Raw genomic sequence first — 55,181 nt, forward strand, 5'->3', positions numbered from 1 at the left:
GGCTCGCCATTTCAACCTCAGACACACCCGGCAGGGCATCTCGCAAAAAGCGCGAACCTTCCAGGAAGCCGATCAGCACCACCGTGCCGATCGCAGCCCCGCCGACCCGGCCGGCGCCGCCAAAGATCATCGCCACCCAGACATAGAAGGTGAGCAGGGGCACGAACTGTTCCGGCGTCACGAAGGTGACGTAATGGGCGTAGAAGGCACCGGCGAGGCCGGTAAAGGCGCTGCCGACCATGAACACCGTCACCTTGAACCGGCCGGGATGCTTGCCCAGCGACCGCACCGCCTCTTCATCGTCGCGGATCGCCTGAATCATCCGGCCGAAGGGGCTGTGCACCAGCCGCCAGTTGACCGCCAGCACCAGGATCACCGCGACGACGAGCAGGATCAGGGTCAGCAGATTACCGTCAATCCCCTCCACACCCAGCGCCTGGGCCACAGAGGGAATGCCGGGAATGCCCTGAACCCCGCCGGTCAGCGCACGCTCATTGGTGATCACCAGGCGCACGGTCTCGGAAAAGCCGAGCATGACAATGGCGAAATATTCGATTCTAAGGCGCAGGGACAGAAGCGCCACCGGCCAGGCGGCGAGGGCTGCAAGCAGGGCCGCCGCGGCGAAGCCCGGCAGCAGGGGCCAGCCCGCCATCACCAGCAGGGCGCTGGTATAGGCGCCGATGGCGAAGAAGCCGACCAGGCCGAAATTGATCAGGCCGGTGAAGCCGTATTGCAGGTTCAGGCCGAAGGTCATCAGCATGTAGATCGCCGTGACCACTGCAACCGCGACCAGATAGCTTTCCATGGGCGGCCTTCCTCAGCGAACCAGGGCGTTGCGGGCGAACAGCCCCTGCGGCCGGATCATCAGCATCAGCAGCAGCACCGCGAAGCCCATGCCGATCTTGTAGGTGAAGCCGACGAAGGGGGTGGACAGCTCCTGTACCAGGCCGATCAGCAGCCCGCCCAGAACGGCGCCGATCGGGTTGCCGATGGTGCCGAGGATGGTGGCGGCAAAGGCCGGCAGCAGCAGGTCCCAGCCCATTTCGGAGGTCACCACGGTTTTGGCGCCCAGCAGAACGCCGCCGAGCCCGGCCAGCCCGCCCGCCATCAGCCACATCACCGCCATCACCCGCCCGGCATTGATGCCCGAAGCCCTGGCGAGATCGGGATTGTCGGCCACCGCCCGCATCCTGCGGCCGATCGGGGTCAGATGCAGCACGGCAAAGACCACGGCCAGTGCCGCCGCCGCCGCCCCCATCACCTGCAGATCGGTCGGCTGCACCCGGATCGGCCCGAACAGGACCGCACGGGTCAGCGGCAGGTCGTAGACCCGCTGATCATGGCCGAAGATGAAGGAGAGTGCCGACCGCAGGAAAAAGGCGAGACCGATCGACGCGATCATCGAGGCCACCGCCGAGCGCCGGGCCAGATTGCGGAACAGCAGGAAATGGAAGGCGAGCGCCACCGCGGCCGAGACGCCCACTCCGGCGATCGCCGCCCCCAGAAGCCCGCCACCGGCCAGCGTGCCGGCAAGGCCGCCGAAGGCGCCGACCGTCATCAGGTCGCCGGTGGAGGCATTGGGAAAGCGGGCGATGCCGAAAACCAGCGTGATCGCCAGCGCGCCGAGGGCATAGATCGAGCCCTCGACCAGGCCGTTGAAGGCCAGGTTGAGATAATAGGCGGTATCCATGGGGACCCCGGAACGGGAGGCCGGAACGAGGCGGCCGACCCGCCCGGTACGCCGAAGCGTCGCCCGGGCGGGCACGGCCGATCCGGATCAGAACGAGACCACGCCCTTGCGGACGAAGGCACCGCCATCGATCTCCGACAGGCTGAAATCGGGCGTCACGTCGCCATACTCGTCGAAGGAGAGGCGGCTGGAGGCGCCTTCATAGTTCACCTTGCGGCCGGCCTCGATCGCGGCCTTGCCCTCGGCGAAGGTGTAGACCGGCGCGCCGTCGGCGGTATCGATTGCCCGGATGCTGCCGTTCACCGCCGCGGTGGCCGTGTCGGGGCAGGCCTGCTGCATCGCCAGACCCCAGGCGATCACCATGTCATAGGTCATCGCCGCATAGACATTGGCCGGCGCGTCTGCCCCCATCGCCTTCTTGTAGGCTGCCTCGAAATGGGCGTAGGACGGCGCGCTCTCATTGCTGATGCTGTCGACTGCGATCACATTGGCGAGCACATCGGGGCCCAGCGCATCGATCAGCTGCTGATTGGCGGCCCAGCCCGGAATGATCCACTTCACATCCGGGTTCTGGCCGCTCTGATACCATTCGCGCAGGATGACGGTGGTGTCCTGAAGATAGGACCCCATGACGATCACGTCGGGGTTCGCCGCCAGGATCTGCTGCAGTTCGGACCGGTAGCTCGGCCGCTTGGGCTCGTAGACGACGCTGGAGACGACCTCGCCGCCGGCGGCCGTCCAGGCCCTGGTGAAGCCCTCGGTATTGCCGATGCCGGAGGCGTTGTTATAGGCCATGGTCGCCGGGCGCTTGAAGCCGCGCTCGGTGGCGATCCTGGCGAAGGCCTGGCCGAAGCGGTCATTGGTCGCCTGGAAGCGCCAGACCAGATCGGCCTTGTCCTCGGTTGAGATCGCCGGCGCGCCCGAGGTGTTCAGCAGCGACAGCCCGGCCTGGGTGGTGATCGGCATGACCGCAAGCGTGACGCCCGAGGACCAGGTGCCCATCACCGCATCGACCTTGTTGACCTCGATCAGCTTCTTCACCGCCAGCACGGCAGCTTCGGGCGAGGTCTGGGTATCTTCGGCCGAGACTTCCAGCTTGCGGCCGCAGGCGCCACCCGCGGCGTTCACCTCGTCCGCCGCCAGGATGATCGCCTTCTGCATGCCGGGACCATAGGGGCTGCCGGCGCCGGTGACCGGGTTCAGTGCCCCGATCCTGAAGGGCGCGGTCTCCGCCTGCGCCGCACCGCCGAGCGCGAGGGACATCACCGCGAGCGAAACCCCTGCCGTCACGGCCCGGCGCATGCGGGCCTCAATCCGTCCTGCCATCCCTGTCTTCTCCTTGCCATCCCGAGAACCCGCCGCCCCGCCGGGGAGCTGCCGCCGGCCCTTCTTGAGAGGCCGATCGGTTTTGCGGGTGGATTTCACACGCCGACGCTCCCCGCCAGCGTGCCGCCTGAGCCCCGCCCCTCCACGAGGGTTGCGAGGATCGTCTTCCAGGCCCTGAGCAGGTCCTGGTAATAATCCGGATCCGGTTTCAGCACCGTCTGGGCGCCCATGCCGCGCAGCAGGCAGAGCGTCAGATTGAGCACGGTGGTCGTGGCCCGGTCGGCCGTGCCGCGGGCCTCGAAAAACTCGGTCCACATGTCGTCGAGCGCGACATGGAAACGCTTCACCACCGGCAGCAGCGCGTCGCGCAGATCGTCATCGGTCCGGGCAGCGGTGATGTGTTCCAGCGTGATGTAGAACAGCCGGCCCGAGAAGCGCCGCCACAGATCGTCCACGAAAGCATCCAGGCCGATCGCACCCGAACGCACCGAGGCGGCCATGCCGCGCATCTCGACGATCTCGTCGTCGAGCAGACGCTCGATCGCCGCCACCAGCAGATCGCTGCGGGTGGGATAGTGGTGCAGCATTGCCCCGCGTGACACGCCAGCACGTTCACAGACCGCCTGGGTGGCCAGCCGGGCGTGGCCGGCTTCCATCAGCACGTCGAGCGTCGCATAGAGCAGCTTGTCGCGGGTTTCGGCGCTCCGCTCCTCCTGCGTGCGCCGCACCTTCGCACCGGTCATCTCCCTCTCCCCGGCCGGTCGCGCCATGTTTCAAGACTGCGACTCTATAAAAAAACAGTCAAGACTGTTTGTTTTTATCCACAAGGTTGACGGGTGCCGCGATCCCTCGCGGCACCCGCCTCGAAACGTCATGCGATGGAATGCGTCCGGGTATCGAGTCACCATGCCTTGTAGGGCAGGAACTTGCCATTCATGGTGATCTTCACCCGGTCGCCCTTGGGATCCTCGATCTTGTCGACATGCATGGTGAAGTCGATCGCGCTCATGATGCCGTCGCCGAACTTCTCCTGGATGATCTCCTTCAGGGTCTCGCCATAGACGCCCACGATCTCGTAGAGGCGATAGATCGCGGGATCGGTCGGCACGGCCTGGTCCCAGATCTTGGTCGGGAATGCGACCAGAGCCGGCACCACGGCCGCAGGCAGGTCGAGCAGGGTCACCAGCGCCTGCGCCTTCTCGGGCGGCATGCTGTTCATGCCCAGCGCCGCCGAAGTGGTCCAGACCGGCGACATGCCGATGCCCTCGGCGATCGCCTCCCAGGTCAAGCCATGCGCCGCCTTGGCGGCCAGGATCAGCGCCGTGGCATCGGCCTTGGACAGCGGCGCATCGGTGGAGGTCTTGGTCATGTTCATGAGGGGTCCTCGCTGCGGGTCGTGATGAACGGGTGCGACGAAACGGGGTGCGACGAAACGGATCAGGCGCAGATCAACGGGCGGCGCGATGGAGGGGCACGACATCGACGCCCTGGGCACTGCCGTCGCGGCCGAAGCGCACGGTGCGCGGAGCACCGGTGCCGGTGCCGCCGCCGCCCCCCGCGGCCAGCTCCCGCGAGCGCCGGGTCAGGAATTCGACCAGATGGTTGCGGATGGCATAGAAGGCCGGGTCGTGCAGGATGGTGTCCCGGGCCCGCGGCCGCGGGATATCGATGACCACGCTTTCCGCGATGCGCGCCCGCGGGCCGTTGGTCATCAGCAGGATCCGGTCGGCAAGCAGGATCGCCTCGTCGACGTCATGGGTGATCATGAACACGCTCTGGTCGGTATCGGACCAGATGCGGATCAGCTCGTCCTGGATGGTGCCGCGGGTGAGCGCATCCAGCGCACCGAAGGGCTCGTCGAGCAGCAGCAGCCGGGGCTCGATCGCAAAGGCCCGGGCGATGCTGACCCGCTGCCGCATGCCGCCCGAGAGTTCGGCCGGCTTGCGGTGCTCCGCCCCGCCGGACAGCCCGACCTTGGCCAGATGGCTGAGCGCATGCGCGCGGATCTGCTGCCGCGACCAGTCGCGATGCCGGGCGCGGATGGCGAAGACCACGTTTTCGAGCGCCGTCGCCCAGGGCAGCAGGCTGTAATTCTGGAACACCACGCCGCGGTCGAGACCGGGGCCCGAGATTTCCCGGCCGTCCATGACCACCGCCCCCGAGGAGGCGCTGTCGAGCCCGGCCAGGATGTTGAGGATGGTGGATTTGCCGCAGCCGGAATGGCCGATCACGCAGACGAATTCGCCACGATCCATGGTGAAGTCGACCTGCTCGAAAACCGTGGTCTCGCCGCCGCCCCGGGCGGGGAAGCGTTTTGCCAGGCCCGAGACGTCGAGAAAGGGGCGTGCGCTCGTCATGGGATACCTCTCTCTCCGCCTCAATCGGCATAGGCCACGGCGCGGGCGAGCGCGCCGAGCAGCGCATCCAGCGCCATGCCGACCAGACCGATCATCAGGATGGAGAACACCACGCTGGTGAGATCGAGATTGTTCCACTCGTTCCAGACGTAGTAGCCGATGCCGGTGCCGCCGACGAGCATCTCCGCCGCCACGATCACCAGCCAGGCGATGCCGATCGAGATCCGCATCCCCGTCACGATGGTGGGTGCCGCGGCCGGCAGGATGACCCTGAGGGCGGTCGAGACCGGCCCGAGTTCGTGGGTGCGGGCCACATTCACCCAGTCCCGCCGGACATTGGCGACACCCAAGGCGGTGTTGAGCAGCATCGGCCAGATCGAGCAGATGAAGATCACGAAGATCGCCGACATCTGGCTGTCCTTGATGACGAACAGCGCGAGCGGCATCCAGGCGAGCGGCGAGATCGGCCGCAGTACCTGGATGAACGGGTCGAGCGCCCGATAGGCCAGCGGCGACATGCCGATCAGGAAGCCGAGCGGCAGGGCGATGGCGGCCGCGGCCAGATAGCCCGCCGCCACCCGGTAGAGCGAATAGCCGATCTGGATGCCGATGCCCTTGTCATTGGGGCCGGCGTCATAGAAGGGATCCGATATCTCTTCCCAGGCGCGCATCAGGATGTCGGAGGGGGCCGGCAGGCGGGCCTGGGTGTCGGCACCGCCCATCAGCCGGGCATATTCGTCCTGCGCCGCCGAGGCGGCGGGCGCCGTGCCGGAGAGTTCCCAGACCCCCAGCAGCAGGGCCAGCACCGCGACCGACAGGATCGCGGCACGGATGCGGAGCGACGGCATCATTCCGGGTCTCCCAGTGTGGCAGGCTCAGCTGCGCCGGATGGCGAAGGAGGCGAGATAGCCTTCGGGATCCGCCGGATCGAAGGTCTTGCCCATGATGGTGTGGGGCTCGTAAGTGACCTCGGGCGGGGTCAGGCCCAGCTCCTTCATCCGGGCACCGGTCTCGGCGGCGAGATAGACCTGTTCGGCGATGCCGCGATAGTCGATCTCGCCCGAGATGTAGCCCCAGCGCTTCATCTGGGTCAGGATCCACACCCCCATCGAATGCCAGGGGAAGGGATCGAAATCGATCCGGTCGGGCACGTCCTGCACCTGGCCCAGCCCGTCGGCGAAGCGGCCGGTCAGCACCTGTTCGATCACCGGCACGGGCTGGTTCAGATAATTGGCGGGCGCGATCGCGGCCGAGATCTCCTTGCGATTGGCCGGATCGGCGGCATAGGCGGTCGCCTCCAGCAGGGCCATGACCAGGGCGCCATAGGTGTTGGGCATCTCTTCGGCGAAGGCCTTGGAACAGGCGAAGGCGCAGCAGGGATGGCCTTCCCAGATGTCCTTGGTCAGCAGATGGATGAAGCCGACCTTTTCCCAGACGGCACGCTGGTTGAACGGATCCGGCGACAGGTAGCCGTCCAGATTTCCGGCACGCAGATTGGCGACCATCTCGGGCGGCGGCACGACCCGGATCTGGATATCCTTGTCGGGGTCGAGCCCATGCTCGGCGACGTAATAACGCAGCAGGAAATTGTGCATCGAGTATTCGAAGGGAACGCCGAAGCGGAAGCCCTTCCAGTCCCTGGGGTCGCGCTTGTCCTTGTGATCGACATGCAGCACGATCGCCTGACCGTTGATGTTCTCCACCGCCGGCATCAGGAAGGGCTGGGCGGTGGAGCCCGCCCCCATGGTGATCGCCAGCGGCATCGGCGTCAGCATGTGCGAGGCGTCGTATTCCTTGTTGAGCGACTTGTCGCGGGCGACCGCCCAGCCGGCGGTCTTGATCACCTGCACATCCAGGCCCCGGCGTTCATAGAAACCCATGGGATGGGCCATGATGATCGGGGTGGCGCAGGTGATCGGCACGAAGCCGATGTTCAGTTTCGTCTTCTCCAGCGGGCCACCGCCGGTCATGCCGTCCTTGACCGCCGCCTTGACCCGGTCGAGCGGCAGAACCGAGGCCAGCGCCGCCGCAAAGGCCCCCGCCCCCACGGTCTTCAGAAACGACCGCCGGGCGATCTCGTTGCCGCCGAACATGGAGCGGACGACCGCGTTCTCGACCATCCGATCGACCAGCGCTTCGTCGCCCGCGGGCAGCGCCGGGCCCGATGGAGCGGATGTCGGCCGGGCCGAGGCCGGACGGGCGGAGGTCGTTGCGCAGGCGGCACAGCCGCAGTGCCGGCCATGGCCGAGGTCGACATCCGGATCGAAGGCGTCGCCGAGGCTCTTGATCGTCATGTGTCACTCCCTGACGGATGAACGGTCTGGACAGCCGGGCGGCAGGCGGGGGATGCCGCGTCCCGGAGCTCTGTTCTGCAACCGTCGGGCCAGATGGGCGGCATGAGTCCAAACATATGAAATAGCTCGGGAAAGATCCCGGATCGTCGGAATGGTACGGCTCACGATATCTCGTGATCCACGGGATATCGCGGTTGGCTTCACGAAGTTTCGTGCTAGGCTTCCACATACCCCCGCGCCCTTCCCGGTCCTGCCCGGAGGACGCCATGCCCGATACCGCAGCACCACCCGACCACGCCCGCCGGTCCGATGCCCTGGCGGCGGTGATCATTGCCGCCAGCCCGCGGCCGATGCTGGTCTTCGATCCGGTGGCCGATCTGATCCTGCATGCCAACCCGGCGGCAGGCCGGCTGTTCGGCCTGGCGCCGGAGGTGCTCGTCACACGGCGGATGAGCGAACTGCACAAGGGCCAGATACCGGCGCTGGTGGTCTTCACCGAGGCCGTTCTGGACCAGGGCCAGGCGGTCACCCGGGGTCTGGCCCCCAGCCGTGCGGATGGCAGCGAGGTCGCGGTCGAATACGAGGGCGCACGGCTCGACGGGGCCGGTGCCGGGCTGGTCCTGCTGACCATTTCGGATCTGGAAGAACGTCATCGCCGCGAGGTCGATGCCGAAGCCGACGCCTATCTCAAGGGTGGCATCGCCGAGTGGCGGCGGGTGGAACGCTTCTTCCGCGATGTCGAACGGCAGAACCAGCTGATCCTGAGGGCCGCCGGCGAAGGCATCTACGGCATCAACGCCGACGGCCATACCACTTTCGTCAACCCCGCCGCTGAACGTCTGCTGGGCTGGCGGGCGGAAGAGCTGGTCGGCCGCGACATGCACGGCATGGTCCACCACACCCATGCCGATGGCAGCCATTATCCCGAGCACGAATGCCCGATCTACGCCGCCTTCCGCGAAGGCGAAGTCCGCCAGATCGACGATGAGGTGTTCTGGCGGAAGGATGGCCGGCCGATCCGGGTGGAGTATACCAGCACGCCGATTCGCGATCGCGGCGTCGTGGTCGGCGCCGTGATCGTGTTCCGCGACGTCACCAGCCGGCGCGAGGCAGAGGAACGGCTGCATGCCGCCCTGGCCGAGGTCGATGCGCTGCGCGAGCGGCTGGAACGCGAGAACGCCTATCTGCTGGAAGAGATCCGCACCGAGGTCAACCACCACCACATCATCGGCCGCAGCGCCGCCATCCAGACCATCGCCCGCCAGATCGACCTGGTGGCACCGACGGATGCGAATGTGCTGATCACCGGCGAAAGCGGCACCGGCAAGGAGCTGATCGCACGCGCGATCCACGAAGCCGGCCGGCGGTCACACCGGCCGCTGATCCGGGTGAACTGCGCGGCCATCCCGCGGGAGCTGTTCGAAAGCGAGTTCTTCGGCCATGTCCGCGGCGCCTTTACCGGCGCGGTGCGCGACCGGGTCGGCCGGTTCGACCTGGCCGATGGCGGCACGCTGTTCCTGGACGAGGTGGGCGAGATCCCGCTGGAACTGCAGAGCAAACTGCTGCGAGTGCTGCAGGAGGGCCATTTCGAGCGGGTCGGCGAAGAGCGGACCCGGGCGGTCGATGTACGGATCGTGGCCGCCACCAATCGCGACCTGAAGGATCAGGTACGCCGCGGCCGGTTCCGCGAGGATCTCTATTTCCGCCTCAACGTCTTCCCGATCGAGAGCGTGCCCCTGCGCGAACGGTTGGATGACGTGCCGCTGCTGGCGGCCCATTTCCTGGCCAAGACCTGCCGGCGGCTGAACATCCCCGAGCTCCGGCTGACCCGGGGCGACGTGGAGCGGCTGACCGGCTATGACTGGCCGGGCAATGTCCGGGAGCTGGAGAATGTGATCGAACGGGCGGCGATCCTGGCCCGGGGGGGCCGGCTGCGCTTCGATCTGGAGCCTTCCGACACCACCCGCCATGCCGGCCGGGTACCACCGCCTGCCGCACCTGCAATGGCGGAGTTCGAGGACGGCATATTGACCGAGGCCGGCCGCCGCGACCGCGACCGCCGGATGATCGAAGTCGCCCTCAGCCGCTGCGGTGGCCGGGTCTACGGTCCGAACGGAGCCGCCGCCCTGCTCGGCCTGCCGGCAACCACACTGGCCTCCCGGATCCGGGCCCTGGGGCTGGAACCGCGCCGCTACAGGCCGGGATAGGCGATCAGTTGCGCGGGCGCACGGGGTCCGCGGGCAGCGGCAGCAGGATCTGCATCAGGGCGCGATAGGGCACCAGCATGGCCAGCGCCATGGCCATCTTCACCCCCCAGTCGCCCACCGCCCAACTGACCCAGGGCAGGCCGGTGCCGACGAAGGCGATGGTGAAGAACAGCACCGTATCGAAGGCCGAGGCGAGCGATGATGAGATCAGCGGCGCCTGCCACCAGGGCCGTCGCCGCAACCGGTCGAACACCGTCACATCCATCAGCTGCGAAACCAGGAAGGCCGCCCCCGAGGCGAGCGCGATCCGCGGATCGGCCAGCCAAAGGGACATGGCCACCGCAATCGCGAAACCGGCATAAACCACCCGGCGGGCGGATGCGGTGCCGTAGCGACGATTGGTCAGATCGGTGACCAGAAAGGCCGCCGGATAGGTAAAGGCCCCCCAGGTCAGCCAGTCGTTGATCGGATACTGAACCAGTATGTTGGAGGCGACGACGGCAACGGTCATCGCCAGAATCGGCAGCCAGAGGCGGTGCAGCGCATGAACCATGGAAGGCGGTCTCTTTCCCAATGGGACGGCAGGCGGATCTTCGCGGCCGTCCGGACGGCGATACAGGCCGTCGGGTGGCGGGGCGGCACGTGACTGCGCCTCCCCGGATAGTCTGTTCGAACGCAGAAGGACCCGCAACCGTGTCCGGTGCGGGTCCTTCTGGATCTGGAGCGGCGGAACCCTCAAGGGGCTCCGGCATCACTCGGCGGCGGCAAACTCCGCAGCGCGAGCGGCACGCTTCTCGACGATCAGCTTCTTCAGCCGGCGGGCGTCGGGCGACAGCTCAACCTCGCGGGCACCGGCGAGGAAGGCATCGAGGCCACCGCGACGCTCGATCGAACGCAGGGTCGACACGGCGACCTTCAGGCGGACCAGACGGCCCAGCACGTCGGAATAGATGCCGGTGTCCTGGACGTTCGGGTTGAAGCGACGACGGGTCTTGTTGTGGGCATGGCTGACATTGTTGCCTGCCATGTAACGCTTACCGGTAAGCTCGCAACGACGGGCCATGTTTGGAAACCTTCAGCGGGCGGACGCTTGTTGAAACCTTCGGACGATGCGCCGCGCCGGCGTCGTCGATGGCGGCACCCGGGTCGGGCACCTTTCGGAGACCGTGTCTTTAGGCGAGCCGGCCCCGATCGTCAAGGAAAAATCAGCGATTTAGGCCGGGGGCCGGGAATCCGGCGGTGAAATCGCAAGCTCCCCGCGCAGACATACAAACCCCCGACGGTGCCGGATGCTGATCCGGCCCGCCGGGGGCAGAGCCAAGTGCGGACGACGCTCAAACGTCAGCGGATGGCGCCGGCCACCCAGGCGTTCTGCGGCTCGCCGTGGGCATCCTCGTCCTCAAGGTCGAGGTCGGCTTCCGCGGGGCCCGCCTGAGTATCGGCATAGCCCGCATAGGCGTCGGTCAGCAGACGGCGCCAGAACGCACGATAGCGCTCGCGTCCGGCCTGATCCAACGTCACCAGGGCATCGGTGCGCAGATGGACCACGGTACGGCCCTTGCCCGCCTTTTCGAAGACGAGACGGGTTCGGGCGCTTTCGACACCCTTCTGGCCGCAGGCGCCGATCAGTTCGATCGCCGCCGGCGCCCGGGCATCGCCGATCACGGCCCAGATCATCTGGGGCCGGCCGGGGCCGCGGTCGAGATAGAGCCAGCCGCCGGTTGCAGCTTCCAGGCGAACCCGCCCCTCGCCCTCACGCGGCCACCAGTTTTCCGCCTGTTCGACGAAAAGCAGATAGGCGCGCCGACGGGGCAGGTCGATCTCGACAGCCGCCTCGATCGCCATGGCTTCGACCGCACCGGGCAGATTGCCCTGTTCGGCTTCGGCCCCCACCGCGAACTGGGCAAGCCAGCCGGCGACGGTCGGCGTGAGGCGTTCGAGCGCCAGCCGGTTCCAGCGTTCGCGGCCGCGCCGTTCCACCGTGACCAGCCCTGCCTCGACCAGAAGGTCGAGATGCTTCATGACCGCGAAACGGGTCACGTCGAAGCAGGCGGCCAGATCGCCGGTGCGGCGGGGCTGCGCGTGAAGAAGTTCGATGATGCGCCTGCGGCTTGGGTCCGAGAGCGCTTTCCAGATGAGATCGTCGTCCATGAGCTCGATCGTGGGTCCGAGACCCGGCGGGAACAAGTGTCAATAAGGAGGCAGAGCTGCGGAGGTATCCGGGATCCGGACCATCGCGCATGACAGGCGCAGGCTGGGTGGAAATCCGTCGGGTATGGTTCCGGTGACCGGATCCTGCCCTCAGGCGCCACCGTCCTGCGCGCGCCGTGTTCGGTCGAGGCTGGTCTGGGCCAATACGATGCCGGCCAGAACCAGAACTCCACCGCCGAGCGTCGCGGGTGGCAGGCTCTCCTGGAAGAGAAGCCATCCCCACAGACTGGCGAACACCGCCTCCCCCATGAGAGAGATCGACACCGCCGTCGCCGGCAGGGCCTTCAGCGACCAGTTATAGGTGCTGTGACCAATTAGTTGGGGGATAAGCGCCATTCCCACAAGGGCCAGATATGTGGCTGTCCCGTGTCCCAGAAGAGGCAGGCCGGCTGCGAGCGTGACCGAAAGGAGAATCACGGCCGCGACACCATAGGCCAGCATCACGTAAGGCACGAGGTCGAGCCTGGCCCTGAGGGCACGTCCGCACAGCAGATAGGCCGCCATCGCCGCCCCGCCGACAAGCGCCAGGGCATTGCCCAGAAGCCCGTCGCCCGAAAGATCGGCCGAGGGCGTCGAGACGATGAGGGTGCCAATGACGGCGAGGCCCACCGCCATCCAGCCCCGCCGATCGAGCCGGTCGATGCCGAGCACGAGACCACCGAGTGCGGTCCAGATCGGCACCGTGTTGACCAGCAACACCGAATTGGCGATGGAGGTATAGGAGAGCGAGCTGATCCATGTCGCAAAATGCAGCGCCAGAAAGGCGCCCGACACCACTGCGATCAACAGGTGGCGCCGGCCGAGCCTGCGGATCGCACTGCGATGACGCATGCCCATCAGCGGCAGGATCAGCAGGCTGGCGATGGCAAGGCGGCCGGTGGCGATCACCAGGGCCGGCGCATCTGCCAGGCGCGCAAAGATCGCACCGGTCGACACCGCAAGCACGCCCATCCAGAGAGCGGCAGCGGCCATGCCGGGACGGGCCGGCACCATTCCGGTACCGGGCATCGCGGTCAAGAGGCCGACCGTTCGTCCGGGGCGTCCGCCTGGGGAGCCTCTGCCTGGGGGGCATCGGCTGCCGCGGATTCGGAGACCGGTGTTCCGGCAACCGGAGCGGCCGCAGCCTCCAGCGCCGCAATCCGCGTCTCAAGGGCCGCAATCCGCCCGGCCTGGCCTTCGGCGAGGGCCCGCAACGCATCCGCCTCTTCACGGGTCACGGCACCCATTTCGGCCAACATCCGTTCGACACGTGAGCGGACCAACTGGTCCATCTCCTGGCGCAGACCGGCAAAGCCGCTCATGGCGCCGCTGGCGACGCGGGCCATGTCGTCGAAGAAGGGGTTATTGCTCTGCATCGGCGATCTCCCGGGCGGCCGGTGGCCGGAGGCGGGCCGGAATCCCGGGCTTATGCCCGGTCGGCCCGGCAGGCGGACACGGACCTGGAGGACGTGTACATTGGCTTGCAGGATACGGGGCCCGCCCTTGCCGGCACCACCCGACAGAACGCGTGATGCACGGGGTTCGGCCCCTGCGGATCCATAACATGGTCACCGCTTCGTTAACAGTATCACATTCACATGTCCGGCCTGCAGATATCGTCGGGTCTCGAAGATGTCACCACCCGGGTGGCACACTCTCCGGCGGCACTGCTTGAGCGGCAGGAGCGCCCCCCTTAGACTGCCGCCACCACCCGATCCCGATATCTCCACGAGGCCCGCTGCCGATGACCGGCCTGACTTTCCCCGACATCGACCCGGTTGCGATTGCCATCGGTCCGATCGCCATCCGCTGGTACGCTCTGGCCTATATCGCAGGCCTGCTGATCGGCTGGCGCTATGTTGTCGGCCTCACCCGGCGCCACACTCTCGGCCTTGACGAGCGGTCGATCGACGACCTGCTGGTCTGGGTCGCGTTCGGCGTCATCCTGGGCGGCCGGCTTGGCTATGTCCTGTTCTATCGCCCGGACTACTACGCCCAGCACCTGCTGGAGATCCCGATGGTCTGGAAGGGTGGCATGTCCTTCCACGGCGGGCTTCTGGGGGTGGCGGTCTCGCTTGCCCTCTTCGCCCGGACCAAGGGCGTCAACCCGCTGAGCGTCGGCGACCTGGTGGCGGCGGCGGCGCCGATCGGTCTGTTCTTCGGCCGGATCGCCAACTTCATCAACGGCGAACTCTGGGGGCGGCCCACGGACCTTCCCTGGGGCATGATCTTCCCGATGGCCGGGCCGGAACCGCGCCACCCGAGCCAGATCTACGAGGCCCTGCTTGAAGGTCTGCTGCTGTTCGTGGTGCTGTGGTTCATCGCCCGGCGCCGGGAAACCTGGGCCCGGCCGGGACTGCTGGCCGGCTATTTCCTGATGGGTTATGCCATCACCCGATCCATCGCCGAACTGTTCCGCATGCCCGATGCCTTCCTGGGCTTCCTTGCGGCCGGGTTGACCATGGGCCAGCTGCTCTCTCTGCCCATGTTCCTGATCGGCGTCTATCTGGTGCTCCGCGCCCGTGGCCGGACCGGCGCCGCCACCGGGCAGGGCCGCGAATGACCGAAGCCACACCACTCCCCCCCGCCGACACCCCGCTCGGCCGGATCATCGCCGGACGAATTGCCATCGACGGGCCGATCACCCTCGGTACCTATATGGGTCTCGTGCTCGGTCATCCGCAGCACGGCTATTATACGACCCGCGAACCGTTCGGTGCCGATGGCGATTTCGTCACGGCGCCGGAGATCAGCCAGATGTTCGGCGAGCTGATCGGGCTGTGGCTGGCGGTCGCCTGGGATGAGGCCGGCCAGCCGCCGGCGGTCACGCTGGCGGAACTGGGCCCCGGGCGCGGTACGCTGATGGCCGATGCGCTGCGGGCAATGAAGATGATGCCGGGCCTTCTGGACCGGGTGTCGCTGCATTTCGTGGAGCAGAGCCCGCGCCTGCGGGAGGCTCAGGCCCTGGCCGTCACCGATGCCGGGCTCGCGCGGCCGCCGGTCTGGCACGACACGGTCGACGGCCTGCCCGACGACCGGCCACTGCTGCTGGTCGCCAACGAGTTCTTCGATGCCCTGCCGGTCCGCCAACTGGTCCGGCGCCCCGACGGCTTCTGGTCGGAACGGATGATCGACCTCGATCCCGACCGGCCGGGCCGGTTCCGTTACGGCCTGTCCCCCGACCCCAGCCCGGCTGCCGCCCTGCTTACCCCGCGCATCGCCCGTGCATCGCTTGCCGAGATCCCTGCCGGGGCAATTGCCGAGGTCCAGCCGGCATCGATCTCGATCGCCGGCACCATCGGCACCCGACTGGCCGCCCTGGGCGGTGCGGCGCTGATCGTCGATTACGGCCACGGCATCAGCGCCCCCGGCGACACCTTCCAGGCCGTGAAGGCCCATGCCCATGCCGACCCGCTGGAAGAACCGGGCCGTGCCGACCTGACGGTTCACGTCGATTTCGAGCGTCTGGCCGCCGCCGCGACCGCAGGCGGTGCCGTGGCCCATGGCCCCGTCGATCAAGGCAGCTTTCTGGGCCGCCTCGGCATCGGTGCCCGTGCCGAACGCCTGGCTCGCGGCGCCCGCAACGGCCGGGAGCGCGCCCAGATCGCCACTGCCCTGAAGCGCCTGACGGCCCCCGAAGAGATGGGCCGCCTGTTCAAGGTGCTGGCCCTGACCCCCCCCGGCCGGTCGGCGCCCCCCGGCTTCGCCCCGGTGCCCGGCTTCGACGCCGGTCTTTAAGCCCCGCCGCACTCTGCCCCGCGAGGAGGCCGACCGATGACACTGCCCCCCATGAACGACCGGCCGCCGCATGACCGCCACGGGCTGCTCGACCTGCCCGGTATCGCCCATGGCTTTTTCGGCCGGCAGGGCGGTGTCTCCACCGGCCTCTACGCCAGCCTGAATTGCGGCCCGGGCAGTGACGACGACAGGGCGGCCGTCGCCGAGAACCGTCGCCGCGTGGCCTCCGCCCTGTCGCCGCAGCCCCGTCACCTGCTCACCAACCATCAGGTCCATGGCCGCCGTGTTATCACGGTCGACGAGGACGGGCTGGCGCTTTATCCCGAAGCCGGCCGCGGTGCTGAAGGCCGCCCCCATGCCGACGGCATGGTCACCCGGTTACCGGGCATCGTCCTTGGCGCCCTCGCCGCCGATTGCGCGCCGGTGCTGTTCGCCGATGCCGAGGCCCGGGTGGTCGGCGCCACCCATGCCGGCTGGAAAGGCGCGGTCGGCGGTGCCACCGATGCGACCGTCGAGGCGATGGAGGCGCTGGGGGCGAGCCGGAGCCGTATCCGTGCCGTGATCGGCCCCTGCATCGCCGGACCGAGCTATGAGGTGGGGCCCGAGCTTCGCGACGCCGCCATGGCCGCCGATCCGGCCGCGGCCGGTTTCTTCAGCCCGGGACGCAACGACCGGCTGCATTTCGACCTGCCGGGCTATCTGCTCGCCCGGCTGAGGCGAAACCGGATCACGGCCGAAGCCGTCGGCACCGACACTTATGGTGCCCACGAGACACTCTTCTCCTATCGCCGCACCACTCATCGGCGGGAACCGGATTACGGCCGCCAGGTCTCGGCGATCGTGCTGCTCGATTGAGCATAGGCGGAGACAGGTGAGCGAGGGCCGGCATGCCGACCGCTTGCCGGCCCTGCCCCGCCACACCAGATTCCAACGAACCCCGCGCGGCCCTTTCATGCGGCCGCAGGGATGTCTGCATGCATCCGGAGGCAAAGCCGATGGCCAGCGCCGCCCCCCGCGAGACCGGGGCCTCACACCAGACACGTGATCGGACCAAAGCCGTGCTGAAACGGCGGATCGATCAGGCACTCGGCCGCGAGGCCGCCGATCTGGTGGTCCGCGGCGGCCGGGTGCTGAACCTTGCGACCGGTGTGCTGGAGGCGGCCGACGTCGCCGTCACCGGCGATATGATCGTGGGCGTCGGCCCCGGCTATCGCGGCCGGCGCGAGGTCGATGCCCGCAACCGGGTGATCGTGCCGGGTTTCATCGACACCCATGTCCATGTCGAGAGCACGCTGGTGACGCCGGCCGAATTCGACCGGCTGGCGCTGGCCCGCGGCACCACCACCGCCATCTCGGACCCGCATGAGATCTGCAATGTGCTGGGCACCGAAGGGCTGCGCTACTTCCTGGACGCCAGCCTGCATACGGCACTGGACCTCAGGGTGCAGCTCTCCTCCTGCGTGCCGGCAACCGGGCTTGAAACCTCGGGCGCCCGGCTGAGCGCCGACGATCTGGTCGCCTTCCGCGATCACCCCTCGGTCATCGGCCTGGCCGAATTCATGAACGTACCGGGCGTTCTGCATCTCGACGACGAGGTGCTGGACAAACTGGCCGCCTTCGACGGTGCCCATATCGATGGCCACGCGCCACTGCTCTCGGGGCGCGATCTCGATGCCTATCTCGCCTGCGGTATCCGCAACTGCCACGAATGCACCAACCGGGCCGAGGCGCTGGAGAAGATCGGCAAGGGCATGCAGGTTCTGATCCGCGACGGCAGCGTCTCGAAGGACGTGGCGGCGTTGGCGCCGCTGCTCGACTGGCGCAACTCCCCCTTCTTCGCCTTCTGCACCGACGACCGCAACCCGCTCGACATCGCCGAAGAGGGCCATCTCGACCATCTGATCCGGGCCGCCATCAAGGCCGGCGCACCGGCAGGCGCCGTCTACCGCGCCGCCACCTGGTCGGCGGCACAGGGCTTCAGACTCCGGGACCGGGGGCTGGTCGCGCCGGGGCGGCGGGCGGACATCGTGGTGCTGGATGATCTGGATCACTGCGCCGTTGCAACCGTCATCCGCAACGGCCGGGTGGTGGAGGATGGACTCTTCGATCATCACGCCATGCCGGCACCGGTCGGCTTCGGCTCGGTCAAGCTGCCGCCGGTGACCCCCGACATCTTCCGGGTGCCGGCCCAGGGGCCGGGGGCGCCGGTGATCGGCGTCCGCCCCGGCAGCCTGATCACCGATCACCTGACCATGGCGCTGCCCTATGCCGACGGCGAGCGGCGGGCGGATCCGTCCCGCGACCTGCTGAAGGTTGCGGTGCTTGCCCGCCACGGCACCAATCGCAATGTCGGCCGCGGCTTCGTCACCGGCTTCGGCTTCCCGGACGGCGCCATCGCCTCTTCCGTCGGCCATGACAGCCACAATATCTGTGTGGTGGGGGCAGGCGATGCCGACATGGCCGTGGCGGTGAACCGGCTGATCAGCATGGGCGGCGGGTTCGTCGTGGTACGCGACGGCCGGGTTCTGGCCGATCTCGCCCTGCCCGTCGCCGGGCTGATGAGCGATGCCGGTGCCGATCACGTCCGCGACCGGCTGGTGGCGCTGCGCGCGGCGGCCCGGGCCATCGGCTGCCGGCTGGCAGAGCCCTTCCTCCAGCTCGCCTTCCTTCCGCTGCCGGTGATCCCGCATCTCAAGATCACCGATATGGGGCTGGTCGACGTCGACCGCTTCCGCCTGCTCGCCGCCTGAACCGCCCCGCCCCCACAAGAAAGCCGCACGCGTGCCCCATCTGATCATCTTCACCTTGGTGCTGCTTCTGGGCATGATGGCCAGTTGCATAATGATGTGAGGCGGACCCCGTTCCGGGACAGGGACCTCCGGTCAGGAGTGTCCGGACCGGGGGTAAACCGCCCGGTCCCAGGGAGCGAGCGTTCATGCCTGCTGCGTCGCGTGTGGCCAAGATCGTGATGGTGCTTGGCCTCTCGGCCTTCGCCTTCCTCGTCACCTTCAACAATCTGACCGACTACGGATCGAACTTCGCCTTCGTGTCTCACGTTCTGGCGATGGACGACACCTTCCCCGGCAATGCGCTGATGTGGCGGGCGATCACCGATCCGATCTTCTGGCATATCGGCTATTGGGCGATCATCGCCGGCGAGGGCATCACCGCGGCCCTGTTCGCCGTGGCCGGCATCGCCATGCTGCGCCGGGTCAACGGCACGGCCGGAGAATTCGGCCGCGCCAAGCGGATGGTCCATTTCGGCGCAGCCATGGGCTTTCTGGTCTGGTTCGTGGGCTTCATGGTGATCGGCGGCGAGTGGTTCGCCATGTGGCAGTCGTCCACCTGGAACGGCCAGGCACCGGCTTTCCGGTTCTACATCACGATCCTGGCGGTGGTGATCTATGTCGGCCAGCCCGATCCGGACTGACCGTACCCGGCGGCGGTACCGTGTCATTCCGGCCATGCATGCACCGGGCGGGCACACGCCCCCCGCCGCCTGCATGTTTACAGCTTCGAGACGCCTTGCTATTTTGCGCCCGCGCAAAGGCAGGCCCGGAGGACGTCGAACAACGTCTTGCGGCCGCTCGTCTTTTCTCGCACAGTTCGCACGGACGGCCGGCACGACCAAGGGTTGAGCCGACCATCGGCATGCAAACCCCCGGGACTGTTCCCGCGGGCGGGACGTGCGTCCTCACCTTCCTCATCCGGACAGTCGGACAGATCATCGCGGGGCAGTGTCGATGAAGGTTATCGCTTGCAACAGCAACCGGCCGCTGGCCGAAGCCATCGCGACGTTCCTGAACCTTCCCCTGACCAAGGCGAACATCCGCCGGTTCTCCGACATGGAAGTGTTCGTCGAGATCCTGGAGAACGTCCGTGGCGAGGACGTGTTCGTCATCCAGTCGACCAGCCATCCGGCGAACGACAATCTGATGGAGCTGCTGGTGACGCTGGATGCGCTGAAGCGCGCATCCGCCCGCCGCATCACCGCCGTCATTCCCTATTTCGGCTATGCCCGCCAGGATCGTAAGCCCGGCCCGCGCACGCCGATTTCGGCCAAGCTGGTCGCGAATCTGATCACCACCGCCGGCGCCGACCGCGTTCTGACGCTGGACCTGCATGCCGGTCAGATCCAGGGTTTCTTCGACATCCCGGTCGACAATCTCTATGCAGCGCCGGTGATCGTGCGCGACATCCAGGAGAAGTCGGCCGGCCGCAATCTGATGGTGATCTCGCCCGACGTGGGCGGCGTGGTGCGTGCCCGCGCGGTCGCCAAGCGCATCGATGCCGATCTGGCCATCGTCGACAAGCGGCGTGAGCGCGCCGGCGTATCCGAGGTGATGAACATCATCGGTGATGTCGAGGACCGGGACTGCATCCTGATCGACGACATCGTCGACAGCGCCGGCACGCTGTGCAACGCCGCCGCCGCCCTGATGGCCAACGGCGCCCGGTCGGTGAAGGCCTATGTCAGCCACGGCGTGCTCTCGGGCGGCGCCGTCGCCCGCGTAACCTCCTCGGCGCTGGAAGAGCTGATCGTGACCGACTCGATCGCCGCCACCGAGGCGATGCGCGTGTCCCGCAACATTCGCAGCCTGAGCATCGCGCCGCTGATCGGCGAGGCGATGCGCCGGATTGCCGACGAAAGTTCCGTGTCCAGCCTGTTCGACTGACGTCCCGGACACCTGACGGTATCAAGGGCGGGCACCCCTGGAGGCCCGCCCTGCCGTATTTCCGGACCAAGACGTCAACGAACCGGCATAACCCCCCGGCGGGCCAGACAGACAGGCACCGCCGGCCAGCAGGAGACCATCCTCATGACCACTCAGCCCGTGCTGAATGCGACGGCGCGTGACCGCGGCGGTAAGGGGGCCGCGCGTCAGGCCCGCCGTGACGGCCTCGTCCCCGGCGTGATCTACGGCGGCAAGCAGCCCGCCCAGATGGTGTCGTTCAACGCCCGCGAGTTCGGCCTGTTCTTCAACCGTACCCCGGATCTCGCCTCGACCGTGATCGAGGTGAAGCTGGACGGTGAGAGCATCCGCGTCCTTGCCCGCGACGTGCAGCTCCATCCCGTCACCGACGTGCCGCTGCATGTCGACCTGCTGCGCCTCACCGGTGACCACGAGATCCGCGTCGACGTGGCCGTGCACTTCGCCAACGAGGCGACCTGCCCCGGCATCAAGAAGGGCGGCGTGCTGAACGTCGTTCGTCACGAGGTCGAGCTGATCTGCGCCCCCGACGCGATCCCGCAGTCGATCACCGTCGACCTGGCGAATGCCCAGATCGGTGACAGCATCCACATCAGCGCCGTCGAGCTGCCGAAGGGCACCCGCCCGGCGATCACCGACCGCGACTTCACCATCGCGACGATCGCGGCACCGGCCGGCCTGTCCGAGGGTGAGGCCGAAGGCGGCGAAGAGGCCTGACGATCATGTGGCTGCTGGTCGGTCTGGGCAATCCCGGCCCCGAATACGCCGGCAATCGCCACAATATCGGCTTCATGGCGGTGGACGAAATCGTCCGCCGCCATGGCTTCTCGCCCTGGCGCCGCAAGTTCCAGGGCGAGATGTCCGAGGGTCGCATCGGCCCCGAGCGTGCCATCGCGCTCAAGCCCCTCACCTACATGAACGAGAGCGGCCGGTCGGTCGCCGAGGCTGCCCGCTTCCATAAGATCGAGCCGGGCCGGATCGTCGTGTTCCACGACGAGCTTGACCTCGCCCCCTCGAAGATGCGGGTGAAGACCGGCGGCGGCCATGCCGGCCATAACGGCCTGCGCGACATCACCCGCCATATGGGGGCCGATTTCGTGCGTGTGCGGCTGGGTATCGGCCATCCGGGCGACAAGGCCAGGGTCCATGGCTGGGTGCTGGGCGATTTCGCCAAGGCCGAGCAGGATTGGCTCCGCGATCTGACCGACGCAGTGGCAGTGCATCTGCCCCTGCTGCTGGCCGGCCGCGAGAGCGACTATATGAGCAAGGTTGCGGGTGCCGTCCGGCCGCCGAAACCGCTGAAGCCGGCAAAGCCGGCGAAGCCGGATGCCGCGGGTGCCCCGCCCGCGGGTGCGACCGGCGGCGAGGAGTGATCCCATGGGCTTCAAATGCGGCATCGTCGGCATGCCGAATATCGGCAAGTCGACCCTGTTCAACGCGCTGACCAGCACCGCAGCTGCGGAAGCGGCGAACTATCCCTTCTGCACCATCGAGCCGAATTCCGGCCGGGTGATGGTGCCGGATCCGCGCCTCGACAAGCTTGCCGCCATCGCCGGCTCAAAGCAGATCATCCCGACCCAGCTCGACTTCGTCGACATCGCGGGCCTGGTGCGCGGCGCCAGCAAGGGTGAAGGCCTCGGCAACCAGTTCCTCGCCCATATCCGCGAGGTCGACGCCATCGCCCATGTGCTGCGCTGCTTCGTCGATGACGACATCACCCATGTCGAAGGCGGCGTCGATCCGCTGCGCGACGCCGAAACCATCGAGACCGAGCTGATGCTGGCCGATCTCGAAAGCCTGCAGAAGCGCATGGCCGGCATCGAGAAGCGCGCCAAGGGCGGCGACAAGGACGCCAAGGCCCAGGCGGAGCTGATCGGACGGGTTCTGGCGGCGCTGGAAGAGGGCCGTCCGGCCCGCACGGTGAAGATCGAGGCGGAAGAGCGCCGCGCCTTCCAGCTGCTCCAGCTGCTGACCGCCAAGCCGGTGCTCTATGTCTGCAATGTCGACGAAGGCGCTGCGGCCGAGGGCAACGAGCTGTCGGCGAAGGTCTTCGCAAAGGCCGAGGCCGAAGGCGCCGCCGCGGTCGTGGTCTCCGCCAAGATCGAGAGCGAGGTCGCCATGCTCTCCGACGAGGCCGAGAAGCGCGACTTCCTGGAAGCGCTGGGCCTCGAAGAGACCGGTCTCGCCCGCGTCATCCGCGCCGGCTATGGCCTGCTCGACCTGCTGACCTTCTTCACCGTCGGCCCCAAGGAGGCCCGCGCCTGGACGGTCCGCAGGGGTGCCACCGCGCCCCAGGCCGCCGGTGCGATCCACACCGATTTCGAGCGCGGCTTCATCCGCGCCGAGACCATCGCCTTCGACGACTACATCGCCTGCGGCGGCGAAGCCGAAGCCCGGGCCGCCGGCAAGCTGCGCATGGAAGGTAAAGAATACGTGGTCCGCGACGGCGACGTCTTCCATTTCCTGTTCAACGTCTGACGGCATCGCGCCGATCGGCGGCGGCATCCGGAATACGAAACGCCCGGCATGGGATCATGCCGGGCGTTCCGCATTTCAGTTCCGGTCACCAGTCCTTCTCAAGTTTCAGACTCCAGGGGAGCCGGTTCCAGGGGCTGTCGGGATCGGCTTCAAGATGGGCCACGGCCTTCTCGAATCCGGGCTGGTCGCCGTCCGTGCCACCCGACCACACTGCACGGCCCTCCAGACAGGCCGCAGCCATGTCGGACCAGGAGCCATAGGCGCTCTGAATCTCGCGCGCGATCGGCAGCATGCGCATCCAGGCATCATCCTCGTCGATCCAGCCGGCCATATGGCCCCAGCGGATCAGCATGAGCGCGCGGCCGAAATCCCACGCCATGTGCGGGTCATGGATGACGGCGCCGGGACCAGCCGCTTCGAGAAGACGCAACCGGCCCAGTTCCTCGGCCGGGAAATCCGGATCGGCCAGCTGGTGCAGAAAAATCCGGAGCTGAACATACAGTTCGAGCACCCCCGGAACCTCGATCACCTCACGCGTGAAGGCCGCGCGCCAGGCGTCGAAGGCGCGCAGCCCCTCCTCACCGAACGCCTCCCCGACCATCTCGCGCGCCCGCGCCCAATGCGGCTCCAGTTCGCCCGCGTCGACATCGGGATCCCAGAGCGGACCAAGCATGGCGGTCTCGGCCAGTTCGACGACAGCGGGGTCGGTCTCCGGAGCGCGGCGCAGCACGCCCCCCATCACCTGCAGGCCTTGAGCGCCGTAGCGCAGGGCAATCAGATCGGCAAGGGCGCGCTGCCGGGCGGCAGGATCCTCCGCCAATCCGCTGTCGGTGAGGGCATGAAGCGCCCGGCCATAGCGCATCCGCTCGCTCGCCGACAGCCCGGCGGCACGGGCGGTGAAGCCGAAATCCTGACGATGTCCGCGGGTCATCAGCGCCGTGACCTGCAGATCGAGATCTTTGTCGTCGAGAATGCCCCAGCCCTCGCGCAACCGCGCCACGGCCTTGCGCCGGCCGATCATGCCGAGCGGTCCCGGCATCTCCCCGACCCGGTCGACCGGGTGGCCGCTGGCCCGGGCCAGGATTGCGCCGGCGCCGATGATCCAGCCCTGGACAGGGGTCAACCGTCCCGGCGCCTGCGGAAGATCGGTCAGGGCGCCGGGGGCTGGGGCGTCGGCCGGGCCGGCAGGTCGCGTGAAGGGAAGCCGCCGTTCCAGTAGTTCCACCAATCGCGCCCGCACGACCTGTGCCACCTCGATCTGCGCCGCCGGGAAATGCGCCAGCCGCTGACTGAGGTCCGGATGGTCGAGGCTGAGGGCCACCCCCTCCTCATCCGGCCTCAGCTCCAGTTGCGCAGGCAGGATCCGGTCGAAAGGCAGCTTCGTCCCCCCATGGATCACGGTTCGCCGACGCAGATCGAAATGCGTACCGGACCGCGGGGCAAAACGAAGCGCAAGACCAAGCAGGACCAATGCTGCCGCAAAGAAGCTCCAGTCCGGCATGACGAGACCGGCGAGCGCCAGATCCTTCATCAGAAACAGCGAGACGATGCCGGCCGCCAGCGACACCGCCGCCAGAACGACGACGACAGCCAGAACACCGTCACCACTGCCGCTGCCGAAGGTCAGCCTCACCGCCCGGCGGTCGTAATCCAGCCGGCCGCCATCCATCGCCCGTGCGAACCCCAGCAGTTCGGCCGCGACCTCGGCGATGTTCCGTTCACTACGCCCGCCCGATTGCGCGGACTGCGCCCTTGCCTGACGACTCATCAGCTTCCCGTGCTCCGACGAAGAGGTCCCGCCTCCTGGGGTCCGGTCTCCACGGGTGCCGTCCGATCCATAGTCGTGAACCGCCGGCCAGGCAGATCGCCTGTGGCAAGCGGTGGTCTCCTTGCGAAGATCTGTCCCGGTATCATGACGCCGGGCATGCAGCTGGTCGTGCGACCAGACAGTGTCAATCCTGGTCCTGGCATGCCCCCTCTTCCGTTGCCGGACGTCCTGTCGTATCTGAGAGGGGGCGCCAGCGCTTCCGGGCGCCCTGCCGCAACATCGTCACGAGGTTCCGCATATGGGTGAGTTCATCCGTCTCGATGCCGCGACCGGCACGTCGATCTCGGCCTGGCACGCCACTCCGCGCCAGCCTGCCCGGGCAGGCCTGGTGGTCCTGCAGGAGATCTTCGGGGTGAACGCCCACATCCGGGGCGTGGCCGATCGCTTTGCCCTGCCGGGCTATGACGTGGTGGCGCCGGCCCTGTTCGACCGGGTCGCTCCCGGTACCGAACTGGGCTATGGCCCGGACGACCTGAAACGCGGCATCGAGCTGAAAGGCCAGGTGCCGGACGACGAGGCACTGGCCTACGTCACCGCGGCGGTCGATCTTCTGCGCAGCCGCCACGGCGCTGCCTTCCCGGTGGGTGTGGTCGGCTTCTGCTGGGGCGGCAGTCTTGCCTATCTGGCAGCCGCGAAACTGTCGGTTGATGCCGCCGTCAGCTATTACGGGGGCCAGGTACCGAAATATCTCGACGAGGGCATCAAGCCGGTGGCGCCCCTGCTGGTCCATCTGGGCGGGCGCGACAGCCATATCCCCGCAGGTCCCACCGCAGACAAACTGCGTGTGACGGCGCCGGGTGCCGAGATCTATGTCCATCCCCAGGCAGGGCACGGATTCAATTGCGAGGCCCGGCCCGACTATCGGCCGGAAGAAGCCCGCTATGCCATGGAAGTGACCCTGCGCTTCCTGGATCGCCGCCTGTCGGGTCCGCGCCGGCCGCCACTCTGAAGATCCCGCACATGAACCGACAAAGGGCGGCCTCCGACGGGGCCGCCCTTTGTCATAGGTCGATGCAGGCGCCGCCGGTCAGGCGGAGGTGAACTCGATCAGCACGCCGCAGGCCTCCTCGGGTCCGACGATCAGATCGCCGTTCTGCTCGCGATCGAAGGCCACGCCATTTTCCTGGAGCACAGCTGCGGTGCGGTCGCGGTCGGCGACACCGATCTGCAGCGCCACCAGGCCGTGATCATGAGCGCGCGGCTCGTCATCGAGATCGGGATGCAGATTGGGCAGGTCGTAAGGTGTGGCGAACATCAGCACCCCACGCCCGGTATGGACCGCGATCACGGTATCGGTGGGGGTGACCGCACCACTCCCAAACAGACGGGAGTAGGCATCGGCGGCGGCATTCACGTCATCCACCACGATGGTGGCGGACAGGATGCTGCGCGCCGTATTGGGGTGGGCCAGCCAGTCCGGGCGACGCATCTTCTCGGGCGTCAGATGCTGACAGAGGAAGGCGGGAATGCCGGGCGTGGCACCATCGGCCAGATGGACATTGCGAAAGGCGAGTTCCACCGGGCCGCCATCGGGGCCGTTCTCGATCACCCGGCCCAGATTGCGCAGCGCATTCTCGGGCGCAACCAGCCCTGCCGCCCCAAGCAGTGCATGCGATGCCTCGGCATCCGGGGTGGAAAAGACCACGCCCAGCCCGCCCTCACCCTTTTCGAGGAAGCGGTCCAGGCCGTTGGTGAAGGCGGTGGAATCGATCAGCCCGAGCAGTTCCAGGTAGTCGTCATCGAACATGACGCAATAATTGGCGGTGCCCCAGCCAACATGGCGTCCGCGGTCGGTGACGGCAAAGCCGAGGCGCCGATACCGTTCCCGTGCCGCTTCCAGGTCGGCGACACCGATGATGGCATGGTCGATGCCGTTGATCGCGTGGGTCATCTCTCCGGCGCTCCGCTTTTGTGGGGCTTTGCCGATTAGTGACCCGAACCGGGCTGCGGAGCAAGACCCATGCGTGGGCTGGTCCGTGATGCGGCCCTGTTTCTCCCGGGTGAGGCTCATAAAAAAGGGCGGCAGACGCCGCCCTTTTATCCCGCAACCCATGGTTCCCGAGCGCGAGCCGTCAACCGGCGAGTTCCCGGCCGCGGTCGCGTGCGGCAGTGACCGCGCGCGCCATCAGCGGCGGCAGCCCCGTCTGCCGGTCCATCAGCACCGACAGGGCAGCTGCGGTGGTGCCCGCGGGGCTGGTCACGGCTTCCCGCAATGCGGTCTCGGTCTCAGGCGACGCGTCGGCCAGCGCTGCGGCGCCGATCACGGTCGCACGCGCCAGCCGCCGCGCCGTTTCATAGGGCAGGCCCACCTCTTCACCGGCGCGGGTCATTGCTTCGATCATATGGAAAACATAGGCCGGTCCGCTGCCCGAGACGGCGGTGACCGCATCGATCAGCCCCTCGTCCTCGATCCAGACCACCTCGCCAACGGCCGAGAGCAGACCTTCGGCCAGGGCCCGATCGCGGCCATCCGTCTCTGCTACGGCATAGCAGCCGGTGATGCCGCGACCAATTGCCGCAGGGGTATTGGGCATCGCCCGGATCACCTTGCGCGGGTGGCCCAGCAGATCACGCAGGGTCTGCACCGTCTTGCCCGCGGCAACCGAGACCACAAGGGTTTCAGGCCCGACCAGAGGGGCCGCCGGCGGCAGGGCCACCTCGAAACTCTGCGGCTTCACCGCCACCACCAATACGTCGAAACCGCCATCGGGCATGGACACCGCATCGGCATCCGCCGCAACGCGCACGCCACGGTCCTGCAGACGGGTCCGGCCTTCGACCGAGGGGTCGATCACGGTAATGCTGTGCGGATCGCGGCCACGGGCGATCCAGCCTTCGATCATCGCGCCACCCATCCGGCCGGCGCCGATCACGAGCAGCTGACCGGCCGTCCCGGCTTCAGATGTGCTGGACATGAGGGAATCAGGCCTCGCCGACGGTTTCGAACATGGCAGCCGTGATGGCCTCGTCGGCCGTCTTGCCACCCCAGATGACGAACTGGAAGGCGGGATAGGCGCGCTCGCATTCGGAGACCGCGATGTCCACCACCTCTTCCACATGCTCAGGGGTCAGCGGACCACCGCGGACCAGCAGGGTATGGCGGAACAGCGGTACCGATTCCTCGGTCCAGAGGTCGAAATGGCCCAGCCACAGGCGCTCGTTCAGCTGCGCCAGCAGCGGATAGATGTTCGTACGGCGGCCGGCCGGCACCTTCATATCCAGCGCACAGGACAGATGCAGGGCGGCAGTCTCCGGGCGCCACGCGAACCAGAGGCGGAAGTCGCAGAACTTGCCGGTGATTTCGACAGCCATCTCGTCTTCGGTCTGGCGGTCGAACGGCCATTCGTTGGCGATGACGATCTGTTCGACGAGATCGAGAGGATTGGCCACGACGTCTTCGGCTTCCGCGATGATGAAAGACATGCTCGATCGCCTCCTTGGGCGGGCGGCTGCAGGCCGCGGATCCCGGCGGCGGTCTCGGGGACACCGCCGCTGGCGCGAAGGTGGGGGCGAGAACACGACGACCTGCCGGACCTCCGCGAGAGCACGGATTTTCGTCACTCCCGCGGTGCGGCGGCCTGCCGTCGGGTTCGAGGCGGCTACCACATCTTGTGGCGCAGACGGCGTAAACCGACTACGTCGGCAGCGTGCACGAAGCCCAGGTCAGCCGCAAGGCCCGTTGTTTAGCCATAATGGCGGTGCGGATGCAACGTCTTTCCGCAGCGCACCCGCCACGGCCGGAAAATCCCACAGGCTCAAGGCCCTGGCCGATGACGGGGCATCTGCTCCGGCGGCCGGAAAATCTGCCGGAAAATCGACGGGGCCCCGGTTCTCAGCCCCGCCGGTGTGGTCAGTACAGGGTGCGTGGAAGGCGAGTGACCGCCTCGGCATCATAGCCGTTGGCATCGAAATCCTGGCGGGCGGCCTTCAGCATCTGCCCGGCGGTGGGCAGGGTGTCGGTGACAGGCCATGTTTCAGGGGTCCACAACCCGGACCGGATCAGCGCCCGGGCGCACTGGAAATAGACCGTGTCGATGGCAACCAGAATCACGGTGCGGGGCAGGTGGTCGTCGACGGCAAAGCTGTCACACAGCGCCGGATCGGTCGAAATGCGGGCCCGGCCGTTGATCCGAAGCGCCTCGCCCTTGCCCGGGATCAGGAACATGAGGGCGACGCGGGGGTCGCGGACGATGTTGCGCAGGCTGTCGACCCGGTTATTGCCCCGGCGGTCGGGGATGGCGAGGGTACGCTCGTCCAGCACCCGCACGAAGCCGGCCGGATCGCCGCGCGGTGAGCAGTCGAGCCCCTCGGCTGCGACGGTGGCGAGGGCGAAGAACGGGGCAGCCTCGACGAAGGCGCGATAGGGCGCCGTCAGAACCGGTACTTCCTTGATCAGCGACGCCTCGACCGGGGTGCCGTAGAGTGCGTCGAGTTCGGCTTCGGTGGTCACGACATGCCCGGTCATCACATCCTCGGTTTCTGTCAGGGACGGCCGTCAACCGAAACACCGGATGACGCCGTCATTGAGCCCGTGGCCGAGCTTATACCATCATGCAGTGATCAGTCGCCCCGCGACATGCCCCCTGCCGGAGCCAGCCGATGACCAGCACCACCGATCGCTTCGCCCCACCCTCCTCCTCGGGCGAAGCAGCCCCCAGCAGGCCACGGCTCGACGGCCGGCGGATCGCCATGCTGGGCCTGGGGCTGATGGGCCGGCCGATGGCGATCAACCTGGCCCGCGCCGGGGCGGATCTGGCCGTCTGGAACCGAAGCCCCGCCACCACCACGGAGGTCGCGGCTGCAACGGGGGCCCGCGCGGCTTCAAGCCCTGCCGAAGCGGCTGCCGGTGCCGGGATCGTCGTTCTTTGTGTCACGGATACCGCCGCGGTCGAATCCGTGCTGTTCGGCACGGACGGCGTGGCAACCGCACGGCCCGCGCCCCGGGTGGTCGTCGACATGGGCACGACGGATCCGCTGGTGACACCGGACATAGGTCGGCGCCTGACGCAAGCCTGTGGGGCGAGCCTCGTCGATGCACCGGTATCCGGCGGCACCCGCGGGGCCGAAGCGGCAACGCTCTCGATCATGGCCGGTGCAGACGATGCAGCCTTCGAGGCGGCGCTGCCGGTGCTTCAGGTGCTGGGCAGCCGCATCACCCGGATCGGCAGCCCCGGCGCCGGCCAGGTCGCCAAGGCTGCAAACCAGGTGGTGGTGGGCGTGGTGATCCAGGCGGTGGCCGAAGCCCTGGCGCTGGCCGAGGCGGCCGGCGTCGATCCGGCCCGGGTGCGCGAGGCGATGATCGGCGGCTTCGCCGACGGCACCATCCTGCGCCAGCATGGCGAGCGCATGGTGATCGGAAATCTGACACCGGGCGGCAAGTGCAGGATCCATCTGAAGGACATGGTGCAGGCAACCCGGCTGGGAGATGCCAACGGCCTGGCCATGCCGGCCTCGGCGCTGGTGCGCGATGCCTTCGCCCGGCTGGTCGACCAGGGCCGGGGTGAGCTTGATCACAGCGCCCTGCACCTGCTGCTCACCGACACGTTCCGCGCCTCTGGCGATGATGTCGCAGCACGATAGGCCACCAGAAATCCTCAAGACAATATCAGAAACGAAACATCCACGAGAAGAAACAAGATCAAATCTTTCCAAAGAGTTGACCGGAAAAAAATGTATCGCTAGGCTTCCCGACTTGATGAAGGGGGAAACAATCGGACGAAGCCTGCCGACTGGTAGCCTTCACATGTCGGGATTTGTCGTCGCCGCCGGTCCCGAAACCGTTCCGCCCTCTCGATTTTCAGGAGCGCTTCCCGAAACATGACCCAGTTCCGCCCCGGTCCGCTGAACGCGATCACCGACGTCCCCGGCATCAAGGTCGGACAGGCGCATGACGACCGACTGTGGAGCGGCGTCACCGTGATCGTGCCGGACGAGCCGATGCTGGCGGCGGTGGATGTGCGCGGCGGCGGCCCCGGCACCCGCGAGACCGATGCCCTCAATTCGGCGTCGATGGTGCAGAAGGTGCATGCGGTGGTCCTGTCGGGGGGCTCGGCTTACGGGCTCGATGCGGCCTCGGCGGTGATGTCGCGCCTGGCAGCTCAGGGGCGGGGTGTGCAGATCGGCGATGCGATCATCCCGATCGTGCCATCTGCCATCCTGTTCGATCTGGTCAATGGCGGCGACAAGAACTGGGGCGATGAGCCGCCCTATCGGAGGCTGGCCGGCCAGGCAATGGACGCCCTCGGCACCACCGTCGCCGAAGGCAATGCCGGCGCCGGCTACGGCGCCAAGGCCGGCGCCTACAAGGGCGGCCTTGGCACCGCATCGATCGTAACCGGCGAAGGCTATACCGTGGGCGCGCTGGTGGCCTGCAATTCCTTCGGTACACCCGTCATCCCGGGCACGCCGTGCTTCTGGGCCTGGCCTCACGAGATCGACGACGAATTCGGAGGGCAGCCGCTGCACTGTCTGGCGAAGCCCTCCACTCACGACTTCACCTTCACCCCCGGCCGCCCAGGCGTGCCGGGAGAGGTGCTGGACACCACGACCGCCGGGGAGAGGGCGGACGTGGCGACGAAGAGGCCGGCAGAGCTGGACGGCGGCGACCCCGCCGCCGCAGCGGCCGGCGGCAACACCACGATCGGCATCGTCGCCATCGATGCGGATCTGACCCGCGGGGAGGCGGAGCGCATCGCGATCATGGCCCAGGACGGCTATGCCCGCGCGGTGCGCCCGATGCACACGCCGTTCGACGGTGATACCATCTTCGTCCTCGCCACCGGCAAGCGACCGCTTGCAAATCCGGTGGTGGACGTCGCGCGGCTCGGCATGCACGCGGCCGACTGCGTCGCCCGTGCCCTGACCCGCGGCGTCTATGCGGCCGAGACGCTGGGACGTTATCCCGGCTATCGGTCCGTTCACGGGCATCGGCTCAATCGGGCCGCGCAGGGAGGCTGATAGAACATGGGCACCATTAAGCCGTGGCTCGCCGCGGCGCTTCTTGGCACGGCGGTCGCCTTCGGGCCGGCCGCGGCCTTCGCCGCGAAGGACACCTTCTCGATCGGTGCGGTGCTGGAACCGCCGCATCTCGATCCGACCGCGGGTGCCGCGGCGGCGATCGACGAGGTCGTCTTCATCAACGTCTTCGAGGGTCTGGTCCGCCTCGACGAGCGCGGCCATATCCAGCCGCTGCTGGCCGAAAGCTGGACCATCTCGGATGACGGCCTGACCTATACCTTCAAGCTGCGCCAGGGCGTGAAATTCCACGACGGTACGACTTTCGATTCGGCCGACGTGAAGTTCAGCTTCGAGCGGGCGATGGCGCCGAACAGCGTCAACGCGCAGAAGGGCCTGTTCGCGCCGATCGCGTCGATCGAGGCGCCGGATGCCTCGACGGTGGTTCTCAAGCTGTCGAAGCCGGCCGGCCAGATGCTGTTCAACCTGACCTGGGGCGATGCCGCGATCGTGGCACCCGAGAGCGCAGGCGAGGCCGAGAAGACCCGGCCGGTCGGCACCGGCCCGTTCAAGTTCAAGCAGTGGGTCAAGGGTGACCGGGTCGAACTGACCCGCAATGACGACTACTGGGGCGACAAGGTCGCGCTGAAGGAAGCCACCATCAAGTTCATCGCCGATCCGGCGGCGGCATTGCAGGCGATCCTGGCGGGCGATCTGGATGCCTTCTCGAACTTCCCGGCCCCCGAAAACCTGCCCCAGCTGGAGGCCGATCCGCGCTTCAAGGTCGCGATCGGCATGACCGAGGGCGAGACCATCCTGGCGATGAACAACGGCGTGAAGCCGTTCAACGACATCCGGGTGCGTCGCGCGGTTTCGCATGCCATCGACCGCCAGGCGGTGATCGACGGCCAGTTTGGCTACGGTACCCCGATCGGCAGCCACTTCTCGCCGAGCGCGCCCGGTTATGTCGATCTGACCGACCGTTACCCCTACGATCCGGCGAAGGCCAAGGCGCTGCTGACCGAGGCCGGCTATCCGGACGGCTTCAAGACCGCGCTGATGCTGCCGCCCCCGGGTTATGCCCGTCGTGGCGGTGAGATCATCGCGGCCATGCTGGCCGAGGTCGGCATCCAGGCCGAAATCGTGCCGCTGGAATGGGCGCAGTGGCTGGATCAGGTGTTCAAGAACAAGGCTTACGGGATGACGATCGTCTCCCACACCGAGCCCATGGACATCGGGATCTATGCCCGCGACAACTACTACTTCAACTACAAGAACCCTGCGTTCAACGAGCTGATGGCAAAGCTCGACACGACCACCGACCAGAATGAGCGCCTCAAGCTCTATGGCGACGCGCAGCGGATGCTGGCAGAGGATGCGGTCAACGCCTTCCTGTTCGAACTGCCGCAGTACGGCGTGTGGAACGCCAAGGTCGAAGGCCTGTGGACCGATCGTCCCTTCCAGGTCAACGACCTGACCAAGGTGCACTGGACCGAGTGACCGGTCTTCGCCCTGCGGCCGGACTGATCCGGCCGCAGGGCAACCAGCACCGCCTGCCCGACGCCACCATCACTTCCAGACCGACACTTCCACCCGAGGACGCGCCGGCTCCATGGCCCTGTTCCTGTTCCGACGGCTGATCACACTGATGCTGACCCTTCTGGTCGCGGCAACGGTCGTGTTCGTCGTGCTCGAAATCCTGCCGGGCGACCCGGCCGCAGTCATGCTCGGCCTGAATGCCGAGCCCGACACGGTGGCGGCGCTGCGCGCACAGCTCGGGCTGGACCAGCCGCTCACCGACCGCTTCTTCGGCTGGCTGGGCGGCATGATCGTGGGCGATTTCGGCCGCTCTTACACCTACAGCGTGCCGGTGACCGAACTGCTGGCCGATCGCGTGGCGATCACCGTGCCGCTCGCCCTGTTCGCGATCACGCTGTCCACCCTGATCGCCATCCCGCTCGGCGTGTTTGCTGCCCGCAATCACAACAAGCTGGGCGATGTGGGCGTGATGGGCTTTTCGCAGATCGGCGTGGCCGTGCCGAACTTCTGGTTCGCCCTGCTGCTGATCATCCTGTTCGCGGTGAACCTGGGCTGGACACCCGCCGGCGGGTTTCCCGGCTGGGATGCCGGCATCGGCCCGGCGCTTTCCGCGCTGCTGCTGCCGGCCATCGCCCTCGCCCTGCCTCAGGCCGCCATCCTTGCCCGCATCACCCGCTCATCCGTGCTGGAGGTGCTGCGCGAGGACTATGTCCGCACCGCCCGTGCCAAGGGGCTGGACCGGCGTTCGGCGCTCTGGCGCCATGCCGTGCCCAACGCGCTCATCCCCGTGGTCACCATTCTCGGCCTGCAGATCTCGTCACTGCTCGCCGGCACGATCATCATCGAAAACGTCTTCGCCCTGCCCGGCGTCGGCCGGCTGATTTTCCAGGCGATTGCCCAGCGCGACCTGATCACGGTCAAGAGCCTCGTGGTGGTGATCGCTGCCGTGGTGGTGTTCGTGAACTTCCTGGTCGACCTGTCCTATGCCGCCCTCGATCCGCGTCTCCGGCGCGGCGGCGACATGCTCTGAGCCGGCGGAGGACCCCATGACCCAGACCACTGCCATCACCATCCGTCGCCCTTCGGCCGCAGCCGAGATCTTCCGTCGGGCTCTCGCCAGCCGGAACTTCGTCGTGGGCGGCGTGATCACCCTGCTCTTCCTCGGCATCGCGGCGACCTCGCTGTTCTGGACGCCGCTCGATCCGACCAAGATGAATGTCCGCGCCCGCCTGCAGGCGCCATCCGCGACCAACCTGTTCGGCACCGACCAGTTCGGCCGCGACATCCTGTCGATGATCATGACCGGTGCGCAGAACTCGATCCTGGTCGGCGTGGTCGCGGTCGGCATCGGCCTGACCATCGGCACCGCCCTCGGCTGCCTCGCCGCCGCCCGGCGCGGCTGGATCGAGGAACTGGTGATGCGCTTCAGCGACTTCGCCTTCGCCTTCCCGGCCCTGCTCTCGGCGGTGATGATCACCGCCCTGCTCGGCCCCGGCGCGGTGAACTCGATCCTCGCGATCGGCATCTTCAACGTGCCGGTTTTCGCCCGCATCACCCGTGGTGCCGCCCTCGCCGTCTGGTCGCGCGAATACGTCATGGCCGCGCGCCTCGCAGGAAAGGGCCCGGTGCGCATCACGCTGCACCATGTGCTGCCCAACATCCTGTCGATCATCATCGTGCAGGCGACCATCCAGTTCGCGCTCGCGATCCTGGCCGAAGCGGGCCTCAGCTATCTGGGCCTCGGCACCCAGCCCCCCACCCCCAGCTGGGGCCGCATGCTGAACGAGGCGCAGACCTTCATCTACATGGCGCCGCAGCTCGCGATCATCCCGGGTCTTGCCATCGTCTTCACCGTGCTCGGCCTGAACCTGCTGGGCGACGGCCTTCGCGACGTGCTCGACCCCAAGCTCCGGCGGGCCCGCTGATGCCCGGCCTCCGGTTCCCCCAGCCCGCCCATCCTTCCAACCCAGCCCGTGCCTGAAGGACCGCCAGCCCCATGACCGCAACCGACGAGCCTCTGCTCTCGATCGCAGATCTCCGGGTGACGCTGCCCACGCCCGACGGCCCGGCGCCGATCCTGCGCGGCGTCAGCTTCGACGTCGCCGCCGGCCAGATGCTGGGCCTGGTGGGTGAAAGCGGCTCCGGCAAGTCCATGACCGCGCTCGCCATCATGGGCCTGCTGCCCGACAAGGCGATGGTCGAGGGATCGATCCGGCTGGCCGGCGAAGAACTGACCCGGCTGTCGGAGCCTGAACTCTGCAAGCGCCGTGGCCGCAACATGGCCATGATCTTTCAGGAGCCGATGACCGCGCTCAACCCGGTCAAGACCATCGGCCAGCAGGTCTCGGAAGGCATGCGCCTGCATCTCGGCATCGGCCGGGCCGAAGCGGATGATCGCGCCCGGCGGCTGCTGGAACGCGTGGGGCTGAATGCGAAGCGCTTCCCGCTCGACCTCTATCCCCACCAGCTCTCGGGCGGGCAGCGCCAGCGTGTGATGATCGCGGCGGCCCTTGCCTGCGAGCCCAAGCTGCTGATCGCCGACGAGCCGACCACCGCGCTCGACGTCACCATCCAGGCCCAGATCCTGGATCTGGTGGTGGAACTGGTGGAAGAGATGCGCATGGGGCTGGTGCTGATCACCCATGACCTGGGCGTCATCGCCGAAACGGTCGACAAGACCGCGGTGATGTATGCGGGATCGATCGTCGAGGCGGCACCGACCGAGCCGCTGTTCGCCGAGATGGGCCACCCCTACACCCACGGCCTGTTCGCGGCCATCCCCCATGCCCATGGGCTGGAGCATGCAGCCGATGGTGACGGCCCGGCCCATACCAGGCCGCGGCTGGCGACCATTCCCGGCACGGTGCCCGATCCGCGGCGCCTGCCGCCCGGCTGCGCCTTCGCCGGCCGCTGCCCCCGGTCGGATACCGCCTGCACCGGCGACATACCCTGGGTGCGCCTGGCCGCAGATCATGGTGTCGCCTGCGTCCACCCGGTGGCCAAGGGTGAGCATATTCCGGAGTTCGCCGCATGATCGCCGCAGAAACTGCCCCCCGACCCGCGGCCGATGCCGCCCGGGCGCCCCTGCTGCGCATTCAGGGGCTGGTGCGCGAATACCGCCTGCCGCGCGAGCGGCTGACCCAGGCACCGCCGGTGCTGCGCGCGCTGGATGGTGTCGATCTGGAGATGGCGCCGGGTGAGAGCGTCGGCATCGTGGGCGAGTCCGGCTGCGGCAAGTCCACACTTGCCCGCACCGTGGTGGCGCTGGAAGCCCCCAGTGCCGGCAAGGTCTGGTTCGACGGCGACGACCTGTTCGCGCTGAAGGGCCGCGACCTGCTGAAGCGGCGCCGCGACCTTCAGATGGTGTTCCAGGACCCCTACGGCTCGCTGGATCCGCGCCACAAGGTGGAACGGATCATCGCCGAGCCGATGGAAGGGTTGCATGTCGGCACGAAGAGCGAGCGGGCCGGCCGGGTGGCGGAAGCGCTGGCCCAGGTTGGCCTGCGCCCGACCGATGCCGACCGGTACCCGCATGAATTCTCGGGCGGCCAGCGTCAGCGTATCGCGATCGCGCGGGCGCTTATCACCCGGCCGAAGCTGATCGTGGCCGACGAAGCGGTCTCGGCGCTGGACGTCTCGGTGCAGTCGCAGGTGCTGAACCTGATGATGGACCTGCAGGCGGCCGTCGGCATGGGCTATCTGTTCATCAGCCATGATCTTGGCGTGGTGGGCCACGTCACCGACCGGGTGGCGGTGATGTATCTGGGCCGGATCGTCGAGACCGGTGCAACCGCCGAGATCTTCCGCGCACCGGCTCATCCCTATACGCAGATGCTGCTTGGGGCGGTGCCGGTCCCGGATCCCGCCCGCAGCCGCCGCAGACGCGCCCGCCAGACGGCGGATCAGGGGCCCGCCCTGCAGCCGCAGGCTGCCGGCCAGTCGAAGCCGGCCTGCGCCTTCATGCCCCGCTGCAGCCGGGCGACAACCCGCTGCGGCACCGAGCGCCCGGAACTGAAACCCGTCGCAGGGGGGCGTCTGGCCGCCTGTCACCACGTCTGACGGCGGCGTGGCGGGGGGTTCAAGAAATCGCCACATTTCGCTTGCATTCCCCGCCGCCTCGCCTTAAGTTCCGCCCGTCCCGACGAGGTGGCCCGGACGACGCTCCGGACACCACCGAAGATGAGGACAGATACGCACCGGTAGCTCAGTTGGATAGAGCATCAGACTACGAATCTGGGGGTCGGGAGTTCGAATCTTCCCCGGTGCGCCATTCAGGGGATCAGCCGAGCAGGCTGATCCCCTGTTTCTTTTGGGGCAGGACTTCTGCGGCCCCCTTGCCAGCCTGATGACGGCCGGCTTATCCTTGATGGGTAACGTGTCGGTCCGCCAGGCCCACCGTCCGGACGCCCGGTCCAGTTCTTCTTCAGGTTTTTCCGGCCGCCCGGCCCCCTTACGCGCCCACCGCACCCGGCGGACAGGCCCCTCGTATCCACGTCCTCCCCGATGGCCGGCCCGATCCGGCTGCCCTTCGGCGGAAGCACGGCATGCGGTCGGATGACGGCGCCTTCGTGGGGAGGCGGGCGACAACGGCCGGATGGCACCGGATGCGGGGTTCTCTCAGCTTCGGGTGGTTCATGGACAGCCTTGCGGACTGGCTCAAAGCCAACGCGATCACCGAAATCGAATGCCTGGTGCCGGATTTGAGCGGGGTCGCCCGCGGCAAGATCCTGCCCGCCGACAAATTCGTCCGCAGCCTTACGAGCCACGGGCTCCGGCTGCCGGAACCGGTCTTCACCCAGACCGTCACCGGGGAATACCCGGACGAGGACATCACCGACGAGGCGATGCCCGACGTCTGGATGAAGCCTGACGAGAACTCCATCCGCAAGGTCCCCTGGTATGTCGACGCCACCGCTCAGGTGCTGTGCGACTGCTATTATCTGGACGGCCGCCCCTGTGACATCGCCCCGCGCTACGTGCTCCGCCGGGTGCTGCAACGCTTCGCCGACAAGGGCTGGGCCCCGGTGGTGGCGCCGGAGCTGGAATTCTTCCTGGTCAAGATCAACCACGATCCGGACTACCCGCTGGAGCCGCCGGTCGGGCGCAGCGGCCGGCCCGAAACCGGTCGCCAGGCCTTCGGCATCGACGCCGTCAACGAGTTCGATCCGCTGTTCGAAGAGATGTACGACTTCTGCGAGGCGCAGGAGATCGATATCGACACCCTGACCCACGAGGCCGGGGCGGCGCAGATGGAGATCAACTTCAACCACGGCAACCCGCTGGACCTGGCCGACCAGACCTTCCTGTTCAAGCGCACTGTCCGCGAGGCGGCGATCCGGCACAAGGTCTATGCGACCTTCATGGCCAAGCCCATGCAGCGCGAACCGGGCAGCGCCATGCATATCCACCAGTCGCTCACCGATATCGAGACCGGGCGAAACCTGTTCGTGGGTGATGGTGGCGCCAGTTCCGAACTGCTCTATGGGTTTATCGCCGGCCTGCAGAAATACCTGCCGGCGGTGATGCCGCTGATCGCGCCCAATGTGAACAGCTACCGCCGGCTGATCCGGCATTCGGACGCCCCGATCAATGTCGACTGGGGCTACGAGAACCGGACCTGCGGCCTGCGCGTCCCCCATTCCGAGCCCGATGCGCGGCGGATCGAGAACCGGGTGCCGGGCGCGGATGCCAATCCCTATCTCGCGATCGCGGCCAGCCTTGCCTGCGGCTATCTGGGCATGATGGAGGGGCTGACACCCACCGAACCGCTGCGCGGGTCGGCCTATGTCCGCGCCCATGGCCTGCCCCGCCACCTGCCCGACGCCCTCTCGCAGCTGGCCGATTGCGACCCGCTGGTCGAGCTTCTGGGCGAACGCTTCGTGAAGGTGCTGATCGCGGTCAAGGAGGCCGAATACGACGCCTATTCCAGCGTGATCTCCTCGTGGGAGCGGGAGTGTCTGCTGCTCAACGTATAATCGTTCGTCATTGCAAGACGAATTTTTTCGGAAAACGTGACGAGCGGCGTCCCTCTTCCCCCGGCCGCGGTTGACCGCGGCAGGCGCCTTGTCGAAAAATGCCGGTCGGAGCATGGTGTCCCGCCGTGCTCCGGCTCGCCCCGAAGTGCAGCCGGCAGGCGGTCGTTCGCGATCGCCGGCAGTCTGCCGTTGCGGAACCGAGCGCGGACAGACGCCCGCGCATGATAAGGATGAGGCGCCGCCCGATGACCAACCGACGCACCCGTCGCCCGACCACCGGCTCTGCGGCCGTGACCGGCCTTGCTGCCGGTATCGCGCTTCTCGCCCTGGGCAGTGCCCAGGCCGCCGAGGAGAAGGTCCTGAACGTCTACAACTGGTCGGACTACGTGGCCGAGGATACGGTCCCGAATTTCGAGCAGCAGAGCGGCATCAAGGTCAATTACGACGTCTATGACACCCAGGACGTGCTGGAGTCGAAACTGCTGGCCGGCCGCTCCGGCTACGACATCGTCGGTCCGACGCTTGCGCCTTATGCGGCGCGCCAGCTGAAGTCGGGCATCTATCAGAAGCTCGACAAGTCGAAGATTCCGAATTTCGGCAATCTCGACCCCAAGCTGATGGCGCGGGTGGCCAAATACGATGCCGGCAACGAGCACCTGGTGCCCTATATGTGGGGCACGACCGGCATCGGCTACAACGTCAAGATGGTCAAGGAACGGCTGGGCGAAAACGCCCCGCTCGACAGCTGGCGCCTGATCTTCGACCCCGAGGTGGTCGCGAAGCTGGCCGATTGCGGCGTCTCGGTGATGGACAGCCCCGACGAGACCTTCCCGGCCATGCTCAACTATCTGGGCCTCGATCCGGACGGTCACAAGGTCGAGGATGTGGACAAGGTGACCGAGGCTTATATGAAAATCCGGCCTCATATCCGCAAGTTCCACAACAGCCAGTACATCAACGACCTGGCCAATGGCGAGGTCTGCGTGGCCATGGGCTATTCGGGCGATATCCTTCAGGCGCGCGACCGCGCCGAGGAAGCCAGTAACGGCAACGAGATCGTCTATGTGATCCCGAACGAGGGCGCCCAGCTCTGGTTCGACATGCTGGCGATCCCGGCCGATGCGCCGCACCCCGAGAACGCCCACGCCTTCATCAACTACATCCTTGAGCCCAAGGTGACGGCGGCGATCTCGGACTATGTCGCCTACGCCAATGCCAATGCCAAGGCAACGCCTCTGGTCTCGGAAGACGTCCGCAACGACCCCGGCATCTATCCCTCGGAAGAGACGATGAACCGGCTGTGGGTGGTGACCCCGCACGACCTGAAATACGAGCGTGCCCGCACCCGCGCCTGGACCCGGATCCGTAGCGGCAGCGAAGGCTGAGTTTTCATGATCGATCGGGGCGGCCGTCTTGTCCGATAGGGTCGAGGCGGTCGCCCCGTTCGCGTTCCGGCAGTGACGGCCCGGTCCGGACATGGGGATGTCGGCCCGGGCCGGGCAGATCCCGCAGCCTGCGGAGGGAATGGTTCCCGATGACCATGGAACAGCGCGAGCGGGCCACGCGCCCCGCCCGGCCGGCACCGTCCCAGCCCTGGGCGGACGACGATGCCGTGCCCTATGTGCGGATCGTCGGCGTCACCAAGCGCTTCGGCGATTTCGTCGCGGTCGACGACCTGTCGCTCGACATCTATCGCGGCGAGTTCTTCTCGCTGCTCGGCGGCTCCGGCTGCGGCAAGACCACGCTGCTGCGCATGCTGGCGGGCTTCGAAACCCCGACCGCGGGCCAGATCCTGATCGACGGCGTCGATGTCGCCCAGGTCCCGCCCTATCAGCGGCCGGTCAACATGATGTTCCAGTCCTATGCCCTGTTCCCCCACATGACCGTGGAGCAGAACGTGGCGTTCGGGCTGAAGCAGGAAGGGCTGCCCAAGGCGGAAATCCGCGAGCGGGTGGCGGACGTCCTGACGCTGGTCCAGATGCAGGACTTCATGCGCCGCAAGCCCGACCAGCTGTCGGGCGGCCAGCGCCAGCGCGTGGCTCTGGCCCGCAGCCTGGTCAAGCGGCCGAAGCTGCTGCTGCTCGACGAGCCTCTGGGCGCGCTCGACAAGAAGCTCAGGGAACGCACCCAGCTGGAGCTGGTCAACATTCAGGAATCGGTCGGCGTCACCTTCGTCATGGTCACCCACGACCAGGAAGAAGCGATGACGATGTCGAGCCGGATCGGCGTGATGCGCTCGGGCCGGATCGACCAGATCGGCACCCCCAACGAGATCTACGAGTACCCGACCAGCCGCTTCGTGGCGGATTTCATCGGCTCGGTGACAATGTTCGAAGGCTATGTCGCCGAAGAACACTCCGACGGTGCGGTGATCGACAGCGAAGAGACCGGCGGCCAGATCCAGGTCGCACACGGGGTGTCGGCAACCGAGAACCAGGCGCTGTGGGTCGCGATCCGCCCCGAGAAGGTCCGGCTCAGCCTGACCGCCCCCACCGATACGCCCAATGTGTACAAGGGCGTGGTTCAGGACATCGTCTATCTGGGCGACGTGTCGACCTATCACGTGCGCCTCGCGAGCGGAAAGATGGTGCTGGCCACCACCCACAACATGCTGCGCCTGGCAGAACCCGAGATTTCCTGGGACGACGAAGTCTACATCTCGTGGCATCCCGGCAACGCCGTGGTGCTGATGGCCTGACGGCCTTGCCCTGACCGCCGGGCATGCCGCCCCTCTCCATGCTTCTTCCCGAGCCGAAGGGACCGACCGGATGGCCGATCTCGAAACGCCCGCAGCAAGGCCCGATGCCGGCCGTCGCCTGCGCCTGCCGCTGCCCGGCAGGGGCATCGTGGTGGCGATGCCTTATGTCTGGCTGCTCGCCTTCTTCCTGCTGCCCTTCGTCATCATCCTGAAGATCAGCTTCGCCGAGGCAATCATCGGCCAGCCGCCTTATACGCCGCTGCTGGAATGGGTCGACGACCTGGCGCTGACCGTTACGGTCAATCTCGGCAACTACGCCTATCTGCTCGACGATCCGCTCTACATCCACGCCTATCTCAACAGCGCGGAACTGGCGGCGGTTTCGACCATCGTGTCGCTTCTGCTGGGCTATCCGCTGGCCTATGCCATCGCCCGCAGCGACCAGAAGATCCGGCCGCTGCTGCTGCTGTTGATCGTGCTGCCCTTCTGGACGTCGTTCCTGATCCGGGTCTATGCCTGGATCGGGCTGCTGCAGAGCAACGGCCTGATCAACAACGCGCTGATGTGGGCCGGCGTGATCAGCGAGCCGCTGCCGCTGATCAACAACAACTTCGCGGTGGTGATCGGCATCGTCTACAGCTACCTGCCCTTCATGGTGCTGCCGCTTTACGCCACGCTCGAAAAGATGGACCTCAGCCTCCTGGAGGCCGCGGCGGATCTGGGCTGCCGGCCGGTGAAGGCCTTTTTCGCCATTACCCTGCCCCTCTCCATGCCGGGCGTGATCGCCGGTGCCATGCTGGTCTTCATTCCGGCGATGGGCGAGTTCGTCATCCCCGACCTGCTGGGCGGACCGGACACGGTGATGATCGGCCGGGTGTTGTGGAACGAGTTCTTCCAGAACCGCGACTGGCCGGTGGCATCCGCGGTCGCCATCGCCATGCTGCTGCTGCTGGTGGTGCCGATCATGATCTTCCAGAACGTGCAGGCGCGCGGCGCCGGGCGCGGGTAAGGGGAGCGACAGAGCATCATGGCCACCCGTTTTCCCTGGTTCCGCCTCACCTCGCTGCTGGTCGGCTTCCTGTTCCTCTATGTGCCGATCCTGCTGCTGATCGTCTATTCCTTCAACGAATCGCGGCTGGTCACCGTCTGGGCCGGGTTCTCGCCCAAATGGTATGGCGAGCTGCTGCGTGACGATGCCATCCTGAACGCCGCCTGGATCAGCTTCCGGATCGCCGCGATCTCGGCCACGCTGGCCCTGATCCTGGGGACGATGGCCGCGGTGGCGCTGGTACGCTTCGGCCGGTTCAGGGGCCGGACCCTGTTCTCGGGTATGATCAGCGCGCCGCTGGTGATGCCCGAGGTGATCACCGGCCTGTCACTGCTGCTACTGTTCGTGACGCTGGAACAGATGATCGGCTGGCCGGCCGGCCGCGGGGTGATGACGATCATCATCGCCCATGTCACCTTCTCGACCGCCTATGTCGCGGTCATCGTCCAGTCGCGGCTGGCGAGCTTCGACATCAGCCTGGAAGAGGCGGCGCTGGATCTGGGCGCCCATCCGGCCAAGGTGTTCTTCGTGATCACCCTGCCGATCATCGCCCCGGCCCTGGTGGCGGGCTGGCTGCTGTCTTTCACCCTGTCGCTCGACGATCTGGTGATCGCAAGCTTCGTCTCGGGCCCTGCCTCCAGCACCCTGCCGATGGTCATCTTCTCAAGCGTGCGTCTGGGCGTCAGCCCCAAGATCAACGCCCTTGCCACCATCCTGGTGGTGCTGGTGACGATCGCCGTGATCCTGGCGGCGCGGATGATGCGCAAATCGGGCGGGCTTGCCCAGTCGGCACAGAACTAGGGGGCGGACGGAGAGCCCGATCCAGGGCTGTGAGGCGCGCAGGGCAGCCGCGCGCGGGGGGCCGACGGAATCTTGTCGCCCCCCTCTGCACAAGCGGGCGCTTATGCGCTATCTTCACCTCATCGTCAACCACCAAAAGGTGTCTCGTGCGTCTTGCACATCTGTTTGCCCTGCCCGGCGGGTTCGAAGGCCGCGCGCTGATGGCGCAGCCGCTTCCCCGGTCCGAGTCGGTCGAGAGCCGTCTGCGGGGCAACGCCATGGGATCGCGCAACATGCGGCCGATGAACCGGCTGCTCGGTCCCGCCACCCTGGGTGCCACTGCCTCGTCCTGGACGCGGCGCCGGCGCAGCAGCGAGGTCTGACCGTCGCTTCAGCGACGTTCGGTAGGCAAAAGGGGGCTGCCCGGGAAGGGGCAGCCCCCTTTTCAGTTCCAGACGGGCAAAAGCCTCATCCCTTGAGATCCGGCCACCAGGCGGTCATGTAGGGCGCATCCGCCAGCCCGTCGCGGAAGCGCGGTGCCCGGCGCTCCTTGAAGCTGGCGACGCCCTCGCGAACGTCGTCACTCGCCATCCGGGCCGCAACCGCCCGGCTCTCCAGCGCGTGCGCGGCCTCGGGATGATCCGCCCCCATCATCCGCCACAGCAGCTGGCGGTTCAGCGCCACCGAGACCGGGGCGCAGTTCTCCGCGATGTCCAGCGCCAGCGCCCGTGCCCGCGGCAACAGGTCTTCCGCGGCCAGCAGCTCGTGGACCAACCCGCGCGCCAGGGCCTCCGAGGCCGGGAAGGTCCGCCCGGTCAGCATCCACTCCTGGGCGGTCTGCATGCCCACCAGCCGGGGCAGGAACCAGCTGGAACAGCTCTCGGCACAAATGCCCCGCCGCGTGAAGGGAAAGGCGAACTTCGCCGCCTCTGCCGCCAGCCGGATATCCATGGCCAGGGTAAAGGTCGCCCCGAAGCCCGCCGCAGCCCCATTGATCGCCGCAATCACCGGCTTGCGCATCCGGAACAGCCGCAACACGGTCACGCCGCCCACATCTGCAGGCACGCCCTCGCCCGTCTCGGGATCGCCGCCGGCCGGCAGCCGGAACCCGTCGGAGATATCGGTGCCGGCACAGAAGGCCCGACCGGTACCGGTCACGATCACGGCCCGCACGGCGTCATCACAATCGGCCGCATCCAGCGCGGCCTGAAGCTCCAGATGCGTCTCGTTCCGCGCTGCATTCATCACCTCCGGGCGCGCGAAGCTGATCGTCGCGACGGGGCCGTCCACCGCATAGGCGATGTCCTCGAAGACCATGGGCTTCCTCCTCCGGGCCGGATTCCGTGCGGCCTCGATTCGTCTGTTTGTCGGACAATCCGATTGACAGAAGGATAGCCGTCCTCCTAGCTATAGTTCAACGACGATGTCGCGCCCGCCGGGCCGCTCCACGCTCTCCAGCCCGCCTCATCCAGATCGTCCTCCGCCCCGCCCCTGGCGGAGCTCTCCCCGCATGACCGCCGGCACCTCCGGCCGACGTCCGGACCCGTTTCCGCCATGACCCTGACCACATCTCCCTCCAGCGATATCGATGCCCAGGCCCTGGCCGCCTATCTGGCCGCACGGGTCGACGGCGCAGGACCGACCGTCAGCCTCACCCGGCTCGGCGGCGGTCAGTCCAACCCGACCTATTTTCTCGACACCGGCAGCCGTCGCCTGGTGCTGCGCAAGCGGCCGGCGGGCACGCTGCTGCCATCTGCCCATGCGGTGGATCGGGAATACAGGGTCCAGGCGGCACTGGCCGATACGGGTGTCGCTGTGCCGCGTATGGTCCATTTCTGTGACGACCCGACGGTCATCGGCACCCAGTTCTATGTCATGGAGCGGGTCGACGGCCGCGTGCTGCACGACAATGCCCTGCCCGACATCCCGGTCGCCGGGCGCGGAGCCTATTTCGACGCCCTCGCCCGCATGCTCGCCGCCATCCACGCGGTCGATGTGGTGGCGGTCGGGCTGCGTGATTACGGCCGCAGCGGTGGCTTTGCGGCCCGCCAGATCGCCCGCTGGACAAAGCAATGGCAGCTCTCCGCCACCGCCGCCAATCCGGCGATGGACCGGCTGATCGACTGGCTGCCCCGCAACCTGCCCGAAGACGACAGCACCACCCTGGTCCATGGCGATTTCCGCCTGGGCAATGTGATGTTCCATCCGACCGAGCCCCGCATCGTCGCAGTGCTCGACTGGGAACTGTCGACCCTGGGGCACCCGCTCGCCGATCTCGCTCACAGCTGCATCTACACCTGGATGATGCGGCCTGAGGAATACGGCCGCGGCCTTGCCGGGCTCGACCGCGCAGCACTCGGCCTGCCCGAAATGGAGGCGTTCTGCCGAACCTATTTCGAGGCCTCGGGCCGGACCGGCCCGCTCACCCGTTTCCATCTGGTGCTCGCCCTGTTCCGCAATGCGGTGATCTTCGAAGGCATCGCGGCCCGGGCCCGTCAGGGCAATGCCGCATCCGATGACGCCGCCGAAGTCGGCCGGCTGGCGCCGGCCCTGGCTGCCCGGGCTGTGGCCCTCATCGAAGAGGCCACCGCCTGACAGCCGCATCGCCGCCGCCCGGCGGCCCGACAGACGAAGATCCGGACGCCCGACGATCCGGACGCCAAGGGAGGACTGCCCATGAACCGCTTCGCCATGACCGCCCTCGCCGGCTGCCTTTCCATCGCCGCCACCGGTGCCCAGGCCGGCGCCGACCTGATCGTGGCGTCATCGCTGCCCCAGGTGCATTTCTGGGTCGGCAAGCACATGGATCTCTTTGCCGACGCGATCGAAGAGCGGAGCGGTGGCGACATCGCCTTCACCCGCTTCTATGCCGGCGAACTCACCTCGGTCGGCCGCGAACTCGACGCGCTGCAGGGCGGCGCGATCGACGTGGCCGCCCCCCTGCTCGCCCCCTATCACGAGGGCGCTTTCCCGCTCTCCGACGTCACCCAGCTGCCGACGGTCGGCACCAGCTCGGTCACCCAGACCAAGGCTTTCCTGGCGCTGATGGACAGCACGACCGAGCTGGTTTCCTGGCGCTGATGGACAGCACGACCGAGCTGGTCGACGGCAAGACTTTCTACGACTACGAGATCGCCTCCAAGGGCATCCATGCCTGGCCGGTCGGCACCACGGCGGCCTATGCGATCAGCTTCGCCAACAAGACGCCCAAATCGGCCGCGGACCTGAAGGGCATGCCGCTGCGCGCCGGCTCCGCCCTGCACACCATCTTCCTCAGCGAGTTGGGTGCCACGCCCGTCACCATGCCCTCTTCGGCGTCCTATGAAGCGCTGTCGCGTGGCACGGTCGAAGGCACGATCCTCTCGATCGGCGACTGGCGGTCCTATTCGCTGCAGGACGTGCTGACCTACACCATCACCGGCGTCGCCGTCGGTCATTGGGGCAGCTATCTCGCCATCTCGGACACCGGCTGGACCGGACTTTCCGCCGATGAGCAGAAGCTCTGGGCCGATACGGCGCGCGAGATCGCGCTGCGCAATGCTGAGTTGATCGAGGCCCAGGACGCCGAGGTGCGCGAAGCCGCCGCCGCCAAAGGCTCCACCTTCGCCGATCTCTCGACCATCTCTCCCGACCTGAAGGCGGCGATCGAGACCGCCTCGACCGCGACCTGGCGCCGCTGGGTGGAGCAGACCGAGGCTGCCGGCCATCCGGGCCTTGCCACCGCCCGCCTCTGGGCGAAGCTGGTCGAGGAACAGGGCGGCAAGCTGCCCGCGGGTGTGGCCGCCTATCTCGAAAAGGGCGCCTGATCCGCCGGCCGGCCGGATCCCCGACAGGGTCCGGCCCTTCCCCTCCGCTCTCCCGCCGGTAACGTCGGCGGGCCCGAAGGTCCCGTGCAAGGCCCGGATCCCATGTCCCACGACATCATCCTGCTGATCGTCGCCGGCTGGTTCGTCTTTTTCCTGCTGCTCGGCCAGCATGTCGCCACGGTCCTGCTGGGGACCGGCATCGTCGGCATCCTGCTCTGGACGGGGCCGCGGGTGCTGAACGGCGTGCTCGGCCAGGACGTGTTCTACACGGCGTCGAACTACTCGCTGTCGATCATCCCGCTCTATCTGCTGATGGCCCAGCTGCTGCTTCGCGGCGGGCTGGTGCTCGACCTGTTCCGGGTCGGCCATCGCATGGCCGGCTACAGGCGGTTTCCGCTTGGCGTGGCCACGCTCGTGATCGGCGGGCTGCTGGGGGCCGTTTCAGGTTCCGGGGCCGCATCCGCCGCCTCGCTCGCCACGCTTTCGGCACCCGAGCTGGAACGGGTCGGCTACAGCCGCCGCTTCGCGATCGGCCTTGCTGCCGTCGCCGGATCGCTGTCGGCGGTCATCCCGCCCAGCCTGATCGTGATCATCTACGGTGCCATCACCTCGGTGCCGATCGGCGCCCTGTTCATCGGCCTGCTGGGCCCCGGGCTGCTGTGCATGCTGGTCTATATCGGCTGCCTCGCCCTGTTTGAGGAACTGCGCCCGGAAGGTGCCGCCCCTGGTGCCCGTCCCGACCAGCCCGCCGAACTGGAGCGCGGCGCCCTTGGTGCCTCGCTGTTCATGCTCGCCCTGATGCTGGTGGTCTTCGGCGGGATCTACACCGGCATCATCACGGTGGGAGAAGCGGGTGCGGTCGGTGCGTTCACCGCCCTCGTCGGCCTCACCCTCATGCGCCGCATCGGCTGGCGCGATCTGGCGGCCGCACTGGCCGACAGCGTCAAGATCTCGGCCATGCTGATGCTGATCGTGATCGGCGCCCAGATCTTCGCCCGCTTCCTGGCGTTCTCGCGCCTGCCGCGCGAGCTGCTGGGGCTCGCCGAGCCGCTGGTCGGCTCCCCGGGCCTGCTGGTCGCCGTGCTGATGGTGGTGCTGTTCGTCGCCGGTATGATCCTGGAAAGTGCCGCGGTGATCCTGCTGATCGTGCCGATCGTGCTGCCCATGCTGGAAGCAGCCGGCATCGACCTGCTCTGGTTCGGCGTTCTCGCCAGCTTCATGATCGCCCTCGGCCTGCTGACGCCCCCGGTCGGACTGTCCGCCTATGCCGCCGCCGCGGCGCAACGCCATCCGGTGGCCGAGGTCTTCCGCCCGGCGGGCAAGTTTGCACTTGCCTCGGCCGTGATCGTCATCGGCGCCACGATCCTGTTTCCCGGGATCGTCACCTGGCTGCCCGGCAACCTCCGGTGAGATCCATGACCAGATTTTACGGCCTGCTTGGCCGTTTCGAGTGGGGGCTGGCCTCGATCGGCGCCGGTCTCTGCCTGTTCGCGGTGATGATCCTGACCGTGCTCAGCGTCTTCGGCCGCTATGCGCTGCACACCGATCTCGTCCCCGGCGCCTACAACATCATCGAACGGATGCTCTTTCCGCTGATGGTGTTCTGGGCCCTGCCGCTTGCCCATCGCGACGGAATCTTTCCCCGGCTGGAAGTGATCGCGACCGCCCTGCCCCGGCGAGCCGGGTCGGCGGTCGCCATCCTGATGCTGGCGGTGGAGCTGGTGATCTTCCTGTTCCTGTTCTGGTATCTGGCGCAATATGCGGCGACCGGCCTCAGGACCGGACGAACCATGCAGCTGGGGTCCGATTTCTTCCCGGTCTGGCCGTTCATCATGATGGTGCCGCTGGCGCTGGGGCTGATGGCGATCGAAATGGTCTGGCAGATCGGCCAACACATCCGGCATTTCGCGACCGGTGTTCCGCTGTCCACGGCGAATGCCGACCTCACCGCCGGGGGCCAGTAGGCCCATCGGGCGGTTCATGGGTAAATTGCGGAACCGGAACGGCTTTCCCCCGCCCGGCGGTTCGGTTACACCGATGCGGCACGTTATCACCCCGGATGCTCTGGACGGTCGTCATGCTCGAGATCGCGAAACTGAAGATCCCGCCGGCCTATCAGGTCGTCTCGAAGGAACTCCAGCGCCTCATCGTCGACGGCCGGCTGAAGCCGGGCGAGCAGTTGCCGAGCGAGACCGAACTCGCCACACGCTTCGGTGTCAACCGCTCCACCATCCGCGAAGGCATCCGCCAGCTGGAAAGCGAAGGGCTGCTCCGGCGGGAGGGCCGCAAGCGGCTGGTGATCGCCATCCCGGGGCAGGAGGACATCTCGCCCCGCATGGAACGTGCGCTGCTGATGCATGACGTCAAGTTCAAGGAGCTTTGGGAGGTCGCCCGGGTCCTGGAACCGCTTGCCGCCTCGCTCGCCGCCGCCCGGATCACCGACGCGCAGATCGACGCGCTGGATGTGAACCTGGATGCCACCGCCCGTCTGGTGGCGGCCGGTGAGCCGACCGACGGCGTCGATACCGAATTCCACACGATGCTGGCCGAATTCTCCGGCAATCGCGCGCTGATGCTGTCGCGCGAGCCGATCGGCCAGCTGCTGTTCCGGCCCTATGTCGAACTGGGCAAACAGGTGAAGCAGGCGCCCCGCCGCAATCTGGAGGCCCACCGGGCGATCGTCGCGGCACTAAAGCTCAGGGATGCCGACGAGGCCTCGACCTGGATGGTCCGCCATATCGAGGATCTGCGCCGCGGCTGGCTGCTCTCGGGCCGCGCGATCGAGGACCGGATCGAGGAGCGTTGAGATACGGCCCGACATGTCGACGAGGGCTTGCCCTTTGACATGCCGCCCGCGAACATCACCTGAAGGGAGAACGGCACCGCCGGACGGATCTCGTCCCGGCCCGGATGCCGTCACCACAAGGGATCGATCCGCGGATGGCCGTCTATCTGGTGACCTATGAACTCCGCGCCGAAGGGCAGAGTTACGACCGCCTGCACAAGGCGCTCGCCTCGGTGGCCCATGCCCATGCGCTGGAAGACGCCTGGCTGATCGACCTGGAGGCCTCGGCCGAAATGGTGCGCGGCTGGCTCACCCAGTACATGGATGATGAACTCGACCGGTTGATGGTGGTCGAGGTGAAGGGGGATCTGGCCGCTCTCAATCTGGGGCGCGGCGCCGAGGCCTGGCTGCAGAAGCGGGTTTGAGCCCGGCCGGGACGTTCCCGCCATGCCGCGCGACCCTGGTGAAGATCTCGGTCACCCAGTCAATGAAGACCCGGACCCGCAGCGGCATGTGCCGGTTCTGGGGATACAGCACCCAGACCGGCATCGGCGGGGGTGGCAGCTCCGGCAGGACGATCCGAAGCCGCCCCTCGGCCAGATCACGTTCGAAACGATAACGCGGCAGCTGAATCAAGCCGAGCCCAGCCAGCGCAGCGGCATTGTAGAGTTCTGCTCCGGTCAGCGTCACATCGGCCGGCAGGTCGACCGTCCGAAGCACGCCATCCACCATGAACTCCAGCGGATAGGCGGTGCCGGTCGCCGAGGCCAGATAACCGACCATGCGATGCCCTGCAAGATCTTCCAGAGTCCGCGGCTCCCCGAACCGGGCCAGATAGTCGGGGCTGGCGACGGTCACCACTTCCAGGTTCGCCACCCGCCGGCCGGTCAGTGAACTGTCGGCCAGATCCCACGCACGCAGCACGCAGTCGACCCCCTCCTGGATAAGATCCACCATCCTGTCCCCCTCGCCCAGGCGCAGGCTGATATCGGGGTAGCGGGCGATGAAGTCGGGAAGCTCGGGCATGATGAAGAAGCGTGCGAGCGTGCCCTGAACGTCGACCCGCAGCGGTCCGGCAGGCCGGGCATGGCGAAAGGCCCCCTCCACCTCGTCCAGATCCGCAAGCAGCCGGGTGCAGTGCTCGAAATAGGCGGCACCATCCAGTGTCGGCGCCACCCGCCGTGTGGTCCGCTCCAGGAGCCGCGTGCCCAACCGCGCCTCAAGCTGCTGAATGGCATGGGTCACGGTCGGCCGTGGAATCTGCAGATCACGCGCGGCCTGTGCGAAACTCCCACGCTCCACGATCCGGGTGAACAGCCTCATCACATCGATCCGGTCCATGTGGGGTTTCCTACAGGTCGAGCACGAGATTGTTCGTGTCCATGGAATTGTTCTGTCGAAATCCAAGACCAAGACGTCCAGGCCTAAACAATTAGGCTATAGGGAGCCGCGTCGCGCAAGGCCGGCATCTTCCCCTTCCCGGAGACGACGTCATGACCACCGACACGGGACATCAGAACCGTCCGCCGGCACCCCGCCTGATTCTGCCGACCCTCCAGCCGGTTTACGACAACGGCACGCCGCTCGCCGGTGCGGCCCTCAGAATCGCCTTCGGCCTCACCATGGTCACCCACGGCCTGCCCAAACTGCTCGGCGCCTCGCACGGATCGATGGCCGATCCCATGGCCGGATCCACCGGGCTGATCCGCAACGTGCTGGGCCTGCCATTCGCGGAAGAGCTCGCCATGCTGGTCACCCTGCTCGAAACCTTTGGCGGTCTTGCCCTCGCGGCCGGTCTGGCCACCCGGCTCATGGCCGTCATGTTCACGGTCGAGATGATCGCGATCTCTGTGGCACTCGGCCCGACCTGGCCCTGGATCGATCGCGGCATCGAATACCCGGTGATGCTGTGCTTCGCCGCCCTTCTCTTCGCCTTCATGGGCGGTGGCCGCTTTTCCCTCGACCGCCGTCTCGGCCTGGAAGTCTGAAGGAAGCGACGATCATGACGATGTCCGACGGCGTGTCTCGCCGCACCGTGTTCAAGACCGGCGCAGCCGCCACCGCAGCCGGCAACCTCGGCCAGCAGACATCGCGCCACGACCTCATGCCCGGGCTCGGCACCGAGGTGAGCCTCAGACTGCAGGCGATACCGGCGGTTCAGGGCATCGAACGGCTGACGCGGCTGGACACCCAGACCCCCGGCTTCATGCGCATCTTACGAGTTCGGCGCCGTTTTCGCCTTCGAGAGTGCAGTCGATGAACTCGCCTGGAAGCTGGGCGCCGCCCCGGTGGCCTTCCGCCTCACCCACGATACCGACCGCGCCCCTGCGATCACGCGGCTCACGCTCCGCGCCGACGGATCGGCCGAGATCGCTGTCGGCGGCCACGAAATGGGTCAGGGGCTGTGGACGGCCGTGGCTCTGGCCATGTCGAACCGACTGAGCATCGATCCCGCAGCCATCCGTGTGATCGCAGGCGATACGGCAAGCGTCCCTCAGCACCTCACTGCCGGCTCGTGGGGCACGGCAACCGTTGTGCCGTCGGTAGAGGCAGCAGCGGAGAAGATGCATGCCCTGATCGCGGAACGGGAGGGGCGCGGGGGCCTCACCGCCGGCCTCTCCCGCCTCTTCGCCGGCAATGGCGGCCGACCGCTGGAGGTGACGGTCGAAAGCCTGGCCCCGGACAGGGCCAACCAGCCCTGGACCGGCTGCGCCAGGGGCTGCCGGCTGCCGCCGGACCCGACTATCCCGAAGCGGTGGCGATGTCCTTCGCCGCCCATTTCGTGGAAGTGGCCATCGATCCGCGCACCCGGATCCTGCAGGTGGTGCGCGCCCATTCCGTGTTCGACTGCGGACTGGTCATCTTAGGGAGGACTGCCCGGAGCCAGGCGCTGGGCGGCATGATCTGGGGGATCGGTGGCACCCTGTTCGAGGCAAGCGAGGTCGATCCCCGCGATGGCAGCTTCCTGAACGCCGACCTCGCCGACTATGTGGTCCCAAGCCACGCAGATATCGGCCGGCTTTCCGCAGAGTTCATCGACCTGCCGGACCCGATGCCGGGCGGGCCGGGCATGAAGGGGCTGGGCGAGGTCGCCTCGGTGGGCATGCCGGCGGCCATCGCTAACGCGGTCTTCCACGCCACCGGCCGGCGCATCCGCGACCTGCCGATCAGGGTCGATGCCCTGATCTGAATGGTCCCTGACAGAAAGGCTCCCGGCGACCTGCGTCGCCGGGAACTGCGGGGTCAGAGCACCTCGGCCGCCACGTCGTTCAGCACGGCCTCGAAGCGGTCGGCGATCATGTCGACCTCGTCGGCCTTGATGATCAGCGGCGGGCAGAAGGCGATGGCGTCGAGCATGTTGCGCACGATCACGCCGCGCGCCTGCAATGCTGCCGCAACCTTGCCGCCGAGCGCGCCGGGGGTCTCCAGCGCGGTCTTGGCTTCCTTGTTAGTGACGAGTTCGACCGCCGCGATCAGGCCGACGCCACGAACCTCGCCCACGAGCGGATGGCCTTCAAGGGCATGGAAGCGGCCGCGCAGGCGCTCGCCCATCTCGCGGGCATTGGCGACCAGATCGCGCTCTTCGATGATCTTCAGGTTCTCGAGTGCCACGGCCGAGGCGACCGGATGGCCGCCGGCGGTGAAGCCGTGGCCGAGCACGCCGATGCGGTGGCTCTCGTCGGCGATCGGCCCGTAGACCTTCTCGTTGATCATGAAGGCCGAGATCGGCAGGTAGGACGAGGACAGCTGCTTCGACATGGTCATGATGTCGGGGCGCATGTCGTAGGTCTGGCTGCCGAACATGTTACCCGTCCGGCCGAAACCGCAGATCACCTCATCGGCGATCAGCAGGATGTCGTATTTCGCCAGGACCGCCTGGATCTTCTCCCAATAGGTCGCGGGCGGCACGACCACACCGCCGGCGCCCATCACCGGCTCACCGATGAAGGCCATGATGGTCTCCGGCCCCTCGGCCAGGATCATCGCTTCCAGCTCTTCGGCGCGACGGGTGGCGAAATCTTCTTCGCTCTCGCCCGGGTTCGCGTCCTTCCAGTGATGCGGCGAGCCGGTATGCAGCACATTCGCGATCGGCAGGTCGAAGGAGCGATGGTTGTTGGGCAGGCCCGTCAGGCTCGCCGAGGCGATGGTGACGCCGTGATAGCCGCGGACCCGGCTGATGATCTTCTTGCGCTGCGGCTGGCCCATCGAGTTCGAGCGGTACCAGAGCAGCTTCAGGATGGTGTCGTTCGCCTCGGAGCCCGAATTGGTGAAGAACACCTTGCTCATCGGCACGGGGGCGAGCGAGATCAGCTTCTCGGCCAGATCGATCACCGGGCCGTTCGACTTGTAGCTGAAGGTGTGCGCGAAGGGGAGCTTCGCCATCTGGCGCGCGGCGGCATCGGCCAGCCGCTTTTCGCTGAAGCCCAGCGCCACGCTCCACAGACCCGCCATCGCTTCGATGTAGCGGTTGCCGTGGATGTCCTCGACGAAGACCCCGTCACCCTTCTCCAGGACCACCGAGCCGGTCTCTTCATGGCGGCGGGCATCGGTGTAGGAATGGAGGTGGTAGGCGATGTCGCGGGCTTCCGGCGAGTTCGGACTGTAGGCCATGATCCGGCTCCTGGGGTGGGATCGGGGGGGGATTGTCGATGAAACGATACGCCGGTCAGCCCAGCGCCGCATCACAGGCGTTGAGAAACACGACGGCATTGTCGGAGAGCGAGGGCCCCAGATAGCCGCCTTCCTGAACCAGCACGGTCGGCAGACCCATGCGGG

The 55,181-nt window shown here is 67.2% G+C and carries 57 protein-coding genes and 1 tRNA gene (2 of these 58 running past the window's edge); 36 read left to right on the forward strand and 22 right to left on the reverse strand.

The features are described from left to right. The 8 genes from P7L68_RS24365 to P7L68_RS24400 all read right to left on the reverse strand — a co-directional run. On the reverse strand, positions 1-805 hold the 5' portion of the coding sequence (locus tag P7L68_RS24365) for a branched-chain amino acid ABC transporter permease (RefSeq protein ID WP_372002408.1). It extends 101 nt beyond the left edge of the window; 805 of the gene's 906 nt are visible here — the first part of the coding sequence; its start codon is at positions 803-805; its stop codon lies off the left edge, out of view. Positions 806-817: 12 nt separating this feature from the next. Beyond that, the gene (locus P7L68_RS24370; protein ID WP_372002409.1) at positions 818-1,690 is read right to left on the reverse strand and encodes a branched-chain amino acid ABC transporter permease; all 873 of its coding nucleotides are present in this window, start codon (positions 1,688-1,690) and stop codon (positions 818-820) included. 87 nt (positions 1,691-1,777) lie between these two features. Further along, positions 1,778-3,016 carry an ABC transporter substrate-binding protein gene (locus P7L68_RS24375; protein WP_372002410.1) on the reverse strand — a complete coding sequence of 413 codons (1,239 nt, stop codon included), beginning with the start codon at positions 3,014-3,016 and terminating at the stop codon, positions 1,778-1,780. A 95-nt stretch (positions 3,017-3,111) separates the two neighbouring features. Beyond that, the gene (locus P7L68_RS24380; protein ID WP_372002411.1) at positions 3,112-3,759 is read right to left on the reverse strand and encodes a TetR/AcrR family transcriptional regulator; all 648 of its coding nucleotides are present in this window, start codon (positions 3,757-3,759) and stop codon (positions 3,112-3,114) included. Between the two features lie 158 nt (positions 3,760-3,917). Then, positions 3,918-4,391: a cyanase gene (gene cynS / locus P7L68_RS24385; RefSeq protein WP_372002412.1), complete on the reverse strand. Its 474-nt coding sequence runs from the start codon at positions 4,389-4,391 to the stop codon at positions 3,918-3,920. Positions 4,392-4,464: 73 nt separating this feature from the next. After that, positions 4,465-5,373, reverse strand: a complete 909-nt coding sequence (locus tag P7L68_RS24390; protein WP_372002413.1) for an ABC transporter ATP-binding protein — start codon at positions 5,371-5,373, stop codon at positions 4,465-4,467. 20 nt (positions 5,374-5,393) lie between these two features. Continuing rightward, the gene (gene ntrB, locus P7L68_RS24395) at positions 5,394-6,221 is read right to left on the reverse strand and encodes a nitrate ABC transporter permease (protein WP_372006952.1); all 828 of its coding nucleotides are present in this window, start codon (positions 6,219-6,221) and stop codon (positions 5,394-5,396) included. A 27-nt stretch (positions 6,222-6,248) separates the two neighbouring features. Next, entirely contained in the window at positions 6,249-7,667 is a 1,419-nt protein-coding gene (locus tag P7L68_RS24400; protein ID WP_372002414.1) for a CmpA/NrtA family ABC transporter substrate-binding protein, read from the reverse strand. Positions 7,668-7,933: 266 nt separating this feature from the next. Between P7L68_RS24400 and P7L68_RS24405 the strand changes: the two genes are divergently transcribed. Further along, complete coding sequence (locus tag P7L68_RS24405) at positions 7,934-9,874, forward strand: sigma 54-interacting transcriptional regulator (RefSeq protein ID WP_372002415.1); 1,941 nt, start codon at positions 7,934-7,936, stop codon at positions 9,872-9,874. A 4-nt stretch (positions 9,875-9,878) separates the two neighbouring features. Here the strand turns inward: P7L68_RS24405 and P7L68_RS24410 are convergent, their stop codons facing one another. From P7L68_RS24410 to P7L68_RS24430, 5 genes are all read right to left on the reverse strand, one after another. Then, positions 9,879-10,427 carry a queuosine precursor transporter gene (locus P7L68_RS24410; protein WP_372002416.1) on the reverse strand — a complete coding sequence of 183 codons (549 nt, stop codon included), beginning with the start codon at positions 10,425-10,427 and terminating at the stop codon, positions 9,879-9,881. A gap of 198 nt (positions 10,428-10,625) precedes the next feature. Beyond that, positions 10,626-10,937, reverse strand: a complete 312-nt coding sequence (gene rpmB, locus P7L68_RS24415) for a 50S ribosomal protein L28 (protein WP_298648605.1) — start codon at positions 10,935-10,937, stop codon at positions 10,626-10,628. A gap of 278 nt (positions 10,938-11,215) precedes the next feature. Beyond that, on the reverse strand, positions 11,216-12,025 hold the full coding sequence (locus P7L68_RS24420; protein WP_372002417.1) for an ArsR/SmtB family transcription factor: 810 nt from the start codon (positions 12,023-12,025) through the stop codon (positions 11,216-11,218). A 150-nt stretch (positions 12,026-12,175) separates the two neighbouring features. Further along, entirely contained in the window at positions 12,176-13,093 is a 918-nt protein-coding gene (locus P7L68_RS24425; protein ID WP_372006953.1) for a DMT family transporter, read from the reverse strand. A gap of 5 nt (positions 13,094-13,098) precedes the next feature. Beyond that, positions 13,099-13,440: an accessory factor UbiK family protein gene (locus P7L68_RS24430; protein ID WP_372002418.1), complete on the reverse strand. Its 342-nt coding sequence runs from the start codon at positions 13,438-13,440 to the stop codon at positions 13,099-13,101. Positions 13,441-13,808: 368 nt separating this feature from the next. Here P7L68_RS24430 and lgt point away from each other — a divergent pair, with 368 nt between their 5' ends. From lgt to ychF, 9 genes are all read left to right on the forward strand, one after another. Then, positions 13,809-14,627 carry a prolipoprotein diacylglyceryl transferase gene (gene lgt / locus P7L68_RS24435; protein ID WP_372002419.1) on the forward strand — a complete coding sequence of 273 codons (819 nt, stop codon included), beginning with the start codon at positions 13,809-13,811 and terminating at the stop codon, positions 14,625-14,627. Continuing rightward, on the forward strand, positions 14,624-15,802 hold the full coding sequence (locus tag P7L68_RS24440) for a class I SAM-dependent methyltransferase (protein ID WP_372002420.1): 1,179 nt from the start codon (positions 14,624-14,626) through the stop codon (positions 15,800-15,802). The genes lgt and P7L68_RS24440 overlap by 4 nt, the downstream gene beginning before the upstream one ends. A gap of 36 nt (positions 15,803-15,838) precedes the next feature. Next, entirely contained in the window at positions 15,839-16,657 is an 819-nt protein-coding gene (gene pgeF / locus P7L68_RS24445) for a peptidoglycan editing factor PgeF (RefSeq protein ID WP_372002421.1), read from the forward strand. Between the two features lie 140 nt (positions 16,658-16,797). Then, positions 16,798-18,552, forward strand: coding sequence for an adenine deaminase (gene ade, locus P7L68_RS24450; RefSeq protein ID WP_372002422.1), 1,755 nt, complete (start codon positions 16,798-16,800; stop codon positions 18,550-18,552). Between the two features lie 185 nt (positions 18,553-18,737). Continuing rightward, the gene (locus P7L68_RS24455; protein WP_296717239.1) at positions 18,738-19,232 is read left to right on the forward strand and encodes a DUF2165 family protein; all 495 of its coding nucleotides are present in this window, start codon (positions 18,738-18,740) and stop codon (positions 19,230-19,232) included. Between the two features lie 313 nt (positions 19,233-19,545). Continuing rightward, a complete protein-coding gene (locus P7L68_RS24460; RefSeq protein ID WP_041604782.1) occupies positions 19,546-20,478 on the forward strand; it encodes a ribose-phosphate pyrophosphokinase in 933 nt (310 codons plus the stop codon). 144 nt (positions 20,479-20,622) lie between these two features. Continuing rightward, the gene (locus P7L68_RS24465) at positions 20,623-21,231 is read left to right on the forward strand and encodes a 50S ribosomal protein L25/general stress protein Ctc (RefSeq protein WP_372002423.1); all 609 of its coding nucleotides are present in this window, start codon (positions 20,623-20,625) and stop codon (positions 21,229-21,231) included. A 5-nt stretch (positions 21,232-21,236) separates the two neighbouring features. After that, complete coding sequence (gene pth / locus P7L68_RS24470) at positions 21,237-21,887, forward strand: aminoacyl-tRNA hydrolase (RefSeq protein WP_372002424.1); 651 nt, start codon at positions 21,237-21,239, stop codon at positions 21,885-21,887. Between the two features lie 4 nt (positions 21,888-21,891). Beyond that, positions 21,892-22,992: a redox-regulated ATPase YchF gene (gene ychF / locus P7L68_RS24475; protein WP_062761166.1), complete on the forward strand. Its 1,101-nt coding sequence runs from the start codon at positions 21,892-21,894 to the stop codon at positions 22,990-22,992. Positions 22,993-23,077: 85 nt separating this feature from the next. Here the strand turns inward: ychF and P7L68_RS24480 are convergent, their stop codons facing one another. Next, positions 23,078-24,760 carry a DUF1266 domain-containing protein gene (locus P7L68_RS24480; protein ID WP_372002425.1) on the reverse strand — a complete coding sequence of 561 codons (1,683 nt, stop codon included), beginning with the start codon at positions 24,758-24,760 and terminating at the stop codon, positions 23,078-23,080. A 298-nt stretch (positions 24,761-25,058) separates the two neighbouring features. Between P7L68_RS24480 and P7L68_RS24485 the strand changes: the two genes are divergently transcribed. Next, positions 25,059-25,769, forward strand: a complete 711-nt coding sequence (locus tag P7L68_RS24485; RefSeq protein WP_372002426.1) for a dienelactone hydrolase family protein — start codon at positions 25,059-25,061, stop codon at positions 25,767-25,769. 78 nt (positions 25,770-25,847) lie between these two features. Here the strand turns inward: P7L68_RS24485 and P7L68_RS24490 are convergent, their stop codons facing one another. The 4 genes from P7L68_RS24490 to P7L68_RS24505 all read right to left on the reverse strand — a co-directional run bounded on the left by P7L68_RS24490 (position 25,848) and on the right by P7L68_RS24505 (position 29,285). Then, positions 25,848-26,711, reverse strand: coding sequence for a VOC family protein (locus tag P7L68_RS24490; protein WP_372002427.1), 864 nt, complete (start codon positions 26,709-26,711; stop codon positions 25,848-25,850). 181 nt (positions 26,712-26,892) lie between these two features. Further along, entirely contained in the window at positions 26,893-27,735 is an 843-nt protein-coding gene (proC, locus tag P7L68_RS24495) for a pyrroline-5-carboxylate reductase (RefSeq protein ID WP_372002428.1), read from the reverse strand. A gap of 7 nt (positions 27,736-27,742) precedes the next feature. Continuing rightward, positions 27,743-28,243: a YbjN domain-containing protein gene (locus tag P7L68_RS24500; RefSeq protein WP_372002429.1), complete on the reverse strand. Its 501-nt coding sequence runs from the start codon at positions 28,241-28,243 to the stop codon at positions 27,743-27,745. A 427-nt stretch (positions 28,244-28,670) separates the two neighbouring features. Further along, complete coding sequence (locus P7L68_RS24505) at positions 28,671-29,285, reverse strand: pyridoxamine 5'-phosphate oxidase family protein (protein WP_372002430.1); 615 nt, start codon at positions 29,283-29,285, stop codon at positions 28,671-28,673. A gap of 134 nt (positions 29,286-29,419) precedes the next feature. On the opposite strand from P7L68_RS24505, the gene P7L68_RS24510 reads away from it, so the two are divergent. The 14 genes from P7L68_RS24510 (at position 29,420) to P7L68_RS24575 (ending at position 44,197) form a co-directional block, all read left to right on the forward strand. After that, a complete protein-coding gene (locus P7L68_RS24510; RefSeq protein ID WP_372002431.1) occupies positions 29,420-30,400 on the forward strand; it encodes an NAD(P)-dependent oxidoreductase in 981 nt (326 codons plus the stop codon). Between the two features lie 237 nt (positions 30,401-30,637). Further along, on the forward strand, positions 30,638-31,777 hold the full coding sequence (locus P7L68_RS24515) for a P1 family peptidase (protein ID WP_372002432.1): 1,140 nt from the start codon (positions 30,638-30,640) through the stop codon (positions 31,775-31,777). Positions 31,778-31,783: 6 nt separating this feature from the next. Then, entirely contained in the window at positions 31,784-33,274 is a 1,491-nt protein-coding gene (locus tag P7L68_RS24520; RefSeq protein WP_372002433.1) for an ABC transporter substrate-binding protein, read from the forward strand. A 112-nt stretch (positions 33,275-33,386) separates the two neighbouring features. Next, positions 33,387-34,343 carry an ABC transporter permease gene (locus P7L68_RS24525; RefSeq protein ID WP_372002434.1) on the forward strand — a complete coding sequence of 319 codons (957 nt, stop codon included), beginning with the start codon at positions 33,387-33,389 and terminating at the stop codon, positions 34,341-34,343. Between the two features lie 16 nt (positions 34,344-34,359). Then, a complete protein-coding gene (locus tag P7L68_RS24530) occupies positions 34,360-35,238 on the forward strand; it encodes an ABC transporter permease (protein ID WP_372002435.1) in 879 nt (292 codons plus the stop codon). Positions 35,239-35,309: 71 nt separating this feature from the next. After that, on the forward strand, positions 35,310-36,347 hold the full coding sequence (locus P7L68_RS24535) for an ABC transporter ATP-binding protein (RefSeq protein WP_372002436.1): 1,038 nt from the start codon (positions 35,310-35,312) through the stop codon (positions 36,345-36,347). After that, positions 36,344-37,372 (forward strand): ABC transporter ATP-binding protein, encoded by a 1,029-nt coding sequence (locus P7L68_RS24540; protein WP_372002437.1) that lies wholly within the window; start codon positions 36,344-36,346, stop codon positions 37,370-37,372. The genes P7L68_RS24535 and P7L68_RS24540 overlap by 4 nt, the downstream gene beginning before the upstream one ends. A 134-nt stretch (positions 37,373-37,506) precedes the next feature. Next, positions 37,507-37,583, forward strand: a tRNA-Arg gene (locus tag P7L68_RS24545). 334 nt (positions 37,584-37,917) lie between these two features. After that, the gene (locus P7L68_RS24550; protein WP_372002438.1) at positions 37,918-39,288 is read left to right on the forward strand and encodes a glutamine synthetase family protein; all 1,371 of its coding nucleotides are present in this window, start codon (positions 37,918-37,920) and stop codon (positions 39,286-39,288) included. Positions 39,289-39,533: 245 nt separating this feature from the next. After that, positions 39,534-40,673: a polyamine ABC transporter substrate-binding protein gene (locus tag P7L68_RS24555; RefSeq protein ID WP_372002439.1), complete on the forward strand. Its 1,140-nt coding sequence runs from the start codon at positions 39,534-39,536 to the stop codon at positions 40,671-40,673. Positions 40,674-40,828: 155 nt separating this feature from the next. Then, positions 40,829-41,986 (forward strand): ABC transporter ATP-binding protein, encoded by a 1,158-nt coding sequence (locus P7L68_RS24560; protein ID WP_372006955.1) that lies wholly within the window; start codon positions 40,829-40,831, stop codon positions 41,984-41,986. Between the two features lie 70 nt (positions 41,987-42,056). Then, complete coding sequence (locus P7L68_RS24565; protein WP_372002440.1) at positions 42,057-42,995, forward strand: ABC transporter permease subunit; 939 nt, start codon at positions 42,057-42,059, stop codon at positions 42,993-42,995. Between the two features lie 18 nt (positions 42,996-43,013). Continuing rightward, positions 43,014-43,835 carry an ABC transporter permease subunit gene (locus tag P7L68_RS24570; protein WP_372002441.1) on the forward strand — a complete coding sequence of 274 codons (822 nt, stop codon included), beginning with the start codon at positions 43,014-43,016 and terminating at the stop codon, positions 43,833-43,835. Between the two features lie 146 nt (positions 43,836-43,981). Next, complete coding sequence (locus P7L68_RS24575) at positions 43,982-44,197, forward strand: hypothetical protein (protein WP_372002442.1); 216 nt, start codon at positions 43,982-43,984, stop codon at positions 44,195-44,197. A gap of 85 nt (positions 44,198-44,282) precedes the next feature. On the opposite strand, the gene P7L68_RS24580 is transcribed toward P7L68_RS24575, so the two are convergent. Then, positions 44,283-45,131 (reverse strand): enoyl-CoA hydratase-related protein, encoded by an 849-nt coding sequence (locus P7L68_RS24580; protein ID WP_372002443.1) that lies wholly within the window; start codon positions 45,129-45,131, stop codon positions 44,283-44,285. 237 nt (positions 45,132-45,368) lie between these two features. Between P7L68_RS24580 and P7L68_RS24585 the strand changes: the two genes are divergently transcribed. The 7 genes from P7L68_RS24585 to P7L68_RS24615 all read left to right on the forward strand — a co-directional run bounded on the left by P7L68_RS24585 (position 45,369) and on the right by P7L68_RS24615 (position 50,830). Continuing rightward, entirely contained in the window at positions 45,369-46,409 is a 1,041-nt protein-coding gene (locus P7L68_RS24585; RefSeq protein ID WP_372002444.1) for a phosphotransferase family protein, read from the forward strand. A gap of 81 nt (positions 46,410-46,490) precedes the next feature. Next, positions 46,491-46,895 (forward strand): hypothetical protein, encoded by a 405-nt coding sequence (locus P7L68_RS24590; RefSeq protein ID WP_372002445.1) that lies wholly within the window; start codon positions 46,491-46,493, stop codon positions 46,893-46,895. Further along, positions 46,895-47,620, forward strand: a complete 726-nt coding sequence (gene dctP / locus P7L68_RS24595) for a TRAP transporter substrate-binding protein DctP (protein WP_372002446.1) — start codon at positions 46,895-46,897, stop codon at positions 47,618-47,620. Before P7L68_RS24590 ends, dctP begins: the two co-directional genes overlap by 1 nt. Positions 47,621-47,722: 102 nt before the next feature. Continuing rightward, positions 47,723-49,030, forward strand: a complete 1,308-nt coding sequence (locus P7L68_RS24600) for a TRAP transporter large permease (protein WP_372002447.1) — start codon at positions 47,723-47,725, stop codon at positions 49,028-49,030. A gap of 5 nt (positions 49,031-49,035) precedes the next feature. After that, complete coding sequence (locus tag P7L68_RS24605; RefSeq protein WP_372002448.1) at positions 49,036-49,584, forward strand: TRAP transporter small permease; 549 nt, start codon at positions 49,036-49,038, stop codon at positions 49,582-49,584. Positions 49,585-49,697: 113 nt separating this feature from the next. Further along, positions 49,698-50,426, forward strand: coding sequence for a FadR/GntR family transcriptional regulator (locus tag P7L68_RS24610; protein WP_372002449.1), 729 nt, complete (start codon positions 49,698-49,700; stop codon positions 50,424-50,426). Between the two features lie 134 nt (positions 50,427-50,560). Continuing rightward, positions 50,561-50,830 (forward strand): hypothetical protein, encoded by a 270-nt coding sequence (locus tag P7L68_RS24615; protein WP_372002450.1) that lies wholly within the window; start codon positions 50,561-50,563, stop codon positions 50,828-50,830. On the opposite strand, the gene P7L68_RS24620 is transcribed toward P7L68_RS24615, so the two are convergent. After that, positions 50,784-51,746 (reverse strand): LysR family transcriptional regulator, encoded by a 963-nt coding sequence (locus tag P7L68_RS24620; RefSeq protein WP_372002451.1) that lies wholly within the window; start codon positions 51,744-51,746, stop codon positions 50,784-50,786. The two genes, P7L68_RS24615 and P7L68_RS24620, sit on opposite strands and share 47 nt — an antisense overlap. A gap of 152 nt (positions 51,747-51,898) precedes the next feature. Between P7L68_RS24620 and P7L68_RS24625 the strand changes: the two genes are divergently transcribed. Genes P7L68_RS24625 through P7L68_RS24640 form a run of 4 tightly spaced genes read left to right on the forward strand, consistent with a single transcriptional unit; the run spans position 51,899 to position 53,595 of the window. Beyond that, entirely contained in the window at positions 51,899-52,393 is a 495-nt protein-coding gene (locus tag P7L68_RS24625; protein ID WP_372002452.1) for a DoxX family protein, read from the forward strand. A 14-nt stretch (positions 52,394-52,407) separates the two neighbouring features. Further along, positions 52,408-52,665 (forward strand): hypothetical protein, encoded by a 258-nt coding sequence (locus P7L68_RS24630; protein WP_372002453.1) that lies wholly within the window; start codon positions 52,408-52,410, stop codon positions 52,663-52,665. A 28-nt stretch (positions 52,666-52,693) separates the two neighbouring features. Next, positions 52,694-53,272, forward strand: coding sequence for a molybdopterin cofactor-binding domain-containing protein (locus tag P7L68_RS24635; protein WP_372002454.1), 579 nt, complete (start codon positions 52,694-52,696; stop codon positions 53,270-53,272). Next, positions 53,167-53,595, forward strand: coding sequence for a molybdopterin cofactor-binding domain-containing protein (locus tag P7L68_RS24640; protein WP_372002455.1), 429 nt, complete (start codon positions 53,167-53,169; stop codon positions 53,593-53,595). Before P7L68_RS24635 ends, P7L68_RS24640 begins: the two co-directional genes overlap by 106 nt. 53 nt (positions 53,596-53,648) lie before the next feature. On the opposite strand, the gene P7L68_RS24645 is transcribed toward P7L68_RS24640, so the two are convergent. Continuing rightward, positions 53,649-55,016 (reverse strand): aspartate aminotransferase family protein, encoded by a 1,368-nt coding sequence (locus P7L68_RS24645; RefSeq protein ID WP_372002456.1) that lies wholly within the window; start codon positions 55,014-55,016, stop codon positions 53,649-53,651. Positions 55,017-55,071: 55 nt separating this feature from the next. Beyond that, positions 55,072-55,181, reverse strand: the 3' portion of a protein-coding gene (locus P7L68_RS24650) for a histone deacetylase family protein (RefSeq protein ID WP_372002457.1). The gene runs 919 nt beyond the window's last position; only the last 110 of its 1,029 coding nucleotides appear in the window; its start codon lies off the right edge, out of view — the gene reads right to left on this strand; the stop codon is at positions 55,072-55,074.

This window comes from Tistrella mobilis, from assembly GCF_041468085.1.
Lineage (GTDB): Bacteria > Pseudomonadota > Alphaproteobacteria > Tistrellales > Tistrellaceae > Tistrella > Tistrella mobilis_A.

Excerpts from the sequence above, each read along its gene's own strand:
- P7L68_RS24605 (WP_372002448.1), top strand. The coding sequence starts at position 49,036 with ATGACCAGATTTTACGGCCTGCTTGGCCGTTTCGAGTGGGGGCTGGCC.
- pgeF (WP_372002421.1), top strand. The coding sequence starts at position 15,839 with ATGACACTGCCCCCCATGAACGACCGGCCGCCGCATGACCGCCACGGG.
- P7L68_RS24535 (WP_372002436.1), top strand. The coding sequence starts at position 35,310 with ATGACCGCAACCGACGAGCCTCTGCTCTCGATCGCAGATCTCCGGGTG.
- P7L68_RS24380 (WP_372002411.1), bottom strand. The coding sequence starts at position 3,759 with ATGACCGGTGCGAAGGTGCGGCGCACGCAGGAGGAGCGGAGCGCCGAA.
- P7L68_RS24625 (WP_372002452.1), top strand. The coding sequence starts at position 51,899 with ATGACCACCGACACGGGACATCAGAACCGTCCGCCGGCACCCCGCCTG.
- P7L68_RS24525 (WP_372002434.1), top strand. The coding sequence starts at position 33,387 with ATGGCCCTGTTCCTGTTCCGACGGCTGATCACACTGATGCTGACCCTT.
- P7L68_RS24455 (WP_296717239.1), top strand. The coding sequence starts at position 18,738 with ATGCCTGCTGCGTCGCGTGTGGCCAAGATCGTGATGGTGCTTGGCCTC.
- ntrB (WP_372006952.1), bottom strand. The coding sequence starts at position 6,221 with ATGCCGTCGCTCCGCATCCGTGCCGCGATCCTGTCGGTCGCGGTGCTG.
- P7L68_RS24500 (WP_372002429.1), bottom strand. The coding sequence starts at position 28,243 with ATGTCTTTCATCATCGCGGAAGCCGAAGACGTCGTGGCCAATCCTCTC.
- P7L68_RS24400 (WP_372002414.1), bottom strand. The coding sequence starts at position 7,667 with ATGACGATCAAGAGCCTCGGCGACGCCTTCGATCCGGATGTCGACCTC.
- P7L68_RS24440 (WP_372002420.1), top strand. The coding sequence starts at position 14,624 with ATGACCGAAGCCACACCACTCCCCCCCGCCGACACCCCGCTCGGCCGG.
- P7L68_RS24585 (WP_372002444.1), top strand. The coding sequence starts at position 45,369 with ATGACCCTGACCACATCTCCCTCCAGCGATATCGATGCCCAGGCCCTG.
- P7L68_RS24600 (WP_372002447.1), top strand. The coding sequence starts at position 47,723 with ATGTCCCACGACATCATCCTGCTGATCGTCGCCGGCTGGTTCGTCTTT.
- P7L68_RS24405 (WP_372002415.1), top strand. The coding sequence starts at position 7,934 with ATGCCCGATACCGCAGCACCACCCGACCACGCCCGCCGGTCCGATGCC.
- P7L68_RS24615 (WP_372002450.1), top strand. The coding sequence starts at position 50,561 with ATGGCCGTCTATCTGGTGACCTATGAACTCCGCGCCGAAGGGCAGAGT.
- P7L68_RS24590 (WP_372002445.1), top strand. The coding sequence starts at position 46,491 with ATGAACCGCTTCGCCATGACCGCCCTCGCCGGCTGCCTTTCCATCGCC.
- P7L68_RS24375 (WP_372002410.1), bottom strand. The coding sequence starts at position 3,016 with ATGGCAGGACGGATTGAGGCCCGCATGCGCCGGGCCGTGACGGCAGGG.
- P7L68_RS24460 (WP_041604782.1), top strand. The coding sequence starts at position 19,546 with ATGAAGGTTATCGCTTGCAACAGCAACCGGCCGCTGGCCGAAGCCATC.
- P7L68_RS24580 (WP_372002443.1), bottom strand. The coding sequence starts at position 45,131 with ATGGTCTTCGAGGACATCGCCTATGCGGTGGACGGCCCCGTCGCGACG.
- P7L68_RS24520 (WP_372002433.1), top strand. The coding sequence starts at position 31,784 with ATGGGCACCATTAAGCCGTGGCTCGCCGCGGCGCTTCTTGGCACGGCG.
- P7L68_RS24640 (WP_372002455.1), top strand. The coding sequence starts at position 53,167 with ATGTCCTTCGCCGCCCATTTCGTGGAAGTGGCCATCGATCCGCGCACC.
- P7L68_RS24515 (WP_372002432.1), top strand. The coding sequence starts at position 30,638 with ATGACCCAGTTCCGCCCCGGTCCGCTGAACGCGATCACCGACGTCCCC.
- P7L68_RS24490 (WP_372002427.1), bottom strand. The coding sequence starts at position 26,711 with ATGACCCACGCGATCAACGGCATCGACCATGCCATCATCGGTGTCGCC.
- ade (WP_372002422.1), top strand. The coding sequence starts at position 16,798 with ATGGCCAGCGCCGCCCCCCGCGAGACCGGGGCCTCACACCAGACACGT.
- P7L68_RS24370 (WP_372002409.1), bottom strand. The coding sequence starts at position 1,690 with ATGGATACCGCCTATTATCTCAACCTGGCCTTCAACGGCCTGGTCGAG.
- lgt (WP_372002419.1), top strand. The coding sequence starts at position 13,809 with ATGACCGGCCTGACTTTCCCCGACATCGACCCGGTTGCGATTGCCATC.
- P7L68_RS24510 (WP_372002431.1), top strand. The coding sequence starts at position 29,420 with ATGACCAGCACCACCGATCGCTTCGCCCCACCCTCCTCCTCGGGCGAA.
- P7L68_RS24555 (WP_372002439.1), top strand. The coding sequence starts at position 39,534 with ATGACCAACCGACGCACCCGTCGCCCGACCACCGGCTCTGCGGCCGTG.
- P7L68_RS24425 (WP_372006953.1), bottom strand. The coding sequence starts at position 13,093 with ATGCCCGGTACCGGAATGGTGCCGGCCCGTCCCGGCATGGCCGCTGCC.
- P7L68_RS24485 (WP_372002426.1), top strand. The coding sequence starts at position 25,059 with ATGGGTGAGTTCATCCGTCTCGATGCCGCGACCGGCACGTCGATCTCG.
- P7L68_RS24610 (WP_372002449.1), top strand. The coding sequence starts at position 49,698 with ATGCTCGAGATCGCGAAACTGAAGATCCCGCCGGCCTATCAGGTCGTC.
- proC (WP_372002428.1), bottom strand. The coding sequence starts at position 27,735 with ATGTCCAGCACATCTGAAGCCGGGACGGCCGGTCAGCTGCTCGTGATC.
- P7L68_RS24390 (WP_372002413.1), bottom strand. The coding sequence starts at position 5,373 with ATGACGAGCGCACGCCCCTTTCTCGACGTCTCGGGCCTGGCAAAACGC.
- P7L68_RS24645 (WP_372002456.1), bottom strand. The coding sequence starts at position 55,016 with ATGGCCTACAGTCCGAACTCGCCGGAAGCCCGCGACATCGCCTACCAC.
- P7L68_RS24410 (WP_372002416.1), bottom strand. The coding sequence starts at position 10,427 with ATGGTTCATGCGCTGCACCGCCTCTGGCTGCCGATTCTGGCGATGACC.
- P7L68_RS24550 (WP_372002438.1), top strand. The coding sequence starts at position 37,918 with ATGCGGGGTTCTCTCAGCTTCGGGTGGTTCATGGACAGCCTTGCGGAC.
- P7L68_RS24480 (WP_372002425.1), bottom strand. The coding sequence starts at position 24,760 with ATGAGTCGTCAGGCAAGGGCGCAGTCCGCGCAATCGGGCGGGCGTAGT.
- P7L68_RS24565 (WP_372002440.1), top strand. The coding sequence starts at position 42,057 with ATGGCCGATCTCGAAACGCCCGCAGCAAGGCCCGATGCCGGCCGTCGC.
- P7L68_RS24465 (WP_372002423.1), top strand. The coding sequence starts at position 20,623 with ATGACCACTCAGCCCGTGCTGAATGCGACGGCGCGTGACCGCGGCGGT.
- cynS (WP_372002412.1), bottom strand. The coding sequence starts at position 4,391 with ATGAACATGACCAAGACCTCCACCGATGCGCCGCTGTCCAAGGCCGAT.
- pth (WP_372002424.1), top strand. The coding sequence starts at position 21,237 with ATGTGGCTGCTGGTCGGTCTGGGCAATCCCGGCCCCGAATACGCCGGC.
- dctP (WP_372002446.1), top strand. The coding sequence starts at position 46,895 with ATGGACAGCACGACCGAGCTGGTCGACGGCAAGACTTTCTACGACTAC.
- P7L68_RS24630 (WP_372002453.1), top strand. The coding sequence starts at position 52,408 with ATGACGATGTCCGACGGCGTGTCTCGCCGCACCGTGTTCAAGACCGGC.
- rpmB (WP_298648605.1), bottom strand. The coding sequence starts at position 10,937 with ATGGCCCGTCGTTGCGAGCTTACCGGTAAGCGTTACATGGCAGGCAAC.
- P7L68_RS24430 (WP_372002418.1), bottom strand. The coding sequence starts at position 13,440 with ATGCAGAGCAATAACCCCTTCTTCGACGACATGGCCCGCGTCGCCAGC.
- ychF (WP_062761166.1), top strand. The coding sequence starts at position 21,892 with ATGGGCTTCAAATGCGGCATCGTCGGCATGCCGAATATCGGCAAGTCG.
- P7L68_RS24620 (WP_372002451.1), bottom strand. The coding sequence starts at position 51,746 with ATGGACCGGATCGATGTGATGAGGCTGTTCACCCGGATCGTGGAGCGT.
- P7L68_RS24560 (WP_372006955.1), top strand. The coding sequence starts at position 40,829 with ATGGAACAGCGCGAGCGGGCCACGCGCCCCGCCCGGCCGGCACCGTCC.
- P7L68_RS24540 (WP_372002437.1), top strand. The coding sequence starts at position 36,344 with ATGATCGCCGCAGAAACTGCCCCCCGACCCGCGGCCGATGCCGCCCGG.
- P7L68_RS24420 (WP_372002417.1), bottom strand. The coding sequence starts at position 12,025 with ATGGACGACGATCTCATCTGGAAAGCGCTCTCGGACCCAAGCCGCAGG.
- P7L68_RS24505 (WP_372002430.1), bottom strand. The coding sequence starts at position 29,285 with ATGACCGGGCATGTCGTGACCACCGAAGCCGAACTCGACGCACTCTAC.
- P7L68_RS24570 (WP_372002441.1), top strand. The coding sequence starts at position 43,014 with ATGGCCACCCGTTTTCCCTGGTTCCGCCTCACCTCGCTGCTGGTCGGC.
- P7L68_RS24530 (WP_372002435.1), top strand. The coding sequence starts at position 34,360 with ATGACCCAGACCACTGCCATCACCATCCGTCGCCCTTCGGCCGCAGCC.